A 45,804-nucleotide genomic window follows, 5' to 3' on the forward strand; every position below is an offset into this window, starting at 1 on the left:
AGTGCCAGCCCGGCTCCCAGAACAGCCACACCGACCAGGGCTCGCCGGGCCGGGCCAGCTTCAGCACCCCGGTGCCCAGCCAGTGGCCGTGTCCCACGGTCCGCGGCCTGGTGTACCGGGACTCCAGCGGCTCCTCGCGCACCGACGAACCGTCGGTGTACACGGGCTTGACGCACTCCGTGCCGGGCGCCAGCCACACGGCCAGCAGCTCCGCGTCGTCCCGTACGACGGTGACGGGGCGCGCGATGTGGAAGCCGGGCCCGGCGTTCTCCCGGTACCGCCACAGGATCTGGCTCCCGGGAGTCCAGAAACCGCTCCCGTTCCCGGTCGCGCCACCCGTTTCCCCGCGCCTCACGCGTCTCACCGCTCCACCGTCTGCCATGCACAGATATTAGGTGCCACAGGCATACGACGCTGCGGTGGACGTCACGGTTCTGGCCGGGCGGCGCGAACTGTTCGCACCCGGTTACGGCCGTGTCATCCGCAGGACATCCAGCGCCTCGTCGAGCTGTCCGACGGTCAGGTCACCCCTGTCGACGTACCCGCCCTCCAGCACCACCTGACGGATCGTCTTACGTTCCGCCAGCGACTTCTTGGCCACCTTGGCGGCCTCCTCGTAGCCGATGTACTTGTTGAGCGGGGTGACCACGGACGGCGACGACTCGGCGTACTCCCGGGCGCGTTCCCGGTTCGCGGTGATGCCGTCCACCGTCCGGTCGGCCAGCAGCCGCGACACGTTGGCGAGCAGCCGCACCGACTCCAGCACGTTCTTCGCGATGACCGGCAGCATCACGTTGAGTTCGAAGTTGCCGGCCGCACCGGCGAACGCGATGGTCTGGTCGTTCCCGATGACCTGGGCCGACACCATCAACACCGCTTCGGGCACGACCGGGTTGACCTTCCCCGGCATGATCGAGGAACCCGGCTGGAGGTCGGGCAGGGCGATCTCGGCGAGTCCGGTGCGCGGTCCCGAGGCCATCCACCGCAGATCGTTGGCGATCTTCGTCAGGCCGACCGCGACGGTCCGCAGCTGTCCGCTGGTCTCGACGATCCCGTCCCGTGCGCCCTGCGCCTCGAAGTGGTCGCGGGCCTCGGTGAACGGCAGCCCGGTCACCCGGGCCACCTCCGCGATCACGGCGGCGGAGAACCCGGGCGGGGTGTTGATCCCGGTGCCCACCGCGGTCCCGCCGAGCGGCAGCTCCGCGAGCCGGGGCAGCGAGGCGCGCAGCCGCTCGACGCCGTACCGCACCTGGGCGGCGTACCCGCCGAACTCCTGTCCGAGGGTCACCGGCGTGGCGTCCATGAGGTGCGTCCGCCCGGACTTCACGACGTCCGCGAACTCCTCGGACTTCCGGGTCAGGGCGTCGGCGAGGTGTTCGAGCGCCGGGATCAGGTCCCGGGTGACGGCGGCGGTGGCGGCGATGTGGATGGAGGACGGGAACACGTCGTTGGACGACTGCGACGCGTTGACGTGGTCGTTCGGGTGGACGTCCCGTCCGAGCCGCTCGGTGGCGAGCGTGGCGATGACCTCGTTGGTGTTCATGTTCGAGGAGGTCCCGGACCCCGTCTGGAAGACGTCCACGGGGAACTGCTCGTCCCAGCGCCCCTCGGCGACCTCGGCCGCCGCCTCCTGGATCGCCTGGGCGATGTCCTTGTCGACCACCCCCAGCTCGGCGTTCACCTTGGCCGCCGCGCCCTTGATCCGGGCCAGCGCCTCGATGTGCGCGCGCTCGATCCGCTGCCCGGAGACGGGGAAGTTCTCGACGGCCCGCTGCGTCTGGGCCCGCCACTTGGCGTGGGCGGGGACCCGGACCTCGCCCATGGAGTCGTGTTCGATGCGGTAGTCGCTCATGCCCTTGTCAGCGATCGGGACGCGGTGGTTGTTCCGGGCCGTGGGCCCATTGGCACCACCGGCGTCACCGGGTCGGGGGACCGGACCCCCGGCCGCCGGGCGGGACATCACGGATAAATGTGACTATCAGCCCAAGATGGTGGGCGACTCCCGTCGTCACCAAGGCTGGCAGGAGGACCGATCGATGCACTTCACTCCCAAGGGTCTGCTCGGCGCCGTCGCGGCGGTGTCCATAGGCACGGCGACCCTGCTGGGCGCGGCAGCCGGCACCGCCGGTGCCGCCGGCGGCACCCACCGGGCCCACTGCGACCGCGCCGAACGCCCCATCTGGAGCGGCGACCCCAGCCGCAACCTGACGGCCCGCGGCTGCAGCCTGCCGTCCGGCGAGCGCCGCTGGTACCGCGTCGAGATCGACGACCTGGTGGAGGCCCACCACACGACGGACTACCTGAACGGCCCGGTCGACCGCACCGAGAAGCTGCACGACAGGACCATCAGGTGCATGGGCTTCATCGCCGACGGCCCCACGGTGAACTGGTTCGGCTGCGTACCGCACTGACCCGCGCGCCGTCCCGTGCCGGGACACGGCGGAGCCCCCGGCGGCGACGCGCCAGGGGCTCTTCCCGGGTGCCGCGGGCGGATCAGCCCAGGCCCGGGCCCCGCACCGGGATGCTGGTGAACGTCGGCTGCGGCGCCGGGTCCTGGAAGAAGTCGTTGCCCTTGTCGTCGACGACGATGAACGCCGGGAAGTCCTCGACCTCGATCTTCCAGACCGCCTCCATGCCGAGCTCCTCGTACTCGACGACCTCGACCTTCTTGATGCAGTCCTGGGCGAGCCGCGCGGCCGGACCGCCGATGGAGCCGAGGTAGAAGCCGCCGTGCGCGTCGCACGCGTCGGTGACCTGCTTGGAGCGGTTGCCCTTGGCGAGCATCACCTTGGAGCCGCCGGCGGCCTGGAACTGCTCGACGTAGGAGTCCATCCGGCCGGCCGTGGTGGGGCCGAAGGAGCCGGACGCGTAGCCCTCGGGGGTCTTGGCCGGGCCCGCGTAGTACACCGGGTGGTCCTTCAGGTACTGCGGCATCTCCTCGCCCGCGTCCAGCCGCTCCTTGATCTTGGCGTGCGCGATGTCACGGGCCACGACCAGCGGGCCGGTGAGCGAGAGCCGGGTCTTCACCGGGTACTTGGTCAGCTCGGCGAGGATCGTGTCCATCGGCTGGTTCAGGTCGATCCTGACCACGTCCGACGACTCGTCGAGGTGCTCGTCGGTGGTCTCCGGCAGGAACCGCGCCGGGTCCGTCTCCAGCTGCTCCAGGAAGACGCCCTCCGCGGTGATCTTCGCGACGGCCTGGCGGTCCGCGGAGCAGGACACGGCGATGGCGACCGGGCAGGACGCTCCGTGCCGCGGCAGCCGCACCACCCGCACGTCGTGGCAGAAGTACTTGCCGCCGAACTGCGCGCCGATGCCGATCTTCTGCGTCAGCTCGAAGACCTTCTGCTCCAGGTCCTTGTCCCGGAAGCCGTGCCCGAGCTCCGAGCCCTCCGCCGGAATCTCGTCCAGGTAGTGCGCGGAGGCGTACTTCGCGGTCTTCAGCGCGAACTCCGCGGACGTGCCGCCGACGACGATCGCCAGGTGGTACGGCGGGCAGGCGGCCGTGCCGAGCGAGCGGATCTTCTCCTCCAGGAACTTCATCATGGAGGCCTCGTTCAGGACGGCCTTCGTCTCCTGGTACAGGAACGACTTGTTGGCCGAGCCGCCGCCCTTCGCCATGAAGAGGAACTTGTAGGCGCCGCCGTCGGTGGCGTAGAGCTCGATCTGGGCCGGCAGGTTCGACCCGGTGTTCTTCTCCTCCCACATGGTGAGCGGAGCCATCTGCGAGTAGCGCAGGTTGAGGTTCAGGTACGCGTCGTAGATGCCGCGGCTCAGCGCCGCCTCGTCGCCGCCCTCGGTCAGCACGTTCTGGCCGCGCTTGCCCATCACGATCGCCGTGCCGGTGTCCTGGCACATGGGCAGCACGCCGGCCGCCGCGATGTTCGCGTTCTTCAGCAGGTCGAGCGCGACGAACTTGTCGTTGCCCGACGCCTCCGGGTCGTCGATGATCCGGCGCAGCTGGGCGAGGTGGGCGGGGCGCAGGTAGTGCTGGATGTCATGGATGGCCTCCTCGGCGAGCTTGCGCAGCGCCTCCGGCTCCACCTTGAGGAACGTCCGCCCGTCCGGCCCCTCGACGGTGGACACGCCCTCCGAGGTCACCAGCCGGTACGGGGTGGTGTCCTCGCCCTGGGGGAGCAGATCGGTGTACGCGAACTCAGGCATCTCAGCCCATTCCTCACTCTGACGGACGGCTGCCCGCCGACGCTGGCGGGCGCTGTCCAGCCTAGAACCTGCGACTGACACGGAACCTGTGAGGTAAGGCTCAGTTCGACACGCCCGGGTTGCCCCGACCCCTAGTCGCGATCTATCGCGTTTCGGTACCCTGCTGCCGTGGACCTTCAGAAGCAGACCGTTCAGGGGCACGCCGGAGCGCCGGCCGCCGAGCTGCGCGCCTCGGACGCCGACCGTGACCGCATCGCCGACATCCTGCGGGAGGCCCTCGCCGAGGGGCGCCTGACCGCTGACGAGCACGCCGAGCGCGTGGAGGGGGTGCTGAACGCCAAGACGGTCGGCGAGCTGGAGGTCTTCATACGGGACCTGCCCGCGGCCCACGCCCGCCCGGCCGCCCCCGCCTACACGCCGGTGCCGCCCCGGCCGACGCCCGGCGCGATCCCGGTGGAGGCGGACACCAACGTGGTGGCCGTCTTCAGCAGCGCCCGCCGCCGCGGCCGCTGGCGGGCGGGCCGACGGTTGCACGCGTACGCGGTGTTCGGTTCCGTCGAGATCGACCTCACCGAGGCGATCTTCGAGTACCAGCAGGTCGTCATCAAGGCGTTCTCGGTCTTCGGGGACGTCCAGATCCGGGTCCCGGAGAACGTGTCGCTGCGCGGCACCGGCGGCGGTGTCCTGGGCAACTTCGAGGCCGACACGCTGGATTCGGTCGACCCGGACGCGCCGGTCGTCTACGTCGACGGGTGGGCCGTCCTCGGCAACGTGGAGGCGCGGCCGAAGCGCGGGAAGTTCATCGAGGACATCCTGGACCGGGTGCACGACAAGGTCGACCGGAAGCTGCGCAAACACCTGGACCGTTGACGGTCGCGAATCGGCACTGGTCCGGCGGCGCCCGGGGGCATGAACAGGCCGCCGCGCCACGGCTGTTGGGGACGCTGTGCATAGGCCCGCGCACAGCGGGTAGGCCTTGCTGCATCGTCTCTCGCTCGCGAAGCCGTCGTCAGGAGTAGACCGTGCTGCAACCGCCGCATTCGTCCCTGCAGGTAGCTGCCGTGCCGGCCCAGCGGGTGCCAGTGCGTGACAGGGACCAGGACGCGCCCTGGCACACCGAGGCGGTGTGCCGGCGCGACGAGGCAGGCCTGTTCTTCGCACCGTCCAAAGAACCCACCGCCGCCCGGCTGTCCCGGGAGGAGGCGGCCAAGCGGGTCTGTGCGCGCTGTCCGGTCATGGTCGAGTGCCGCGAACACGCCCTGCTCCAGCCGGAGCCCTACGGGGTCTGGGGCGGCCTCACGGCAGCGGAACGCCGAGTGGTCCTGGCGCGGCGCAGGCGCCGCGAGCTGGAACTGAAGAAGGCGGCCCGAGCGACGGCGGCGAACCGCATACCCCAGGCAGGCTGACCAAAAGGCGCCCTCTCCGCACAGAGGGCGCCTTTTGACATGCCTGGGGTACAGCGGCGCCCTGAAGGGGCGCGGGGAACTGTGCGACCAGCCACCACGCACCCGCGGTCGCGAACGGTCCGCAGCCCCCTCCCCGGAAGGCGCCGCAGCCCCTACTTCGCCTTGTCGAAATCGATCGTGCTGTACGCCCGCAGCTTGCGCAGCCGGTGCTCGGAGTCGATCCGCCGTACCGTCCCCGACTTCGACCGCATCACGATCGACTCGGTCAGCGCGGTCTCCGACCGGTACCGCACGCCCCGCAGCAGCTCGCCGTCGGTGATGCCGGTCGCGACGAAGAACACGTTCTCACCGGTGACCAGGTCCTCGGTGGTCAGCACCCGGTCCAGGTCGTGCCCGGCGTCGATCGCCCGCTGCCGCTCCTCGTCGTCCTTGGGCCACAGCTTGCCCTGGATCGTCCCGCCCAGGCACTTCACCGCGCACGCCGAGATGATGCCCTCCGGCGTACCGCCGATGCCGAGCAGCATGTCGACGCCCGTGCCCTCGCGCAGCGCGTAGATCGACCCGGCGACGTCACCGTCGGAGATCAGCTTGATGCGCGCGCCGGCCTCCCGGATCTCCTTGATGATCCCTTCGTGCCGCGGCCGGTCCAGGATGACGACGGTGACACCCTCCGGAGAGGACCGTTTCGCCTTGGCGACCCGGCGGATGTTGACGGAGATGGGCGCGTTGATGTCGACGAAGTCCGCCGCGTCCGGGCCGGTGACCAGCTTGTCCATGTAGAACACGGCGGACGGGTCGAACATGGCCCCGCGCTCGGCGGCGGCCAGCACGGAGATCGCGTTGGGCATGCCCTTCGCGGTCAGCGTCGTCCCGTCGATCGGGTCGACGGCGATGTCGACCTCGGGCCCGGTGCCGTCGCCGACACGCTCCCCGTTGAAGAGCATCGGGGCCTCGTCCTTCTCGCCCTCGCCGATGACGACCACGCCGTTCATCGAGACGGTGGAGACGAGGGTCCGCATCGCGCGCACGGCGGCGCCGTCGGCGCCGTTCTTGTCGCCGCGGCCCACCCAGCGTCCCGCGGCCATCGCGGCGGCCTCGGTCACCCGGACGAGCTCCAGGGCGAGGTTGCGGTCGGGGGCTTCGGAGGGGACATCGAGCTCGGACGGCAGGTGATGATGATTCTCGGTCATCGGAGCGCACCTTTCTGATACGACGACGGCCGGATGAGGGTTCTCCGTCGACTCTATCGTCAGGCTGACAAAATGAGCAGGGGACCCCACGGATGAGCGCTCGGGGCACCTGCGACGATAGGGGGCGTGGCAGGCACGAACGGCAAGCAGAAGACGGTCCGGGACATGATTCTCTCCCTGGCCCTGATCGGTCTCGCGGCGGGCTTCATCTACCTTCTGGTCCCGCACGACGATCACGCTCCCGACCTCCCGAGGGTGGACTACCGGGTGGAGCTGCTGACGGCACGGCGCGCCGCGACCTACCCGGTCGCCGCGCCCGAGGGCCTGCCGGGCGACTGGAAGGCCACGTCGGTCCGCTTCCAGGGCGAGAACGGCGACCGCTGGCACCTCGGGTACCAGACCCCCGACGGTCAGTACGTCCAGATCGAACAGTCCACTCAGAAGCCCTCGGACTTCATCACCGACGCGAGCCAGGGCGCCACGGCCACGAAGACGGCCCAGAAGATCGGCGACCGCACCTGGACCCACTACACGGGCGGCCGGTACGACGCGCTGGTCCTGGACGGCACCCGCGGTTCGACCACGGTGGTGGCCGGCACGGCGTCCTTCGCCCGGCTGACCGAGATGGCCGCGGCACTGCGGATGTCCTGAGGCGTTCTGTGGCGTCCTGAGGTGTGCGGACGCGAGAGGCCCCCGGCGCCGTCGCCGGGGGCCTCTTCCGCTGTCGCGGACCTGCTCAGACGGTCGTGACGACGTCGTCGTACGCCAGGCGCGGGCTGCGCGGGAACCAGGCGTCCGGGCCCGGCCTGCCGATGTTGACGACCATCAGCGGGGTGTGGTCGTCGTCCAGGAACTCCTTCTGGACGCCCGCGAAGTCCAGGCCGGTCATCGGACCGGCGGCGAGACCGGCGGCGCGGACGCCGATGATGAAGTAGGCGGCCTGGAGGGCGGCGTTCAGGGCGGCGCTGCCCTCGCGCACCTCGCGGGTGCCGAAGACGGCGTCCTTGGCCTGCGGGAAGTGCGGGAAGAGCTGCGGCAGCTCCTCGTGGAACTCGTTGTCCGCGGCGAGGATCGCGACCAGCGGGGCGGTGGCGGTCTTCTTCTGGTTGCCCTCGGCCATGTGCCGCACCAGGCGCTCGCGGGCCTCGGGCGAGCGGACCAGCACCACGCGCAGCGGCGACTGGTTCATGGAGGTCGGGCCGAACTTGACGAGGTCGTAGATCGCCTGGATCTGCTCGTCGGTCACCGGCTCGTCGGTGAAGGTGTTGGCGGTGCGGGCCTCGCGGAAGAGCAGGTCCTGGGCGGCGGGGTCGAGAACGAGAGACATGGTTGATCTTTCTGGAGGTCGCGTCCCGGTCGAATCCGGACCGTGGTCCGGATAGGCTGACAGCACGACCATAGCGAAGGAAGGTTCAACCTTCAACAAAGGCCGGATCATGGTGAGCCGCCTCACACGCACCGCCCGGGTCACTCCTCCTCTTCGCCGTCCTCCCCGGCCTCCTCCTCGGCCAGCGCCGCGTCCAGCCGGGCCCGCGCCCCCTCCAGCCACCGCCGGCACACCTTGGCCAGCTCCTCGCCCCGCTCCCAGAGCGCGAGGGACTCCTCCAGGCTCGTCCCGCCCGCCTCCAGCCGCCGGACGACGTCGATCAGCTCGTCCCGCGCCTGCTCGTAGGAGAGCGCCTCTTCGGTCCTGCCGCTCATGCACGTGCCTTTCTCATCCGCCTGTACGACACCCGCCTGTACGTCATGCGCCACGGCATCCGCCCGTACGGCATGCGCTAGCCCTCCGCCCGCACCGTGAACTCGCCCTCGGCCACCCGCGCCCGCAGCACCTCGCCCGGCTCGACGTCCCCGGGATCCCGCACCACGTGACCGCCGTCCTTCTGCAGCACCGCGTACCCGCGCTTCAGCGTGGCGGCGGGGGAGAGGGCCACCACGCGCGCGTGGGTGTGCGTCAGCTCCGAGTCGGCGCGGTCGAGCAGATGCCCGAGGGTCCGCCGGGAACGGTCGACCAGCGAGGCGACGTGGTCGGCCCGCTCGTCCACCATCCGGTGCGGGTCCTCCATGACCGGCCGCGCCAGCGCGTGCGCCAGCCCCCGCTCCTCCCGCCCCACGACCGCGTCGGCACACCGCCGGGCCCGGTCCCGCAGCATCCGCACCCGCTCCAGCTCCTCGCCCACGTCCGGTACGACCTTCTTGGCCGCGTCGGTGGGCGTGGAGGCGCGCAGGTCGGCCACGTAGTCGAGCAGCGGGGTGTCGGGCTCGTGACCGATGGCGGACACGACGGGCGTCCGGCACCCGGCGACCGCCCGCACCAGCTGCTCGTCGGAGAACGGCAGCAGATCCTCCACGCTGCCGCCCCCGCGCGCGACGATGATCACGTCCACCTCCTCGATCGCGTCGAGCTCCTTCACGGCCTGCACGACCTGCGGTACGGCGTGCACGCCCTGCACCGGCACGTTGCGCACCTCGAACCGCACCGCCGGCCACCGGTGCCGGGCGTTCTCCAGCACGTCCCGCTCGGCGGCCGAGGCCCGCCCGCACACCAGCCCGATCAGCTGCGGCAGGAACGGCAGCGGCTTCTTCCGCCCGGCCTCGAACAGCCCCTCCGCGGCCAGCGCCTTCTTGAGCGCCTCCAGGCGTGCCAGCAGCTCCCCGACCCCGACCGGCCGTATCTCGACCGCCCGCAACGACAGCTGCCCGCGCGGCGCGTACCACTCCGGCTTCGCGTGTACGACGACCCGGGCGCCCTCCCCGACGACATCGGCGACGGCGTCGAACACCTGCCGGAAACAGGTGACGGCGATCGAGATGTCGTACGACGGGTCCCGCAGCGTCAGGAACACGACCCCGGCGCCGGGCCGCCGCGAGAGCTGGGTGATCTGCCCCTCGACCCACACCGCGCCGAGCCGGTCGATCCACCCGCCGATGAGCCGGGAGATCTCACCGACGGGCACAGGGGTCTCGGCGGACGTGTTCAGAGCCATGCGGCGAGCGTAGTGGCCGCCACCGACAACCCGGGCGGCCGCGTGCCCGGCAAGCCCGCGCGCTGCGGCCGGTCTCCCCGGGATCGTCACCGGAGGCGATCTCCGACGCCCCGGAGGCGGCCTTACGATGGGTGCCATGACTGCTTCGCCTGGCCGCCGTGTCCTGCTCGCCGCCCCCCGTGGCTACTGCGCGGGTGTGGACCGCGCCGTGATCGCCGTCGAGAGGGCCCTGGAGCAGTACGGGGCCCCGATCTACGTCCGGCACGAGATCGTCCACAACAAGTACGTCGTGCAGACCCTGGAGAAGAAGGGCGCGATCTTCGTCGAGCGGACCGAGGAGGTCCCGCCGGGGAACATCGTGATGTTCTCCGCGCACGGCGTCGCGCCCGTCGTCCACGAGGAGGCCGAGCGCGGCCGCCTCGCCACCATCGACGCCACCTGCCCGCTGGTCACCAAGGTCCACAAGGAAGCGGTCCGCTTCGCCAACGAGGACTACGACATCCTCCTGATCGGGCACGAGGGCCACGAGGAGGTCATCGGCACCTCCGGCGAGGCCCCCGACCACATCCAGCTGGTCGACGGTCCCGCGGACGTCGCCAAGGTCGAGGTCCGCGACGAGTCCAAGGTCGTCTGGCTCTCCCAGACCACCCTCTCCGTCGACGAGACCATGGAGACGGTCGACGCCCTCAAGGAGAAGTTCCCGCAGCTCATCTCCCCGCCCAGCGACGACATCTGCTACGCCACGCAGAACCGTCAGCTCGCCGTGAAGCAGATGGGCGCCGAGGCCGAACTCGTCATCGTGGTCGGCTCCCGCAACTCCTCCAACTCCAAGCGGCTCGTCGAGGTCGCCAAGCTGGCCGGCTCCCGCGCGGCCCACCTGGTCGACTTCGCCGACGAGATCGACGAGGCCTGGCTGGAGGGCGTCACCACCGTCGGCGTCACCTCCGGCGCCTCCGTCCCCGAGGTCCTGGTCGAGCAGGTCCTGGAATGGCTCGCCGAGCGCGGCTACGGCGACGTGGAGATCGTCAAGGCGGCCGAGGAGTCCATCACCTTCTCGCTGCCCAAGGAACTCCGCCGTGACCTGCGCGAAGAGGCGGCCACCCTGGTCGCCGAGCGCGGCGGCTCCGGCGCCGGGGCCTGAGCGGGATCGTACGACGGTGTGACCGCGGGCCGTCCGGCGTCGTGACTGTCAGTCGTACCACGTAACGTGGAGCCATGCAGATCTTCGGTGTGGACATCGGCGGTTCAGGGATCAAGGGCGCTCCCGTGGACCTGGCAAAGGGCGACCTGGCCCAGGAGCGCTGCAAGGTGCTCACCCCGCATCCGGCGACGCCCGACGGCGTCGCCGACGGGGTCAAGCAGGTCGTCGACCACTTCGGGTGGACCGGCCCGGTCGGGCTCACCTTCCCGGGCGTGATCTCGGACGGCACCCACATCCGCACCGCGGCCAACGTCGACAAGAGCTGGATCGACACCGACGCGCGCACCCTCTTCAGCGAGCGCCTCGGCGGCCTCCCGGTGACCGTGGTCAACGACGCGGACGCGGCGGGCGTGGCCGAGATGGAGTTCGGCGCCGGCCGGGGCCGCAAGGGCGTCGTACTCCTGCTGACGTTCGGTACCGGCATCGGCAGCGCCCTGTTCGTGGACGGCGAGCTGGTCCCCAACACCGAGCTGGGCCACCTGGAGCTGGACGGCCACGACGCCGAGAAGAAGGCCTCCAGCAAGGCCAAGGAGGACCACGACCTCAGCTGGGAGCAGTGGGCGCACCGGGTCACCAAGTACCTCGCGCACGTGGAGATGCTGTTCTCGCCGGAGCTGTTCATCATCGGCGGCGGCGTCAGCCGCAAGTCCGACAAGTTCCTGCCCCTGATCCAGGGCGTCAAGGCCGAGATCGTGCCGGCGCAGCTGCAGAACAACGCGGGGATCGTGGGCGCGGCGATGCGGGCGGCGAAGCACGCGAGGTAGCCGGGCGCGCGGTCAGTCCCGGCGGCGGTGCCGGATCAGCCGGGCCCGGCGGACGAGCACGATCAGACCGGTGACCAGTGTCCCGCCGTAGAGCCAGCCGGCCTGCGTGGACAGGGCGGTGACCAGGCCCATCAGGCCGCCCAGGAATCCGCCGCCGCCGTCGTCGGCGACGGCCAGCAGTCCCACGGCGAAGGAGATCGGGGCCACGACGGGGGCGGTCAGCAGATCGCTCCCGCGCACCCACAGCGCGGTCAGCGCGGAGACCGGCACGAACAGCACGCCGTACACGGTCAGCGACGCCCCGAGCAGCAGGTCGTCCAGGAAGCCGAGCAGGACCATCGCGGACCCGCAGAACAGGGCGCAGCCGAGACCCGTGAGCCGTGGGCCCGGCAGTGCCCCGGGACCGGCGGCCGGCGCCGTGCGGGGCCTTCCCGCACCCGGCCGCCGCTCGGCCGTCGCCGGCCGCCGTCTCGCCTGCGGCGGCAGTGGTGCGCGCGGGGCGCCACGACGCGGGCGTTGCTTCCGGGGTCGGGTCCTGTGATGCTCCACCGGACCAACTTAGGTCGGTTAATGTGCCGAATCGCGGTGCAGACACGCCGAAACCAAGCCGAAGAGCAGACCTTGTCCAGGTGTTCGACGCGGCCGCCGGTCAGGGGCTCCGAACCCCGTAAACTGGTGGATCGGCCGGTCCGCCGGCCCTGGCAGCCCTCCCGGCTCACTCACCCACTCACTACGGGAAGTCGCAACGTGTCGCTCACGATCGGAATCGTCGGCCTGCCGAATGTCGGCAAGTCGACCCTGTTCAACGCCCTGACCAAGAACGACGTGCTGGCGGCCAACTACCCGTTCGCCACGATCGAGCCCAACGTGGGTGTGGTCGGCGTCCCCGACGCCCGCCTGGTCAAGCTGTCCGAGATCTTCTCCTCGCAGCGGATCCTGCCGGCGACCGTCGACTTCGTCGACATCGCGGGCATCGTGCGCGGTGCCTCCGAGGGTGAGGGCCTGGGCAACAAGTTCCTCGCGAACATTCGTGAGTCCGACGCGATCTGCCAGGTCATCCGTGCCTTCAAGGACGAGAACGTCGTGCACGTCGACGGCAAGGTCTCGCCGAAGGACGACATCGAGACGATCAACACCGAGCTGATCCTCGCCGACCTCCAGACCATCGAGAAGGTCCTCCCGCGTCTCCAGAAGGAGTCGCGCATCAAGAAGGACGTGGCCCCCAAGGTCAAGGCCGTCGAGGAGGCCAAGGAGATCCTGGAGAAGGGCGACACGCTCTTCGGCCACGGCATCGTGCAGGGCTCGGAGCGCGCCGAGCTCCTCCACGACCTGCACCTGCTCACCACCAAGCCGTTCCTCTACGTCTTCAACGTCGACGAGGACGAACTGCTCGACGAGGACTTCAAGACCGAGCAGCGCGCCCTGGTCGCCCCCGCCGAGGCGATCTTCCTCAACGCCAAGCTGGAGGCGGACCTCGCGGAGCTCGACGAGGAGGACGCCCTGGAGCTGCTGGAGTCGGTGGGCGCCGAGGAACCCGGCCTCGCCACCCTCGCCCGCGTCGGCTTCAACACCCTCGGCCTCCAGACCTACCTCACGGCCGGCCCCAAGGAATCCCGCGCCTGGACCATCAAGAAGGGCGCCACGGCCCCCGAGGCGGCCGGTGTCATCCACACCGACTTCCAGAAGGGCTTCATCAAGGCCGAGGTCATCTCCTTCACCGACCTGGTCGAAGCCGGCTCGGTGACCGAGGCCCGCGCGAAGGGCAAGGCCCGCATGGAAGGCAAGGACTACGTCATGCAGGACGGCGACGTGGTGGAGTTCCGCTTCAACGTGTGAACCGGGTGATGCAGGGCGCCAGGCGATCCGGCAACCACGCAGGTCAAAAGGGGTCGGCCTCCCGCGAGGCCGACCCCTTCTGCACTCCCGTGCTGACTTGGTGCTGACCTTTCAGCTGCTTCGGGGCGGTGTGAGCTTGTCGAGGTCCAGGCTGACCTTGAAGGGCACGGGGCGCTGAAGGGTGCCTCGGAAGATCCCGGCGGGCGCGTATGCGCCGGTGGGTTCGTCGAGCTCGTAGACGTGGACGACGGGTGCCCCGTCTTCGTCCTCGATGCACCAGTAGTGCGGGATGTGGGCCTCCGCGTACTTGCGGAGCTTTACTGTGCGATCGCGATGGGCGGACTCGGGGGAGACGACCTCGACGACGAGCAGGACGTCCTCTGGTGCGAACCAGGTGCGGTCACCGTCGAAGTCGGCCGTCGTCACCAGCAGATCTGGTTCGGGACGGTTGCGCGAGTCGAGCTTGATGGTCATCTCGCGACCGACTCTGGTGTCTGCGGGCACCTGCTCCATGAGAGCGACCGTGAGCATCGTGACGAGATGGCCATGCCACCACCTCTGGGGCGACACCATGAAGACGAGGGCTCCGTCGATCAGCTCGGTGTGGCGTGGTGCCTCGGGGAGGCGGTCCAGGTCCTCCGCGAACCAACCTTCCGCGCGCGGCGGGCGCATCCAGTCGGGCAGTGCGGTCATGGCTTCACGGTAGCGGCCTGAAGCTCAGGCTGGAGAGTCAACGATCTCGGCCGGATGATTCTCGGCAACTTCCACGCTGTAACCAGCCACCTGCCTGGTATCCGGTCATGAGCGACTCAGCGGTTCAGGTCGCCACGGTGGTCATTTCCGTAGCGGCTCTCGTCTACACGGCCGGGATGCCGGCCGCGGGACCGCCCCGACTTTCGATGACGTCGAGCGGGAGCTCCACTGACGGCTCACGTGTGCTCCGCCTTCAGAGCCGCCGCCTGCTCACTGGCACCGTGCGCGCCCTCGCAGGGTTCCTCCAGGAGCCGTCGCGGCATTGGAGGGTGGGGCGTCCCAACAGCTCACCCGTAAGATCTTTGCTCACGCGGACGGCCGGTGGATCGACATCTTGGGGGCGCTGTGGCCGGCGAAGGGGATCACCAGCGGCTTGATCTCGACGTGATCGAGAGCATGGGCCGGGGACTGAGCAGCATCAAGAAGGCGTTTGACGGCATCGGGAAAATCGGCGACCACTCCGAGGACTTCGGCAATGACCAGCTCGCCGACAAGTTCAAGGACTTCGCCGACAACTGGGAGATCAGCAGAGAGAAGCTGACCGGGGAGGTCGATGCGCTGGCGAGTATCGCGAAGGCCGCTGCGAAGGCCTACGAGGACATCGACCATCAGCTGGCAGAGGCCATCCGAGGTTCTCAGGACCCGAAGGGGCAGGGAGAGTAGGCCGTGGGAGGAAGGCCGCGCGACTGGCATCCGGTGGCGGAGAGCGATCCGATTCCCGGAGACCCCGACCGACTGGCGTCGTTAGGCAAGACTCTGCGTAAGACGGCCGACGAGCTGGAGCGCCAGATCAAAAATCTGAGGGCGGTAGCCGAGGTCGACGCCTGGGACAGCAAAGCGGGAAAGGAGTTCCGCGAGAAGGCGAGAGGAACCGTCAAGAAACTTGAGGCCGCCTTCAAGCGGTACGACACCGCTGCTACTGCCATCGGCTCCGCGGTCGTCGAAGTGGGCGGTGGATACGAGGACAAGCTGCACGCCGGTCCCCAGAATTACGCCTCGGATCTCAACCGCGCCCAGGAAATCGCCGACGCTGCCCTGAGGGACGCTCAAGACGCTGAGGAGCGCAAGGGGGCCGCGCAGAAAAGCCTGGACGCCCTGTCCGGCAAGGGGCGCAAGAAAGAAGACGCCGACAAGGACCGCAAGGGTTACGAGGCGAAGCGGGACGCCGCCAAGGGCGAGATCGAGGCTGCCCGCGAGAAGATCAACCACGCCAAGAAGATCCGTGATGACGCGGCCAGGCGCGCCGCCGACTCCGTCGACGCGATCATCAACCACGACTCCCTGAAAGACGGTTTCTGGGACACGTTGGTCAAGGACATCGCAGACATCACATCCTGGGTTGCCACAGTCTGCGGAATCCTGTCCCTCGTCGTTGGCTGGATCCCGGTGATCGGGCAAGCGCTGGCCGGCGTCCTGGGTGCCATCGCGATGATCGCGACCCTCATCAACTTCGTTGCGACCTTCATCCAGGTGCTGCAGGGAAACGCGGAGTGGATGGACCTGGGTATGGCCGCTCTAGGGTTCCTGATGATGGGTGTCGGCAAGGGCTTCTCCAAGATCGCCGGAAAGTTCGCCAAGGGTGCGCTGGGCAGGCTCGGCAGGGCTGGGGCTGCTCGCACGGCCCGTCAGGTCAATCGGGCTGAAAAGAATCTTCGGAAAATCTCCGGGAAGCGGTCCGAGCTGGACATGGGTGATGTCTGGAATTCCCTCAAGGAGCCTTTCACCGAGCCGTTCTCCAAGGGGGCTTGGAGTGACAACCTCAAGGCTCTGAAGCCAGGAAGCGGGAACTACAACCAGGCCTGGAACGAGCTTCGCGCGCGGGGTGGCGGAAGCCCGCTCAAGGGAATTCCCAAGTCCTTCTCGATGGCCGATCCGGGTGTGGCGTCCGACCTGAAGTCGGTCAAAATGGGAACGGCGGCGCTGGGCGGACAATTCGACGCCAACGCGTTGAATCGGATCTCGCGGACCGCCAGCCGTATGTCGGTTGTCGGGGCCGGCATTACGCTGGGCGGGCTGGGCCTGGACGGAAACCTCGACCCGCTCCTGGGCTGAGCGGACGACCATGCTTCGCCGAAAGGGAGAGACGTGACCGCATCAAGCAAGGGCGCCCCGCCAGCTGAAATCTACGAGTGTATTTTCGAATTTCAGCCAGGATGGATCGACCTGACGCTTCAGGAAGGTACGAAGGCCGAGGCCAAGGCCCTGGCCACAGAGGTGGTGAATCGCCTCAATCCACTCGGCCTGGAGATCGAGAAGAGCGCGGTCTTCGACGACATGGTCGGACGGGCCGTGCGCCTGAACGACGATGTGCCGGTCCTCGCGGCCGCGTACTACACGGAGACGGGGGAGGCACTCGCCAACCTCATGGTCGACGGCTATCGCGATGAGGGCGTCCCCCGGCCCAGCGCCGAGGAGGTCACCCCCCTGCTGCTGGAGTGGGGGAACGGCCGGGTCACCGGTGAGCCGGGGATCACCCGACTCGATCTGCCCGCCGGACCGGCGGTCCGGGTCCAGTCCATGCTGGAGGTGAAGCGCAGGCTCGGGTTCGGCCGGAAGCTGACCGAATACATTCGCTACGCCGTCTTTCCGCCCCACCTGCAGACCCTGATCGTCGTCACAGTGACCTGGGAGAAGATCGCCCGTACGGAAGAGATCACGGAGTTGGTCGATGAGGCCGTACGCTCCATGCGGCTCACTCCGCTCTCTACAGGGGACTTGACGGCCCCGGCTGACGGAGGGGCCGAATGAAGACAGCAGAGCAGTTCTCCTCGCCGCCCAAGGACTACCGCGTCATCGTGCCGGACGGCTGGTTCCAGATCCCGCTCGATCCACCGGACGACCGCGACCGTGCCATCGTGGCCCTCGCGGATCTGACCTTCCGCGGCGTGGACAACGCCCCGCACCTCAAGAAGCAGCTCATGCGGGACATCCAGCGAAAGGCGAAGGACGCCTACAAGGTGGGGGGAACCGAACTGTACTTGTCCACGCTCTCCGTGGGTCCGGTGCCGCTTTCGTCCTCATTGCTGGTCAGCGTTCCGGCGCCGGACGAGTGGCCGCGCACCTCCGACGCCGAGGAGCTTGCGGAGCACCTGGCCGGAGGTGACCAGGGCAGGTACGGCGAGGTGGAGGTGGCACAGCTCCCGGCGGCCGGCACGGCGGTACGCTCCCGGCGCAGGGAGGAGGCGGACCCCCAGGCGCAGCTCGGCAACACCATGCCTACGACGACCCTCACGTACTACGTACCGATTCCGGCGAGTGAGCGGTGGTTGATGCTGAACTTCTCCACTCCGGTCGATCCGCTCGCGGACCAGATGGTGGAGCTGTTCGACACCGTGGCCCGAACGTTGCACTGGGAGTAACTCAGCGTTTCGCAAGCGGGGTCCCGCCGAGGCGGTAGATGTCGGGGAGGTCCAGGAGGGAGTACCGGTCCAGCCCCATGGCACGAGCGGACGTTCCCCGCTGTAGCGGCCCAGCCGGCCGGTGAAGGACTCCCGCCAGCGGTGGGCCTGCTCGCCGCTCTGCCCTCCAGCACAGAGAGAACCTGCCGAGCACATCCCTTACCAGCGCGGCGGTGACACCTGCGCGCCGGCCCGGACCGGGTTCTCGAACCCGCGCTTCATCACCTGGTCTCGGATCCGATGCGCACGTTCGTCGGCTGCCGAACTCGCAGCACATCCACCCACGCCGAGGCACGCGCCGTTGGTGGCGTCGACGTGCACGGAGACGGAGGGGGCTGAGCCGTGGTGGGCTCACCGCAGGGACGTCAGTGCCGTTTCGGCGGCTGCCACGGCCGTTCGGGTCTGGAGTTGCGTCTGGTGGTGGACCGGTATCCAGCGCAAGGACAGGGAGTGCTCGAAGTCCGTGGACCATGCGGTGCGCAGTTCGTCCAGGTCGCGGCGGAGTGCGGGGGCCGCGGGGTCGCCCGCGGCCTTCAGCAGCCGTGACAACAGGCCCGCCGCGCGCAGCGGTTGACGGCGGGCCACCACGTCCAGGGCGCACACCTGGGCCGCCGTCAGCCGGCGCGGATCGCCAGGGTGTGTTGCCTCGGCCGCCTGCCGGGCCAGCGGCTGCCAGGACTCGGCGACCAGGTCGTAGAGTCCGTCGGCCATCCACTCCAGCACGCGGCACGAGGGATCGTCCTCGGGCGACGGCAGGAACGCGCGCGCCTTGTCGAGTACGGCGGTCACCTGCTGTCCGCTGTCCCGTACCAGTCCGGCCAGGTCGCGCAGGGCGCGTACGGCGTCCGGGTGTGCGGAGAGGTCGTCGGCCAGGCCGGTGGCCCACATGGGCACTTCGATGATCGTCGTCGCACCGCCGTACCGCTGGGGCGCGCACCAGGTGGACAGCCCGATCTTCTCCGATCCGGCGGCCAGCCGGTCAGTGCTGTCCGGCGGCGGCAGGACGTAGACCCCGGGGGCGGGGTTCTCCCAGTACAGGGCGTCGAACGTGCCACGCTGCAGCGGGATGCCCAGCGCCGCGGCGGACGCCGCGAAGGGCGCCGCGAGTCCCGGCAGGTCGCGGGTCGACTGCACCCAGCTGCCGCCCGCCTCGATGCCGTGCAGGGAGCACTGGAGGAACGGCCGCAGTTCGTCGATCACCCGGAACAGCGCCTCGCTCTCCGGGAGTTGCCGGCCTTCGAGCGGGGCCCACTCGGGCTGTTCCGCAGCGACCGGGCGGTAGGCGGCGCGGAAGTAGGCGTCCAGCGAGGGGCCGGGACCGGCCGTCGCCGCTTCGATGCCCTGGCTCAGCGCGGCGCCGTCCGGGTCGAGGCACAGCACGATGTCCCAGGTGACCACGGCGGGATCGGTCGCCGGGGACGGCCCGTCGCCGTGCGCCACCAGCTCCGCCAGGGCGAGCGCGGTCGCTCCGCCGACCGGCTCGTCGGGATGCGGCCGGGCCACCACCAGGACGTGGTGCGGCCCGTCTCCCACCGACAGCATCAGGATCGGGCGACCCGCACGGGACATGCCGATCCGGCGCAGACGGGCCGCTCCGGGGAACCGGGAGACCAGCCGCCGCGCCGAGTCGGTGACTTCCTCGACCGTGGGATAACGGTCCATCATGTGCGTCCGAATCGGGTCAGGAGCCGCCGTTGCCACCGCTGTCGCCGGTGGTCTCCTTCTTGTCCAGCGGCCGGATCTGGATCTTGTCTGCCATGCCGTGCCCTCCCGTTGCCGGTTGCGACGTGCCGTGGTCGATGTGCTCTTGCCAGCGTTCGGCCGACGCGTAACCCTTGTCAATGTCCGTTCCTGCATGGGGAGTTGTGACTGACGAGATTGGCGCGAACATGACGGTGCCGGCGATGCGGCGGCCTCGGGTCAAACCCGAGCACCGGGCCTACCGGACGGTCGACGGCCATGTGCGGATCGGGAGCGTCGTGCACGGCATCGGGGCCGAGGTCCAGGATCCCGACGGCTGGGTGTGGACCCTGGTCGAGGCCATGGACGGCACCCGCGGCACCGCGGACATCGTCGCCGAGGTGTCCCGTCGCCACCCGCACCTGGCGCTGCCGGGCCCGGACATCCTCCAGGCGATCACCGACCTGACCACGGCCGGGTACGTGGAGGACGCCGGTGCCGCGCCGCCGGCGGAGCTGTCCGAGCGGGAACTCGAGCGGTACGGCAGGGGCATGACCCTGTTGCGCTGGATGGACCTCGGCCCGAGGCCGAGCTCCTGGGAACCGCAGGTTCGGCTGCGCCGTGCCCGGGTCCTGCTGATCGGCGTCGGCGGTACCGGCGGGGCCGCCGCCCGGGACCTGGTGGCCTCCGGGGTGGGACGGCTGCACTGCGTCGAACCGGACGTCGTCGAACTGTCCAACCTCAACCGGCAGACCCTTTTCCGCGAGTGCGACATCGGGACGCCCAAGATCGACGCGGCGCTGGAGGCGTTGCGCGCCCTGAACCCGGACACCACGGTCACCGGAACGCGCCGCGAGGTACGCGGGCCGGCCGATCTGGAGGACCTGCTGGCCGGCGGCTCCGGCGGCGCGTCGTCGTACGACGTCCTGCTGCTCGCCGCAGACCGGCCCGCCGTGATCCGCAGGTGGGCCAACGACGTCTGCCTGGCGTCCGGCACGCCGTGGGCGGAGGCCGGTTACCGCGGCCCCCTGGTGAACGTCGGGGTCTTCGCCCCCGGGCGGGGCGCGTGCTGGGAGTGCCTGCGCCTCGCCGAGGCCGAGCGCCGGGACCTGCGGCTCGCGCCCGGCCAGGACGAGGACGTCGCCTCGCCCCGCATGCCGTGGAACCCGGTCAACGCCGTGACCGCGGGCCTGTCCGGCAGCCTGCTGGCCCACGCCGCGCTCATGCTCCTGTGCGGGATCCCCCGGATCACCCCGGGGTACCGCTTCGGCCTCAACCTCATGCTCCCCGCCGACCCCCTGATGCAGCGCACGGCCCGCCGCCCCGACTGCCCCGCCTGCGGCGCGAAACCAACGGAGAAATGCGGAGCGGGGGACCGGAAGGGGGCGGGCGTGACGCGGGCGGCCGGCGGCTCGGCGTCGGCGGGTGCTTCGGGGCTGAGGGATGCGCCGCGGCCTGCGGGTGGCTTTGAGGCGGTGGCCGGCGGCTCGGCGGCGGCGGGAGATCCCGAGCCGGGGGGTGCCCCGCGGCCGGCCGGCGGCCCCGAGGCAGTGGCGGAGGGCTTGGCGTCGGCGGGTGCTTTGGGGCTGAGGGATGCGCCGCGGCCTGCGGGTGGCTTTGAGGCGGCGGCCGGCGGCTCGGCGTCGGCGGGAGATCCCGAGCCGGGGGCTGCCCCGCGGCCGGCCGGCGGCCCCGAGGCAGTGGCGGAGGGCTCGGCGGCGGGTGCTCCGAAGCCGGGGGTCGGGCCGCAGTCGGCGGGTGGGCCCGAGGCGGTGGACCGTCGGCTGCCAGCGCACCTTCGGCGTCCCGCAGGCCCCCCGAGTTCATCGGGCCTCCCGCGACCGCCGGCCCCCGCGTGACCGACGCCGCGGTACCGGGAACACGTCGGATCGAGCCGTCGGCGCGGGTGTTGTTGCACGAGCTCGGGGTGCGGCGGGACCGGGACGAGTGGATCGTGGGCCGGATGGCGACGCGGACCTTCGTCGCCCTGCCGGCGGCCGGGGCACGGGCGCTGGAGCTGCTCGGGCAGGGGCTGAGCGTGGCCCGTACGGCGGCGGCCCTGCGGGACGAGACCGGCGAGGAACTCGACATCGCGGACTTCGTCGGGGACCTGGCCGCCCTGGGGTTCGTGGCAAGGATCGGTGACCAGCCGGTGCCGGACGCCGAACCGCCGCCCGCCTCCCTGCCGTGGCTGCGTCCTCACCACGTCCGTCACGCCCTGCACCCCGCCCTCCCGGTGCTCGTCGCGTTGCTGGTGCTGGCCGCCCTCCTCGTCCTGATCCGTCGCCCCGACCTGCTGCCGGGCTATCACGACCTACTGTGGAGCCCGCACGGAAGCCTGGTCCTGCTGACCGGGGCGGCGGCCGGCTGGACGCTGTTGTTCGCCCATGAACTGGCGCATCTGGTCACCGCGCGCGCCGCGGGTGTGCCCGGGAGGATACGCCTGGGCACCCGGCTGCAGTTCCTCGTCATGCAGACCGACATCAGCGGCATCGAACTGGCGCCCCGCCGCCACCGGCTGACGTCCTACCTGGCGGGCATTGCCCTCAACCTGTCCGTCGCGTCGGCCCTGGTCCTCACCCTCGCCTGCACGGACACCGGTACGACGGCACACCGCCTCGCCGCCGCGGGCCTGCTGATCGCGCTGATGCCGCTGCCCTTCCAGCTCATGGTGTTCACCCGGACCGACCTGTACTTCGTCCTCCAGGACCTCACCGGCTGCCGGAACCTGTACGGCGACGGACTCGCCTACGCCCGCTACCGGTACCGGCGGACGCTCCGGCCGCGACACCGTGCCGTGACCGCCCCCGCGCCCGCCGCATCGAGCACCGATCCGCCCGAAGGGCAGAGCACCGGCCCGTCCGCCGATCCGAGTACCGGGCTGCCCCCGCACGAGCGCCGGGCCGTCCGTCTCTACAGCGTGATCCTCGTGACCGGCACGGTGGCCTGCCTGGCGTTCATGGCCGCCGTCACCCTCCCCGCCGACGTGACCCTGCTGGTCCGCGCGGCCCGCGGGCTGGGACCCGGCCACGGCCTCGCGCGCAATGCCGATGCGGCTGCGGTGCTCGTCACCCTGGGCGGCGTCAACGTCCTGTGGCTGGTCACCCGCTGGCGCGACCGCACCTCGCGCGGGCCCACGGCGACGAACTGACGACCCGACCCGAGCCCCGTCACCCGCACACGGTGGGAGGATGCGGGGACGGCGAGTGAGGGGCGGGGGCGCGTGGGGCGGGACGAGCGGGCGGCGGTCGGGCGGGGTGCGCGGCTGTGCGAAGCGGCCCGGAACGTGGTCGCGGACCACGGCAGGGCCGTCGAGGCGGTACAGGCCGTGCTGACGCCGATCCACGACGCGGTGGTGCGCCGGGAACTCGACGCCATACCGGTCGCCCGGCTCCAGGACGTCACCGAAGGCCGGCTGCGGCTGGGCGGTGTCGAGCAGAGCGGGCTGCGCACGGTGGGCGCGGTGCTCGACGCGGGCTCCTACCGGCTGCGGCAGATCCCCGGCGTGGGACAGCGCACCGTCGACCAGATGCTCGCCGCGGCCCGCAGGCTCTCCGACGCCGTGCACGAGACGGTGGCCGTCCACATCGACGTGGACCGGCCGGAGCCGGAGACCACCGCGCTCGTCATGGCCCTGCACGTCCTGGTGGAGGCGGGCCCGGAAGCGCGGCGCGCCGTCGACCGGGCCGGTGCGCTGACCGAGCGGCTGGGCCCGCTGCTGGCCGACGCCGGGCCCGCCGCGGGGTGGTTCCGGATGCTCCTGGCGGGCCGGGAGAAGAAGGCGCGGGCCATGGCGGCGGTGACGGAGATCCGTTCGCTGCTGGACGAGGCGGAGCGGGCGGAACTGCCCGGACTGTTCGCGCAGGCCTCGGTGGACCTGCTCCGCGGACCCTCGTCCGACCTCGCCGCCTGGGCGGACTTCGAACTGCGCTCCGCCGACTACTACGGCCTGCTCGCCGAGATCTCCGGGCGGGCGCCCGACACCGCCGCCGCCGAGGGCTTCCTGCCGGACGAGATCGCCGAGCGGGTACGGACCCAGCGCCTCGACGACTCGCACCGGCGGGTCTCCCTGCGCGGCTACCAGGCGTTCGGCGCGCGGTTCGCCCTCGCGCAGCGCAACGTGATCCTCGGCGACGAGATGGGCCTGGGGAAGACCATCCAGGCGATCGCCGTGCTGGCCCACCTGGCCGCCGAGGGGCGGAGCCACTTCATGGTGGTGTGCCCGGCGAGCGTCCTCGTCAACTGGACCCGGGAGATCGAGGCCCGCAGCGCCCTGCGCGTCCTGCTGCTGCACGGCCCGGACCGGCAGGACGGGTTCGCCGACTGGATGCGGCGCGGCGGGGTCGCGGTGACCACGTTCGACGCCCTGCGCGGATTCCCCGCACCGAACGGCGGCGAGGTCGGCCTGTTCGTGGTCGACGAGGCGCACTCCGTCAAGAACCCGAAGACCAAGCGGTCCCAGGCGGTCGCCCAGTGGGCCGAGCGGTGCGAGCGCACCCTCTTCATGACCGGCACCCCGATGGAGAACCGGGTCGCGGAGTTCCGCAACCTGGTCGGGATGCTCGACCGCGGTGTCGCGCAGGCCCTGGAAGACCGGGACGCCCTGGCCGGCTCGGTCGCCTTCCGCAAGGCCGTCGCCCCCGTCTACCTGCGGCGCAATCAGCAGGACGTGCTGACGGAACTCCCGAGCCTGCAGCGGACCGACGAGTGGGAGGAGTTGAGCGCCGCGGACGAGGAGGCGTACCGCGAGGCCGTGCGCACCGGGAACTTCATGGCGATGCGCAGGGCCGCGTACGCGTGCCCGGAGCGGTCGGCCAAGCTGGAGCGGCTCCTGGAGATCGTCGGCGAGGCCGGCGAGAACGGGCAGAAGACCGTGGTGTTCTCCTACTTCAAGGACGTCCTCCAGGTGGTCCGGGCAGCGCTCGCCGACGGCACCGCGGTCTTCGGCCCCCTCACCGGCGCCGTGCCCGCGGCCCGGCGGCAGCAGATCGTCGACGAGTACGCCGCCGCCCCGGGCCCCGCCGTGCTCCTGGCGCAGATGCAGGCGGCGGGCGTCGGCCTGAACATGCAGGCGGCCTCCGTGGTCGTGATCTGCGAACCCCAGGTCAAGCCCACCATCGAGCACCAGGCGGTGGCCCGGGCCCACCGGATGGGGCAGGTCAGGCCGGTGCGCGTGCACCGGCTGCTCGCCACCGGGGGAGTGGACGAACGCCTGGTGCGGATCCTGGAGCGGAAGACCCGCCTGTTCGACGCCTACGCCCGCCGCAGCGCGGTGGCCGAGGCCACCCCGGACGCGATCGACGTGTCGGACGCCGACCTCGCGCGCCGGATCGTCGAGGAGGAACAGGCCCGCCTCGGGATGACGGACGGGAACCGGGTCGAGAGAGCGGAGGCCTGACCCATGACCGCGGTCCACGCACTGATCCACCTCCATGACTTCGACGACGGGAGCGCCGACTTCAAGCTGATCGGGGTGTTCTCGACGCCGGAGCGGGCGGCGCGGGCCCAGGCCGTCACCGCGGAACTCCCCGGGTTCAGGGAATCTCCGGACGGTTTCCTGGTCGTTCCGCTGGAGTTGGACCACGGGCCGGCCGCGGAAGGCCTGCCCATGGACCTGCATCTGCTCTTCCGGATCCTGGAAGAGCCCGGCCACGGTGAGGAGGTCGTCATCCTGGGCGCGTTCCGCTCCGAGGAGCAGGCCCACGCGGCGGCCTCGGCGTATCACGAAGGCCCGCCGGAAGCCGAGTTGGAGGTCTCGCCGGTGGACGTGGACGAGCGGACGTGGACCGACGGCTTCTTCACCTGGTACGACGAAGAGTGAGCCGCTACCCCGACTCCCGCAGTCGCAGCTCGGCCCCCACCACCAGTTCGTCGGCGTGCAGTGGGCCGCTCCCGGTCAGCAGCCGCGCCGCCTGTTCGACCGCGAGCGCGCCGAGGCCGCGGGTGTCCAGGGCCACCGTGGTCAGCGGCGGCTCGACGAGCGCGCCCAGCCGCAGGCCGTCGAAGCCGATCACCGCGAGGTCTCCGGGGACCGAGCGGCCCAGCCGGCGCGCGGCGCGCAACGCCCCGAAGGCGATGATGTCGTTGAAGATGAACACGGCGGTCAGTTCGGGGTGGACCGCGAGGAGTTCCTGGAGCGCCTGTTCCCCGCCCTCCACGCTCTGGTCGGCGCGGGCCACCGAACCGGCGTCCAGCCCGCACGCGGCCATCGCGGCGTCGAACCACTCGTGCCGGACGCTCGGTTCGGACCGTTCGGCGTGGTCGAGCATGCCGATGCGCCGGTGCCCCGCCGCGGCGAGGTGCCGGATCGCCGCGTGGACGCCCGCCTCGCCGTCGATCCGGATCGAACTGAACCGTTCGGTGCGGTGCTTGCGGTCGATGAGGACGACGGGCAGCCCCCGGGTGAGCCGGGCGATCTCGTCCTCCGGCAGGCTCAGGTAGCCCACGACCGCGTCCACCTGGGAGGCGATCACCTCCAGGGTGCCGCGTTCCTCCTCGACGCGGTCGCCGGTGTCGTAGACCACCACGTGCCAGCCACGGCCCCGGGCCGCGTCCAGCGCGGCGGCGGCGACCTCGGTGAAGAACGGGTTGAGCAGGTCCGGGATCACCAGGCCGACGCTGAACGTGTCCTGCCGTACCAGTCCCCGGGCGAACCGGCTCGGCCGGTAGCCCAGTTCGAGGGCCGCGTCGAGGACGCGCTGCTTGGTGGAGACGCCGATCTCGCCCTTGTCGTTGAGCGCCCGTGACACGGTCTGCCGGGACACGCCGGCGGCCTCGGCCACGTCGTCGATCGTCACCCTGCGGGGTCCGGTCCCCGACGACACCATCACTCACCTCCGCGAAATTGCCGACGGGCCCGGTCCCGGGGCCGTCGCAGGGACACCGAGTATGCCGTGTCCCGGTTCCTGAGCCTTGACACTCCGGCGGGCCTGAGCCCACACTCCAGATCGCCGCCCGTTACCGCTCCCGTGAGCGCTCACGGTACCGCTCACGGATCCACATTCCAACCAGGAGCACTCCCGCCGGGAGCAGTCCGGACAGGAGCACTCCGACCAGAAGGCATCCGCCTCCAGGTGTCAACGTCGACCCGCCCGGCCCCTCTCGCCGGACGATCTCTGGAACGGAAGATATGAGCACCACAGTCACGCGCACCCGCCTCGCCGTCGCGACCGCCACGGCCGGAATCGTCGTACTCGCCGGGTGTTCCTCGTCCGGCTCGTCGGACCAGGCGTCCGGCTCGTCCTGCGCCCCGGCGAAGGGCAAGGTCACCCTCCAGTACTGGAACACCGTGCCGGGCATGGACAAGGTCGTCGCACTCTGGAACAAGCAGCACCCGAACGTCCAGGTCGAGACGAAGAACATCTCCAACGACCAGTACGGCACCCTCGGCAACGCCCTCAAGGCGAACAAGGCGCCGGACCTCGCCCAGGTCGGCTACGACGAACTTCCGAACCTGCGCACCCAGAGCGCCTTCGTGGACGCCTCCGCCTGCAAGGCGGCCACCGCCGCCAAGTCGAAGTTCGTCCCCTGGACCTGGTCGCAGACCAGCTTCGGCGGCACCGGCGTCTTCGCCATCCCGCAGGACACCGGCCCGATGGCCCTCTACGTCCGCAGCGACCTCTTCAAGAAGTACAACGTTGCCGTCCCCACCACCTGGGACGAGTACGCGACGGCGGCCCAGAAGCTGCACAAGGCGGACCCCGCGCTCGACATCACGTTCTTCGACCCGAACAACGCCGAGTGGTTCAACGGGCTGCTGTGGCAGAACAGCGCCGAGATGTACGGCTACGCCGGCGACAAGTGGCAGGTCAGTGTCGACTCGGCGCAGAGCCGGCAGGTCGCCGACTACTGGCAGAAGCTGATCTCCGAGAAGGTCGTGCGCACCGACCTCGCGCACGGCTCGACGCAGATGTACGCCGCCTACCAGAAGGACCAGATCGCCACCTACGTCGGCGCCGCCTGGGGCTACAGCATGTTCCGCGACAACCTGCCCAAGCAGGCCGGGAAGTGGACCATCGTGCCGATGCCGACCTGGGGCACCAGCGGCTCCTCCGGTGACTGGGGCGGCTCGACCGTCGCCTTCATGAAGGGCGGCAAGCACCTGTACGAGTCGGTGGAGTTCAACACCTGGCTCAACACCGACCCGGACGCCCTGGCCCTGGAGAACAAGCTCGGCGGCCTCTACCCGGCGGCCACCGCGGGGCTGGACCTGCCGGCGCTGAAGCAGGGCGTGCCGTACTACGGCAACGAGAAGATCTTCGACGTCTTCGCCGACTCCTCCAAGAAGATCGACACCAGTTTCGCCTGGGGCCCCACCCAGAAGACGGTGAACCTGGCGCTCCAGGACGCGATGGCCAAGGCCGCGGGCGGCAGCGGCACCCTCGACGACGCGCTCGCCGCCGCCCAGGCCGCCGCGCTGAAGTCGATGAAGGACCAGGCCATCCCGGCCGAGGCAGGCAAGTGACCGCCGTATGACCGACATCGCTACCCGCCCGGCCCACGCGGTGGCGCCGACCGGGAACCGCCGCCGCCGACCGGGTGGCGGCGGCCCCCGGCTGGGCACCGTCGCCGCCTTCGTCACCCCGTTCTTCCTGCCGTTCCTGCTGTTCTACCTGGTGCCGGTCGGCTACGCGCTGTGGCAGAGCTTCCGCGTGGTGCGCCGCTCCGGCGGGCAGTACGGGACGTCGTACACGACCTTCGGCGGCTTCGAGCAGTACGGGCAGGTGTTCCAGAACACCGAGTTCTGGTCGAGCATCGGCCGCATCGGGCTGTTCGGCATCGTGCAGGTGCCGGTCATGCTGTTCGTGGCGCTGGTCATCGCGCTGCTGCTGGACACGCCCCTGCTGCGGGCCAAGGGCTTCTTCCGCATCGTGGCGTTCATGCCGTACGCGGTACCCGGCGTGATCGCCGCGATCATGTGGTCGTACCTGTACTCGCCGCAGCTCAGCCCGGTCGTCGACCTGCTGGACGGCATCGGGCTGCACCCCGACTTCCTCGGTCCCGGCGCCGTGCTCTGGTCCGCCGCCAACGTCTCCACCTGGCTGTGGACCGGCTACAACATGCTGATCATGTTCTCGGCGCTCCAGTCGATCCCGCAGGAGCTCTACGAGGCCGCCAAGCTCGACGGCGCCTCCAACTGGGTCATCGCCTGGCGGGTCAAGGTACCGATCATCGCGCCGTCGATCGTGCTGACCACCGTGTTCTCGATCATCGGCACGCTCCAGCTGTACGCCGAGCCGGCCGTGCTGCGCCAGATCTCCTCGAACATCTCCAGCACGTTCACCCCGAACATGCTCGCCTACACGGTGGCCTCCGGGAACAACTACCAGCAGGCGGCGGCCATCTCGGTCGTCATCGCCGTCATCACCTTCGTCCTGAGCTTCGGTTTCATGCGACTGACCTCGAAGAAGGCCGGACTGTGAGCAACCCCTCCGTGATGCGTGAAAGCCGGGTCAGCCGTACGGCCGCCACAGCCCTGATGCTGCTGCTGGCCGTCTACTTCCTGCTGCCGGTCTACTTCCTCGTCGTCGCGTCGACCAAGCCGCAGGGCGACCTGGCCGCCACCAACGGCCTGCTGTTCTCGCACTTCGACCTGTTCGACAACCTGGGCACCCTGTTCACCCGCAGCGACGGCATCTTCGGCCGCTGGGCCCTGAACACCGTGCTCTACGCGGTGCTGGGCGCCGCCGTCGGCACCCTGATCTCCGCGCTGTGCGGCTACGCCCTCGCCAAGTTCCGGTTCCGGGGCCGGGAGTTCCTGTTCTCCGTCATCCTCGGCGGGGTCCTGGTGCCCACCACCGCGCTCGCCCTCCCGCTGTTCCTGCTGTTCTCGGCGACCGGCCTGGTCAACACCTACCTCGCGGTCTTCCTGCCCAGCATCGTCAGCCCGTTCGGCGTCTACCTCGCCCGGATCTTCGCCGACGCGGCGGTCCCGCAGGAACTGCTGGAGTCCGCGCGGCTGGACGGCGCGGGCGAGTTCCGCACGTTCTTCTCGGTCGCGTTCCGGCTGATGACACCGGCCCTGGTGACCATCTTCCTGTTCCAGTTCGTGGCCATCTGGAACAACTTCTTCCTGCCGATGGTGATGCTGCAGAAGGAGTCCCTGTTCCCGATCACGCTCGGCCTGTACGAGTGGAACGGCCAGACCGCCCGCGCCCCGCTGCTCCAGCAGTCCATCATCACCGGCTCGCTGGTCTCCGTCCTGCCGGTGATCGTCGTGTTCGTGCTCCTCCAGCGGTTCTGGCGGTCCGGACTCGCCGCCGGTTCCCTCAAGTGACGCCCGCCCCCGAACAGAAGGTGCCCTCCGCCATGCCCGACCCGGCAGTCTTCGTGCCCCACTTCCACTGGGACCGGGAGTGGTACGAGCCGTTCCAGGTGTTCCGGCACCGGCTCGTCACCGCCCTCGACACCGTGCTGGAGACGGCCGAGGCCGACCCGGACTTCCGGTTCACCGTCGACGGGCAGATGGCCGCCGTCGAGGACTACCTGGAGATGCGCCCCGAACACCGGGACCGGCTCGCGGCCCTGGTCCGCGAGGGCCGGCTCGCCGTCGGCCCCTGGCTGATCCTCCTCGACGAGTTCCTCTGCTCCGGCGAGACCATCGTCCGCAACCTCCAGATGGGCTGGGCGGCGGCCGAACGGCTCGGCGGCGCGATGCCCGTCGGCTACCTGCCGGACATGTTCGGCCACATCGCGCAGATGCCGCAGATCCTGGCCAGGGCCGGCATCGCACACGCGGCGCTGTGGCGCGGGGTCCCCGGCACGGTCGACGGCCACGCCTTCCGCTGGCGCGCCCCGGACGGCTCCGAGGTCCGCACCGAGTTCCTGTTCGACGGGTACGACAACGGGCTCGACGTCCTGCTGGTCCCGGACCGGATCCGCGGCGCGCTCGCCGAGTACGCCGGGATGACGGCGGGGCGGTGGGGCGGCGACCCGGTGCTCGCCATGTCGGGCACCGACCACAACGCGCCCGACCCGCGGCTGGTGGACTGGCTGCGGCAGGCCTCCAGCGAGGAGCGGCCGATCACCGTCGCCACGCTCGACGAGTACATCCGGGAGCACGTACGGGACCCGGCGACCGCCGTCGTCACCGGTGAACTGCGCAGCCACGTACGCGGCAACATCCTGCCGGGCGTGCTGTCCGTGCGGCTCGGCCTGAAGCAGCGGATGGCCCTCGCCGAGCGGACCGTGGACCACGCCGAGCGGATGAACGCCCTGTGGTCCACGCGCGACGAGACGAACTTCCTCGCCCTCGCCTGGCACAAGATCATCGAGTCGACCGCGCACGACTCGGTGGTCGGCTCCGGCACCGACGAGACCTGCGACCAGGTCGCCGCCCGCCTCGCCGAGGCCACGCAGACCGCCCGCGCCGTCCGGGACACGGCCCTCGCCGAACCCGCCGCCCGGGTGCCGGGCGACGCCCACCTGGCCGCCAACCCGCTGCCGGTGCCGCGCACCGCGCTGGTCGAGGTGGACGTGGTGGCCGCGCCGGAGGGCAGCACGCTGGTCGCGACCACCGCCGACGGCGCCGTCCACCCCGTGCAGCCGGTCTCGCAGGCCCCGACCGTCCTCAGCGACGAACGGCTCGACGCCGCGCAGCTGGAGCGGGTGCTGCGCCGGATCCACCGCCGCGAACTCTTCGGCCTGCTGATCGACCGCTGTGAACTCACTCCGAACTCCCTGGTCTTCCACCTCGCCGAGGTACCGGCCGGGCCCTTCGACCTGATGACCCTGCGCGGCGAGGTGGCCGCCGCGGCGGCCGCGCACCCCGGGCAGTGGCGGGTACGGACCCTCGCCCAGCCCCGCGCCACCGCCCTGGCGGCCGTCCCGGTCCCGGCCTGCGGACTGGCGGCCTTCCGGGTGGCGCCGGTCCCGGACACCCCGGCCCGCCACGGCGACGCGGCACCGCTCCCGGTGCCGGCTCCCGCCACCGCGACGGCCGACAGCCTCTCCAACGGTCTCGTAGGGGTCCGTGTCGCCGCCGACGGCACCCTGACGGTGACCGGTGCCGACGGCACCGTGCTCACGGGGGTCGGCCGGCTGGTCGACGGCGGGGACCGCGGCGACAGCTACAACTACGCCCCGCCGGCCCACGACGTACCGGTGTCCGAGCCGGCCCAGGTCGACGTCGAACAGGTGGAGAGCGGCCCGCTGCGGGCCCGGCTGCGCGTCACCCGCGTCTACGACTGGCCCGAGGCGCTCGCCGCCGGCGACCGGGACCGGCGGTCCGGCCGTACCGTACCGACCCACGTGGACATGCTCGTGGAGGTCCGCGCGGGCGAGCCGTTCGTCCGGATCTCCACGGCGTTCCTCAACCGCTCCGCCGACCACCGGCTGCGCCTCCACGTCCCGCTGCCCCGGCCCGTGACCACGTCCGCGTCGGCCGGACAGTTCGCGGTCACCGAGCGCGGGCTGACCGCGGAGGGCGGCTGGGGCGAGTACCCGATCCCGACCTTCCCCGCGAGTTCCTTCGTGGCGGCGGGCCCGGCCACCGTCCTGCTCGACCACTCCGCCGAGTACGAACTCGTCGACGACGGCCGTGAACTCGCCGTCACCCTGCTGCGCGCCATCGGCTCGATCAGCGTCAACATCCACCCCCTGCGCGACGAACCGGCGGCGAGCGAGATCCCCGCGCCGGGCGCCCAGGAGCTGGGCATGCGCATCGAGAACCGGTTCGCCGTGCTGCCCTCGGCGACCGGCTGGCGGGGCGCGAACGCGGTCGCCCTCGCCGAGGAGTTCCGCGCTGACGTGCTCGTCACCCGGGGGACCGCGCCCGGCGGCGGACAGCTGCCCCCGGACACCGCCGGGGTACGGGTCGACGGACCGGACGTCCAGGTGTCGAGCATCCGCCGGGTCGGCGACCCCGACCACGGACCCGGCACCGAGGTCCGGCTGGCCGCGCTGCGCGACACCCCCTCGACCGTCCGCGTGACCGGCGCCTTCACCGAAGCCGTCACCGTCGACCTGCTCGGCCGGCCGATCGCCGCCGAGCCGGTGCGCGACGGGCTGGAACTCGCCCTCGGCCCCTGGGAGATCCGCACCGTCGTCCTCCGCTAGCCCCCGACACCCCCCACCGACAAGAAAGTTGTGACCTCTTGCCCTCCCCGCTCGCCACGTACGTATCGGACCCCGCACCCTGGCACGGCGCCCTGCGCCCGGCCCGCTCCTGGCTGCACTCCGACGCCCCGTCCCGCACCCTGAACGGACCCTGGCGGTTCCGCCTGTCGCCGACCGCGGCGGTGGCCGAGGACTTCGCCGCCGAGGAGTTCGACGACGGCGGCTGGGACGGCATCCCGGTGCCCGCCCACTGGGTGCTGGAGGGCGACGGCGCCTACGGCCGCCCCATCTACACGAACATCCAGTTCCCGTTCCCGATCGACCCGCCGCACGTCCCCGACGAGAACCCCACCGGCGACTACCGCCGCCACTTCGACCTGCCCGGGGACTGGGCGGACGCGGAGCGGGTCCTGCTGCGGTTCGACGGCGTGGAATCGCTGTTCCGGGTGTGGGTGAACGGCGTCGAGATCGGCAGCGCGAGCGGCAGCCGGCTGGCCCACGAGTTCGACGTGACGTCCGCGGTCCGCCCCGGTGACAACGTCGTCGCCGTCCGCGTGCACCAGTGGTCGGCGGCCAGCTACCTGGAGGACCAGGACCAGTGGTGGCTGCCGGGCATCTTCCGGGACGTCACCCTGCTGGCCCGCCCGGCCGGCGGCATCGAGGACGTCTGGCTGCGGACGGGGTACGACGACGGGCGCGGCCGCGTCGAGGCGGAGATCACCGCCGACGCGAGCGCCTTCCCGGTCACCCTGCGCATCCCCGGACTGGGCGTCGAGCAGGTCTGGGAGACACCGGCCGACGTGGCGCCGGTCGAGGTGCCCGCCGTGGAGCCGTGGTCGGCGGAGCTGCCCCGGCTGTACGACGCGACCGTGTCCTCGGCCGCCGAGAGCATCGCGCTGCGGGTCGGCTTCCGCACCGTCGAGATCCGCGGGGACCGGTTCCTGGTCAACGGGCGCCGGGTGGTCTTCCACGGGATGAACCGGCACGAGGCGCACCCCGAGCGCGGCCGGGTCTTCGACGAGGCGCACGCCCGCGCGGACCTGGCCCGGATGAAGCGGTTCAACGTGAACGCCATCCGCACCAGCCACTACCCGCCGCACCCCCGGCTGCTCGACCTCGCCGACGAACTCGGCTTCTGGGTCGTCCTCGAATGCGACCTGGAGACCCATGGCTTCGAGAAGGTCGGCTGGGCCGGCAACCCCACCGAGGACCCGGCCTGGCGTGCCGCCTGCCTGGACCGCGTCGAGCGCACCGTGGAACGGGACAAGAACCACCCCGCCGTCGTGCTCTGGTCGCTCGGCAACGAGGCCGGCACCGGCGCCAACCTCGCCGCCATGTCGGCCTGGGTGCACGCCCGCGACCCCGAGCGTCCCGTGCACTACGAGGGCGACTACACCGGCGACTACACCGACGTGTACTCCCGGATGTACTCGACGGTGCCGGAGACCGAGCAGATCGGCACCGACGGCTCCACCGCCCCGCTGCTGGGCTGCACCCCGGCCCAGGGCGCCCGGCAGCGCACCAAGCCGTTCCTGCTGTGCGAGTACGCCCACGCGATGGGCAACGGCCCCGGCGCCCTCGACCAGTACGAGGAACTCGTCCACCGCCACCCGAGGCTGCACGGCGGCTTCGTCTGGGAGTGGCGCGACCACGGCATCGCGGCCACCGCCCCGGACGGGACGCCGTTCTACGCCTACGGCGGTGACTTCGGGGAGGTCGTCCACGACGGCAACTTCGTGATGGACGGCATGGTGCTGAGCGACGACGTGCCGACGCCCGGCCTGTACGAGTTCAAGGCGGTCGTGCAGCCGGTCCGCTTCGCCTTCGACGGCGGCAAGCTCGCCGTCACCAACCTGCGGCACTCCGCCGACACCTCCGACCTGCGGTTCCGCTGGCGCGTCGAACACGACGGAACCCCCGTGGACGCGGGGGACCTGGAGGTGCCCGCGGTGGCGGCGGGGGAGTCGGCCCGGGTGGCGCTGCCGCCGCTGCCGGTGGCAGCCGACGCCGAGACCTGGCTGACCGTCGAGGCCGTGCTCGCGGCGGAGACCGCCTGGGCCCCCGAGGGACACGAGGTGGCCACCGCCCAACTGGACTGCTCGGTACGGCGGCCGGTGCCCGCGGTCCGGCCCCGCACCGGCTGGCGGCCGGGCGAGGGCACCCTCACCCTCGGCATCGCCGAGTTCACCGGCGGCGCCCTCACCCGCCTCGCCGGACGCCCGGTGAGCGGCCCGCGGCTGGAGCTGTTCCGGGCGCCCACCGACAACGACGAGGGCACCGCCGACCGGCTGGAGGGCAGCGACGCCAGTCTCCCCGAGGTGTCCAGCGCCGAACTCTGGCGGCGCGACGGACTCGACCGGCTGACCACCCGGCGGATCAGCGTGGAACACGCCACCGACGCCCTGCGCACCGTCGACCGGGTCTCCGCCGCGGACTCCGCCCTGGCGGTCACGGTGGAGTCGGTCTGGACGGTCGAGGACGGCGAGCTGGAACTGCGGGTGGAGATCGAACCCTCGCGCGGCTGGCGGACGGTGTGGCCGCGGATCGGGGTGCGCTTCGAACTGCCCGACGCGACGGCCCCCGTGGACGGCGCCCGCTGGTTCGGCCTCGGCCCGCTGGAGTCCTACCCCGACAGCATGCGCGCGGCCCGCACCGGTCACTTCTCGGCCGGCGTGGCCGACCTCTCCGTGGAGTACGCGCGCCCCCAGGAGACCGGCCACCGCTCCGCGCTCCGGCACCTCACACTGACCAGCGGCGCCACCGACGTCCTGCGCGTCACGGCGCTGCCCGACCTCCGCGGGCGCCGCCCCGGCTTCACCCTCGCCCGGCACACCCCGCAGCAGCTCGCCCGGGCCGCCCACCCCTTCGAACTCCCGGAGTCCACCACCAGCCACCTGATCATCGACGCGGCGCAGCACGGCCTCGGCTCCCGGGCCTGCGGACCGGACGTGTGGCCCGAGTTCGCGCTGCGCCCCGAGGCCCGCACCCTCCGCCTGCGCATCACACGGGCCGACTGAGCGACAGGACCCGCCGGCGCCCACGCGTCTCACGGCCGGCACCAGCGTGCCCCGTAGGGGCGCTGGGGGTCCCCCGGCCGAAGGCTGGGGGAGGAACCGCACGACCAGCCCCCACGCCCCTGCCGCCGCCCGGCGACCCGCCGCCGCGGCCCGCCCCGCGGACCCCGCGTCGCTCAGCCCGCCGCTGTCGGGTCCGTGACCCAGCCTGCCGCCAGGGCCAGGCGGGTGTCGCGGTGCACGGCGAGGAAGCCGAACGGCCGGTCGAAGACGGCCCGAACCACGGTGGACTCGTGCCGGTACCGCGGCGGCCCGCCGCCCGGCGCCGCCACCACGGCCGTCACCGCGGCCGCCCGGAAGCCCAGCGGGCCGAACTCCGCGACCGCGGACTGCCCGGCCGCCCCGATGGCGAGCGGCGCCGCACAGACCCCGGGGAAGTGCCCCTCGCGGGCGTCGGCGGCCGTGGACAGCCCGAACAGGCCGTGCAGTTGCAGCAGATCGTGGTCCGCGCGCACCGCGAAGCCGACGGTCGTCACATCCAGCCGCGTCGGATCCGGATCTACCGACGGCTGCCGCTCCACGGCCACGCCGGGTCCCGCGGCCCCGTAGGGGAGCAGGCCGCCGGTCGTCACCGGCAGGGCGCGTTCCAGGACGCCGATACCGGTGCTCAGCACCTCCCCGGGCGCCATCCCCTCCGCGCCGAGCAGGAGATGCACGTCGAGGCCGTCACCGCCGGGCACCTTCACGGTGGTGACCGGTCCGTCCGGGCCCGTGGCCACCCCGAGCCGGTCCGGGCGGACACTGCTGCGGTGCAGACCGGCCAGCGTACGGCCCTGCCACGGCCCGGAGCCGGGCCGCAGTACGGTCTCCCGGAACGGGTGCCGCCACTCCGTGCGCAGCGCGAGCGCGGTCGCCAGGACCAGCCGGGCCCCCTCGGGCAGTTGGACCGGCATCCGCTCGACCAGCCCGCCGGTGCGCTTGGCCGCCCACGCGTCCAGCGCCTCCCGGGAGGCCGCCGCGTCGGGGCCGAGCACGCCGTGCGCGTCGGCGGGGAGCCCGGCCGCCCACTGCTCGCGCAGCTCCAGCGCACGGTCGGTCCACAGCCCCAGCGCCGACGCCACGCCGGACATCGCGTCGAGCCCGTCGAGTAACTCCCGCGCACCGGACGCGGCTCGGTCGGCCGGCAGTCCTACGGCCCTGGTCAGCTCGTCGCGGGCGGGCCCGGTGGCGCCGGCGGCGAGGAAGGCGAGCAGCGGCCAGACACCGGCGGCCGAGAAGACCGTGCCCTGTCTGGTCTGCCGGGCCCAGCGTGCGGTGAGCGCGTTGACGGCGCTGACGGTGTCGTTCATTCGTCGTCCTCCCAGGGACACTCGGGACAGGGACACTCGGGACACTCAGGGTCACTCGGGAACGGGCAGGGCATCCGTGACCCGGTGACCGGGCCCGGCCGCGGAACCCCGCCGGGATGCCCGCCGCGGCCGTCCCGACGCCGTCCGCACCCTCGTTCCGCCCCCGATCATGGCGCGCTTACGATGCGCGCAGTCGTACGTCAGTTCAGCCGTCCGTTTCCACGCGGCCAGACGCCCCCTCAGGAGCACGGTACCGGTGTCCATACCTCCGCCCCCCGGCCCCCACCAGCCACAAGGGCCGTATCAGCCGCCTCAGTCGGGCCTGCCGCAGTACCCGCAGTACCAGCAGGCGCCGTACGGACAGCAGCAGCCGCCGCCGTACCCCTCGCCGTACCAGCCCTGGGGCCAGGGCTACGGTCCGTACCCCGCCCAGGCGCCCGTCAACGGCCTCGCCATCGCCTCCCTCGTGCTCGGGCTGCTGTGCTGTCTGCCGGGGGTGGGGCTGGTGCTGGGGGTGGTCGCCCTGGTCCAGATCCGCAGGCGGAGCGAGCGCGGTACGGCGATGGCGGTGACCGGCTCGGTGTTCTCCGCGATCGGGCTGGGCCTGCTGGTGCTGATGCTCGCCACCGGCGGCGCCGCCGACTTCTGGCAGGGCGTCAAGGAGGGCGCGAGCGGGCGCTCCAGCCTGTCGCTGTCCACGGGCGACTGCTTCGACACCGCGGACCACGCGCTCGACGACGACCTGGTCGGCGATGTCACCCCCGTGGCCTGCGACGACGGGCACGACGGCGAGGTCTTCGCGACCTACCGGCTGGGCGGCAGCGGCTACCCGGGCGACGACGCGGTCGGCGACTCCGCGGGCGACCGCTGCTACGGCCTGGAGGACACCTACGTCCTGGACGTCTGGGCGGTCCCCGACGACGTCGCCGTGTACTACTTCACGCCCACTCGGGACAGTTGGGCCGACGGGGACCGGGACGTCGTCTGCGTCTTCGGCAGCTCCACCCGGGGCGGCCGGCTCACCGACTCCTACCGCCAGGGCCCAGAGGCCTACTCCGCCGACCAACTCGCCTACCTGAAGGCCGCGCACGTCCTGAACGCGGCGCTGGACACCGCGCCGGACTCCGAGTACATCGAGGACGACCTGTCCGGGAACAAGGCGTGGGCGGCCCGCATGGCCACCGCGCTCGGCAAGCAGACGGCGATGCTGCGCGCCCACCGGTGGGGCGCCGACGCGAAGCAGCCGGTCGCCTCGCTCGTCGACGACCTCGACAAGGCCCGCGCCGAGTGGACGAAGGCCGCGCAGGCGCCGGACGTGGACACGTTCTTCACGCACTATGACAAGGCGTACAAACTGATCGACCCGCACCGCACGGTGACCGTACGCGATGCTCTGGGCCTCACCGCCGTCCCGCCCGCCTACGAGGACGGCAGCGGCGGCGAGGGCGACGGCTCGGGGAGCGGAGGGGGCGGCTCCGGCGTCGAGGTGTGAGCGGCGCTATAACGGGGAGAAAGTGCCTGCGTAAAGCCTCTCGCGGCCACATGTCATCACATCGAGTGATTCTCTGGCCTTTGCTTGCACCGCTCAACCCACGGTTGCCACGCTGTTGCTGTCTGTACAACCTGATGGGAGCGGCCAGTGACTTTCGGTGAGCAGCCGGCGTATCTGCGAGTCGCGGGTGATCTCCGCAAGAAGATCGTCAACGGTTCGCTGCCCCCTCACACCCGGCTGCCCTCCCAGGCCCGCATCCGCGAGGAGTACGGCGTCTCGGACACCGTCGCCCTGGAGGCCCGCAAGGTGCTGATGGCCGAGGGCCTGGTGGAGGGCCGCTCCGGCTCCGGGACGTACGTGCGCGAGCGGCCCGTGCCCCGGCGGGTGGCCCGCTCCGGGTACCGCCCGGCGGGCGGCGCCACGCCGTTCCGGCAGGAGCAGGCCGACGCGGCGGCGCGCGGCACCTGGGAGTCCAGCAGCGAGCAGGCCGAGGCGGGCAGCGCGATCGCCGAACGGCTCGGCATCCACGTCGGCGACCGGGTGATGCGCACCCGCTACCTGTTCCGGGACGCGGGCGAGCCGATGATGCTCTCCACCTCCTGGGAGCCCCTCGCCGTCACCGGCCGCACCCCCGTGATGCTGCCCGAGGAGGGCCCGCTCGGCGGGATGGGCGTCGTCGAGCGGATGCGCGCCATCGACGTCATCGTGGACAACGTCACCGAGGAGGTCGGCGCCCGCCCCGGCCTCGCCGAGGAGTTGCTCACGCTCGGCGGGGTCCCCGGCCATGTGGTCCTGGTGATCCAGCGGACCTACTACGCCTCCGGCCGGCCGGTGGAGACGGCGGACGTCGTCGTCCCGGCGGACCGCTACCGCGCCTCCTACCATCTGCCGGTGAAGTAGCGGGCGTACCACCTGTGCGTGAAGTAGCGCACACCCTTGCGGAGATCGGTATCAGTGCGGCCCAGGTCCGGCCCTGGGCCGCGCCGCTGCGATCCGGCCGTTCTCCCAGGTGATCCCGGCTGTCCCCGGTATGCCCCGGACCCGAAGCGCGAGGCGCCCGAACGGCGCACTCGTCCTCGTGCGCCCCCACCGTTCTGGCTGGTTGCGTACCTCTTTGTGAAAAGCCGTGTTCGCTGCGTAAAGGTTAGGCGTACGCTCGGGCATATGCGGAGTGCGGTTTCCTTAGCGGGGCGGGGATGGGCGGGAGCTGGGAGATACGGAGGAGCGCGATGACGGAAGGCACGGTCTCTCTCCCCTGGCTCGTCATACGGCAGGACGACAACGGCAATCGGTACCGCGTCGGCCGGTACGCGACCCGGGCCGAGGCGCAGAAGATCGCCGACAGTCTCGACGACCGCGGGCACAAACAGCTCTACTGGGTCGAGCGCATCGGCCACGGCAACGGCAACGGGGACGGCGGCTTGCGCAACTGAGCCTCCCGTAGGCTCCGGACCATGAGCGAACGGATCGTGGTGGTCGGAGCCGCCCTGCTCGACGCCGGCCGCCTGCTCGCGGCCCGCCGCAGCGCGCCCCCGGACCTGGCCGGCCGCTGGGAGCTGCCCGGCGGCAAGGTGGAGCCCGGCGAGACCCCCGAACACGCCCTGGTACGCGAACTGCGCGAGGAATTGGGCGTGGAGACGGAGGCGGTGTCCCGCGTACCGGGAGAGTGGCCGCTGCGGGACCCGTACGTCCTCCAGGTGTGGACAGCCGAACTGTGCCAGGACTCCGCCGCCCCCAAGCCCCTCCAGGACCACGACGAACTGCGCTGGCTGACCCCGGAGCAGCTCTGGTCCGTGGACTGGCTGGACCAGGACGTCCCGGCGGTCCGCGAGGTCGCCGCCCGGTGGCGCCCGGGCTCGTAGTCGTACGGACTCGTAGTCGTACGGCCCCCGGCGTAAGCCATCCGCACCACAGTGCGCCCCCGTGCGCGGTACTGCCCCAGGGATATCGGGTATGTGCCCATTAACCCCATGAAACCGGGCATGGGCGGGCACGCTGCACGGGAAGTGATCGGTGTGATCGACACCGAAGGTGACACCGTCGAGTGGACCTTTCCCGCGGAACCGGGCGCCGTGCGCACCGCCCGCACCGCGGTCCGAGACCAACTGCGCGGCTGGGGCCTCGACCCCCTCGCCGACATCACGGCCCTCCTGGTCAGCGAGCTGGTCACCAACGCCATGCGGCACGCCACCGGTCCCATCGGCGTCCGCCTGGTCCGGCCCGCCGACCTCGGCGCCACCCTGCGCGTCGAGGTCTCCGACCCGCTCCCCGACCCGCCGCGGGAGCGCGCCGCCAGCCCCGACGACGAGAGCGGCCGCGGCCTCCAACTGGTCGCCGGCTCCTCACGCAGCTGGGGCACCCGCCCCGGCGTCAACGGCAAGACGGTCTGGTTCGAGCTGGCCGTACCCGGGTGAACCGGGTGAAGGGGATGTACACGCAGTGCCCCGCCGTCCACTCGCGAGAGTGGCCCGGCAACGGGTGCCGGAGAGCGTGGTTCGAGGACGTGTTCCCTGGTTAGAAGACTGGAAGTGTTGTCACGGTCCGGTCCGGAAATCGTCCGGACCGTGCTGTGATCGTGAACACCGTGTCAGGCGGCGCCGTAGTGCTGGATACTGCGGGCAGCCGCACCCGGTGACCGGTGCCGGGCGCGGTGAGCTGGAGGGGACGGTTCGCGTGAGCGAGATACCAGCTAAGGCCACGGAGTCCGAGGACCCGTCGGACGGCGCGAGGGCGGGGACGGCGGGCGAGGCCGCGGTCCCCGGCGACGCCATGTGGCAGAGCAGTCCGCCCGGCTCGATCTACGACTACATCAAGGTCGCCTCGTTCTCCATCGGCGCCGGCGGGCTGGTCGACCAGTGGAGCCTGCGCGCCGAGCAGATCTTCGGCATCCCCGCCGAGCGGGCCGTCGGCATGGACCCCATAGAGGCGTTCATCGACCCCGACCTGCGCGAACGCGGTCAGCGGAAGATGGCCGAGATCCTCGACGGGCGGGAGTGGACCGGGGTGGTCCCGTTCCGGATGCCCGACGGGCCCGACGGCACCCGCGGGGAGGAGGGCCTCGCCGAGGTCTACGTCATGCCCACCCGCACCGCCGAGGGCGAGAACGCGGCCGTGTGCATCGTCGTCGACGTCCGCACCCTGCGCAGCATCGAGACCGACCTGGCCGCCTCGCAGTCGATATTCGGTCAATCTCCGTTCGGCTTCCTGCTGATCGACCCCGACCTCCGGATCCGCCGCGCCAATCTGCGGTTCTCCTCCATCTTCGGCGGCACCCCCGACGACCACCGGGGCAAGGGCGTCCACGACTACCTGCCGCGCTCGGAGGCGGAACGGGTCGCGGCCACCCTGCGCCGGGTCCTGGAGAGCGGCAACTCCATCACGGACATGCACGTCACGGGCTTCGTGCCGGGCTCCGAGGAACGCCGGCACTGGTCCATCAACCTCTACCGGGTGCACAGCGGCACCGGCCGCCCCATCGGCATCGCCTGGCTGGGCCTCGACATCACCGCCCGCCGTGCCGCCGCCCGGGAGGCCGCCGCCGCCCGCCGCAACCTCGCCCTCCTCAACGAGGCCGGGGCCCGCATCGGCAACTCCCTCGACCTGGAGACCACCGCCCGCGAACTCCTCGACGTGGTCGTGCCCGGCTTCTGCGACCTCGCCACCGTCGACCTCTACCAGGGGCTGCTGGCCGGCGACGAGACCCCGCCGGGACTCGCCGACGGCAGCGCGGAGTTGCGCCGGGTCGCCTTCGCCAGCGCGGTCTCCGACGCGCCCTTCGTGGGCGGCGGCGCCCCGGTCGCCGTCGGCGCGGTCCACCACTACCCGTTCAACTCGCCCTGCGCGGACGCCCTGCGCACCGCCCGGCCGCAGTACGTGCCCGCCTCGGACGGCGGCCTGGTGCAGTCCACGCTCGCCGTCCCGATGGTCGCCCACGACACCGTCGTGGGCCTCGCCCAGTTCGCCCGCACCAAGGGCAGCGAACCGTTCGGGGACCGCGACCGGGACCTCGCGGTCGAACTCGCCGCCCGCGCCGCCGTCTGCATCGACAACGCCCGTCTCTACCGCCGCGAGCACGAACGCGCGTTGATACTGCAACGGTCCCTGCTGCCGCCCGGTGACCCCGAGGCCTCGGGCCTGGACATCGCCTGCCGCTACCTGCCCGGCAACGCGGCGACCGAGGTCGGCGGCGACTGGTTCGACGTCATCGAACTGCCCGGCCACCGTACGGCGCTGGTGGTGGGCGACGTCATGGGCCGGGGGCTGCGCGCGGCGGTCGCGATGGGCGAACTCCGCACGGCGGTCCGCACGCTGGCGCTGCTCGACCTCGAACCGGCGGAGGTGCTCTCCGCGCTGGACGAGATCGCCCGCGGTCTGGGCACGCCGGGCGGGGTCCAGCAGGCCACCCGCACGGCCCGCCAGCCCCGGGACGCCGACCTCTCCGAGGTCTACCTCGCGACGTGCGTGTACGCGGTCTACGACTCCGTCACCAGGCGCTGCACGTTCGCCAACGCCGGCCACCTGCCGCCCGTACTGGTCGAACCCGGCGAGGCGGCCCTGATGCTCGACGTCCCGCCGGGCATGCCGCTCGGCGTCGGCGGCGAGCCCTTCGAAGAGGTGGAGGTGGACCTCCCCGAGGGCTCCCTCCTGGCGCTCTACACCGACGGCCTGGTCGAGTCCCGCGACCATCCCCTGGACGAGGGCCTGCAGGCGTTCGTCGGCGCCCTCACCGACCCGTCCCGGCCCCTGGAGGACGTCTGCGACCACGTCCTCAACACCCTCGACACACACCACGGCGAGGACGACATCGCGTTGCTGATGGCACGTGTCCAGGGACTGCCGGCCGAGTCGGTCGGCGACTGGACGCTGCCGCGCGAGCCGCGCAGTGTGGGGCGGGCCCGGGAGTACGCGCGCGGCCAGCTGCTCACCTGGGACCTGGAACCGCTGGTCGACACGACCGAGCTCCTGGTCAGCGAGCTGGTCACCAACGCCCTGCGGTACGGCGAGGGCGAGATACGGCTCCGCCTGCTCCTCGACCGCACACTGGTCTGCGAGGTCTGGGACTCCGGCCTCGTCCAGCCGCGCCGCCGCAGGGCGCGGGACACCGACGAGGGCGGGCGCGGGCTGCAACTGGTCGGGCTGCTCAGCGCAGCGTGGGGCTCACGCCGGACGCCGCGGGGGAAGACGGTGTGGTTCGAACTGCCGCTGCCGGACGGGGAGACAGGCCTGACCGACCCTGCGGAGGCGCTGCTCAGCCTGTTCTGAGAAGGGGTGGTTCCTGCCGGTCGTCCGGTGCGGCGCGGTGGGGGTTGCTCGCGCAGTTCCCCGCGCCCCTTCGGGGGCGCTACAGCCGACGTCCGCAAGAACGTGCCCCAAAGGGGCGCGGGGAACTGCGCGACCAGCCACAACCCACCCGCACCCACCCGACCACGCACCCCCACCCCCTGTCGCACCGCGCCACCCGTGCCGTACTGCTCCACCCCTTGTCGCACCGCCTCACCCCCTGTCGCCGCTATCCCAGTCGCCGTCGGGTGTCCGGGCCGCCGAAGGCCACCACCGGCCCCCCGTCCTCCTCCTCACCCAGCAGCACACCCCCGAGCACCACCCCCGCCAGCCCGCTCTCGTGCGCGGCCTCCCCGGCGAACGAGTTGCCGTGCGCCCGTACGTCCCGCCCGGCCAGCTCCCGCGCCCGCCGCGCCAGCCGGTCGGCGTCCGCGGGCGCCGCCGACCCCGCCTCCGCCAGCAGCGCCCGCGCCTGCGCCCCCACCGCCCCCCGGTGCACCCCGACGAAGTCGTCCGCCGCGCGCAGCGCACTGCGCGTCACCAGTTCCGCCCCCGCCGCGATCACCCCGGCCCGGCCGCCCCCCGTCCCCTCCACCGCCCGCACCACCCGGCGCAGGGCGTCCAGCGGGTCGTACGGCCCCGCGGTCAGCTCCGCCCGTACGGCGGCCAGCACCACGTCGGCGTGGACCTGCCGGGCCGGGAGCGCGGTCCGCCGCAGCCCCGCCAGTTCCGCCTCCGCGCCCGTGAGCGCGGCCGGCAACAGCCCCGCCGCCGCCCGCACCTCCTCCACCAGCCGGGTCACGGCGCCCAGCAGCACCCCCGCCTGCGCCACGGCGCCCTCGGCCGCGCGCAGCCCGCGCCGGTACCCGTCCCCGTCCCCCGAATCCGCGTCCTGACGGGCCTGGTTGAGCCGTCCGGTCGCGAACACCAACCGGTCCTTGGCCTGTTCGACGTACCCCTGGACGGCGTCCACGGCACCCGGCCCGTACCGTTCCCGTGTCCGGGCCAGCGCGTCCTGCACCCCGCCCGCCCGCGCGGCCAGTTCCCGGAACCGTCCCTCGGCCGCCGTCAGCGCGTCCGCCGTGTCCCAGCCGGCGTCGAACGCCGTCGCCTGGGCGTCCAGTTGACGCCCGGCCTCCGCGCACCGCCCGACCACCCCCACCAGTGCCTGCCGTCGGCCGACGGGGTCCTCCGGAACCCCCTCCCCGTACCGCTGCCATATCGCGAACGCGGCCGACAACTCGGTCTCGGCGGCGCGCACGGCCCGTACCACGGCCTCATCCGCGGCGACGTGTCCGAGGGCCTCCCGGCTGGTGCGGACACAGTCGTCGGCGAGGACGAGGGAGGCCCCTGCCTGCCGTTCGAGGTCGACGGGCGACGGCGCCGGCGGCTGCGGGGAGACGATCCCCGGTGTGGTGCGCGAGCGGGCCCGCCGGGTCCGGCGTACGTATCCGTAACCGCCCAGCGCCCCGGCCGCGGCCACCGCGACCAACGGGAGTACGTAGTCGGTGGCCGACGTGCCCTCCGCCTCGTCCACGCCGTCCGCCGGGACCGCGGCGACCGGCCCGCCACCGGTCACGGGAACCGGATCTTGAGTCGCGCTCGTCATCACCGGCAACACCAGCCAGACCACCCCGGCCACCCCGCCCAGCACCGCGTGCCCCACCCGCACACCTATGTGCCCGGTGGCATGCCTCGGCCGACCCCGGATCAAGGACGTCACATTTCGGAGGGTATGGGCAGCCAGTCGCCACCGCGACCGGGACGGGGACACCCAGGGGCCGGCGAGCAGAGGGGGCCACACGATGGAACGGGGAAAGGAACCGGACCCGGACCGAGGACCGGAACCCGGCACCGAACCGGGACCGCAAGCCAGCACCGAACCGGGAGTGGAAGTCGGCGCCGGGCGGGGAGCGGACGCCGGCACCGCGCCGGGAGCGGAAGTCGGCGCCGGGTCGGGACCGGAGGTCGGCACTGGATCGGGAGTGGAAGTCGGCGCCGGGCGGGGAGCGGACGCCGGCACCGAACCGGGAGCGGAGGTCGGCACTGGATCGGGAGTGGAAGTCGGCGCCGGGCGGGGACCGGAAGCCGGCACCGAACCGGGAACGGAAGCCGGCACCGCGCCGGGAGTGGAAGTCGGCGCCGGGTCGGGAACGGAAGGCGGCGCCGGGGCAGGGGCGGAGCTCGGGGCGGGGGCGGAGGCCGGGGGAGGTGGTGCGGTGGGTGGGGTCGGG

39 protein-coding genes and 1 pseudogene (1 of these 40 only partly in view) are annotated in these 45,804 nt (G+C 71.7%); 26 read left to right on the top strand and 14 right to left on the bottom strand.

The window, feature by feature from the left end; all coding sequences use genetic code 11:
• Together fomD and MB828_RS24295 are read right to left on the bottom strand one after the other, a co-directional pair.
• On the bottom strand, positions 1-382 hold the 5' portion of the coding sequence (gene fomD, locus MB828_RS24290) for a cytidylyl-2-hydroxypropylphosphonate hydrolase (protein ID WP_301650076.1). Its footprint begins 332 nt before the window's first position; the window shows 382 of its 714 coding nt (coding positions 1-382); the start codon lies at positions 380-382; the stop codon falls past the left edge of the window.
• A gap of 84 nt (positions 383-466) precedes the next feature.
• A complete protein-coding gene (locus MB828_RS24295; protein ID WP_301650077.1) occupies positions 467-1,852 on the bottom strand; it encodes a class II fumarate hydratase in 1,386 nt (461 codons plus the stop codon).
• A 184-nt stretch (positions 1,853-2,036) separates the two neighbouring features.
• On the opposite strand from MB828_RS24295, the gene MB828_RS24300 reads away from it, so the two are divergent.
• Positions 2,037-2,411 carry a hypothetical protein gene (locus MB828_RS24300; protein ID WP_301650078.1) on the top strand — a complete coding sequence of 125 codons (375 nt, stop codon included), beginning with the start codon at positions 2,037-2,039 and terminating at the stop codon, positions 2,409-2,411.
• 82 nt (positions 2,412-2,493) lie between these two features.
• Here MB828_RS24300 and MB828_RS24305 read toward each other — a convergent pair whose 3' ends face one another.
• Positions 2,494-4,164 (bottom strand): fumarate hydratase, encoded by a 1,671-nt coding sequence (locus MB828_RS24305; protein WP_133025506.1) that lies wholly within the window; start codon positions 4,162-4,164, stop codon positions 2,494-2,496.
• Positions 4,165-4,332: 168 nt separating this feature from the next.
• On the opposite strand from MB828_RS24305, the gene MB828_RS24310 reads away from it, so the two are divergent.
• On the top strand, positions 4,333-5,034 hold the full coding sequence (locus tag MB828_RS24310; protein WP_133025505.1) for a DUF1707 SHOCT-like domain-containing protein: 702 nt from the start codon (positions 4,333-4,335) through the stop codon (positions 5,032-5,034).
• Between the two features lie 152 nt (positions 5,035-5,186).
• Positions 5,187-5,570 carry a WhiB family transcriptional regulator gene (locus MB828_RS24315; protein ID WP_133025504.1) on the top strand — a complete coding sequence of 128 codons (384 nt, stop codon included), beginning with the start codon at positions 5,187-5,189 and terminating at the stop codon, positions 5,568-5,570.
• Positions 5,571-5,722: 152 nt separating this feature from the next.
• On the opposite strand, the gene glpX is transcribed toward MB828_RS24315, so the two are convergent.
• A complete protein-coding gene (glpX, locus tag MB828_RS24320) occupies positions 5,723-6,760 on the bottom strand; it encodes a class II fructose-bisphosphatase (protein WP_046732304.1) in 1,038 nt (345 codons plus the stop codon).
• Between the two features lie 126 nt (positions 6,761-6,886).
• Here glpX and MB828_RS24325 point away from each other — a divergent pair, with 126 nt between their 5' ends.
• Positions 6,887-7,411, top strand: a complete 525-nt coding sequence (locus MB828_RS24325; RefSeq protein ID WP_301650079.1) for a DUF4245 domain-containing protein — start codon at positions 6,887-6,889, stop codon at positions 7,409-7,411.
• Between the two features lie 85 nt (positions 7,412-7,496).
• Here the strand turns inward: MB828_RS24325 and MB828_RS24330 are convergent, their stop codons facing one another.
• The 3 genes from MB828_RS24330 to xseA form a co-directional block, all read right to left on the bottom strand.
• Positions 7,497-8,087, bottom strand: a complete 591-nt coding sequence (locus MB828_RS24330; RefSeq protein ID WP_133025502.1) for a malonic semialdehyde reductase — start codon at positions 8,085-8,087, stop codon at positions 7,497-7,499.
• Between the two features lie 140 nt (positions 8,088-8,227).
• A complete protein-coding gene (locus MB828_RS24335; RefSeq protein WP_301650080.1) occupies positions 8,228-8,461 on the bottom strand; it encodes an exodeoxyribonuclease VII small subunit in 234 nt (77 codons plus the stop codon).
• Positions 8,462-8,538: 77 nt separating this feature from the next.
• Positions 8,539-9,747, bottom strand: coding sequence for an exodeoxyribonuclease VII large subunit (gene xseA, locus MB828_RS24340; RefSeq protein WP_301650081.1), 1,209 nt, complete (start codon positions 9,745-9,747; stop codon positions 8,539-8,541).
• Positions 9,748-9,874: 127 nt separating this feature from the next.
• Here xseA and MB828_RS24345 point away from each other — a divergent pair, with 127 nt between their 5' ends.
• A complete protein-coding gene (locus MB828_RS24345) occupies positions 9,875-10,888 on the top strand; it encodes a 4-hydroxy-3-methylbut-2-enyl diphosphate reductase (RefSeq protein ID WP_301650082.1) in 1,014 nt (337 codons plus the stop codon).
• A 74-nt stretch (positions 10,889-10,962) separates the two neighbouring features.
• A complete protein-coding gene (gene ppgK, locus MB828_RS24350) occupies positions 10,963-11,712 on the top strand; it encodes a polyphosphate--glucose phosphotransferase (protein ID WP_301650083.1) in 750 nt (249 codons plus the stop codon).
• A gap of 12 nt (positions 11,713-11,724) precedes the next feature.
• Here the strand turns inward: ppgK and MB828_RS24355 are convergent, their stop codons facing one another.
• Positions 11,725-12,105, bottom strand: a complete 381-nt coding sequence (locus tag MB828_RS24355) for a DUF6542 domain-containing protein (RefSeq protein ID WP_430381420.1) — start codon at positions 12,103-12,105, stop codon at positions 11,725-11,727.
• A gap of 354 nt (positions 12,106-12,459) precedes the next feature.
• Between MB828_RS24355 and ychF the strand changes: the two genes are divergently transcribed.
• Entirely contained in the window at positions 12,460-13,548 is a 1,089-nt protein-coding gene (gene ychF, locus MB828_RS24360) for a redox-regulated ATPase YchF (RefSeq protein ID WP_046732298.1), read from the top strand.
• 111 nt (positions 13,549-13,659) lie between these two features.
• Here the strand turns inward: ychF and MB828_RS24365 are convergent, their stop codons facing one another.
• The gene (locus tag MB828_RS24365) at positions 13,660-14,241 is read right to left on the bottom strand and encodes a Uma2 family endonuclease (protein WP_301650085.1); all 582 of its coding nucleotides are present in this window, start codon (positions 14,239-14,241) and stop codon (positions 13,660-13,662) included.
• A 405-nt stretch (positions 14,242-14,646) separates the two neighbouring features.
• Between MB828_RS24365 and MB828_RS24370 the strand changes: the two genes are divergently transcribed.
• From MB828_RS24370 to MB828_RS24385, 4 genes are read left to right on the top strand one after another with little or no spacing between them, the layout of a single operon-like run.
• A complete protein-coding gene (locus MB828_RS24370; protein WP_301650086.1) occupies positions 14,647-14,964 on the top strand; it encodes a hypothetical protein in 318 nt (105 codons plus the stop codon).
• A gap of 3 nt (positions 14,965-14,967) precedes the next feature.
• The gene (locus MB828_RS24375) at positions 14,968-16,353 is read left to right on the top strand and encodes a hypothetical protein (RefSeq protein WP_301650087.1); all 1,386 of its coding nucleotides are present in this window, start codon (positions 14,968-14,970) and stop codon (positions 16,351-16,353) included.
• Positions 16,354-16,386: 33 nt separating this feature from the next.
• On the top strand, positions 16,387-17,049 hold the full coding sequence (locus MB828_RS24380; protein WP_301650088.1) for a hypothetical protein: 663 nt from the start codon (positions 16,387-16,389) through the stop codon (positions 17,047-17,049).
• Entirely contained in the window at positions 17,046-17,660 is a 615-nt protein-coding gene (locus tag MB828_RS24385; RefSeq protein WP_301650089.1) for a hypothetical protein, read from the top strand. Before MB828_RS24380 ends, MB828_RS24385 begins: the two co-directional genes overlap by 4 nt.
• A gap of 390 nt (positions 17,661-18,050) precedes the next feature.
• Here MB828_RS24385 and MB828_RS24390 read toward each other — a convergent pair whose 3' ends face one another.
• Together MB828_RS24390 and MB828_RS24395 are read right to left on the bottom strand one after the other, a co-directional pair.
• A complete protein-coding gene (locus tag MB828_RS24390; protein ID WP_301650106.1) occupies positions 18,051-19,361 on the bottom strand; it encodes a M14 family zinc carboxypeptidase in 1,311 nt (436 codons plus the stop codon).
• Positions 19,362-19,380: 19 nt separating this feature from the next.
• A complete protein-coding gene (locus MB828_RS24395) occupies positions 19,381-19,590 on the bottom strand; it encodes a hypothetical protein (RefSeq protein ID WP_301650090.1) in 210 nt (69 codons plus the stop codon).
• Here MB828_RS24395 and MB828_RS24400 point away from each other — a divergent pair.
• The 4 genes and pseudogenes from MB828_RS24400 to MB828_RS24415 all read left to right on the top strand — a co-directional run.
• Positions 19,589-20,731: pseudogene (locus MB828_RS24400) on the top strand (HesA/MoeB/ThiF family protein); the annotation flags it as partial. The gene MB828_RS24395 and the pseudogene MB828_RS24400 overlap by 2 nt on opposite strands.
• Before the next feature lie 503 nt (positions 20,732-21,234).
• Positions 21,235-22,530, top strand: coding sequence for a hypothetical protein (locus MB828_RS24405; protein WP_301650091.1), 1,296 nt, complete (start codon positions 21,235-21,237; stop codon positions 22,528-22,530).
• 72 nt (positions 22,531-22,602) lie between these two features.
• Entirely contained in the window at positions 22,603-24,777 is a 2,175-nt protein-coding gene (locus MB828_RS24410) for a DEAD/DEAH box helicase (RefSeq protein WP_301650092.1), read from the top strand.
• Between the two features lie 3 nt (positions 24,778-24,780).
• Positions 24,781-25,200, top strand: coding sequence for a hypothetical protein (locus tag MB828_RS24415; RefSeq protein WP_301650093.1), 420 nt, complete (start codon positions 24,781-24,783; stop codon positions 25,198-25,200).
• 4 nt (positions 25,201-25,204) lie between these two features.
• On the opposite strand, the gene MB828_RS24420 is transcribed toward MB828_RS24415, so the two are convergent.
• Complete coding sequence (locus MB828_RS24420) at positions 25,205-26,206, bottom strand: LacI family DNA-binding transcriptional regulator (RefSeq protein ID WP_301650094.1); 1,002 nt, start codon at positions 26,204-26,206, stop codon at positions 25,205-25,207.
• Positions 26,207-26,508: 302 nt separating this feature from the next.
• Here MB828_RS24420 and MB828_RS24425 point away from each other — a divergent pair, with 302 nt between their 5' ends.
• Genes MB828_RS24425 through MB828_RS24445 form a run of 5 tightly spaced genes read left to right on the top strand, consistent with a single transcriptional unit; the run spans position 26,509 to position 35,452 of the window.
• Positions 26,509-27,843, top strand: a complete 1,335-nt coding sequence (locus MB828_RS24425) for an ABC transporter substrate-binding protein (protein WP_301650095.1) — start codon at positions 26,509-26,511, stop codon at positions 27,841-27,843.
• A 7-nt stretch (positions 27,844-27,850) separates the two neighbouring features.
• Positions 27,851-28,801 (top strand): carbohydrate ABC transporter permease, encoded by a 951-nt coding sequence (locus MB828_RS24430; protein WP_301650096.1) that lies wholly within the window; start codon positions 27,851-27,853, stop codon positions 28,799-28,801.
• A gap of 14 nt (positions 28,802-28,815) precedes the next feature.
• On the top strand, positions 28,816-29,655 hold the full coding sequence (locus MB828_RS24435) for a carbohydrate ABC transporter permease (RefSeq protein WP_301650107.1): 840 nt from the start codon (positions 28,816-28,818) through the stop codon (positions 29,653-29,655).
• 32 nt (positions 29,656-29,687) lie between these two features.
• Positions 29,688-32,435, top strand: a complete 2,748-nt coding sequence (locus tag MB828_RS24440) for a glycoside hydrolase family 38 C-terminal domain-containing protein (RefSeq protein ID WP_301650097.1) — start codon at positions 29,688-29,690, stop codon at positions 32,433-32,435.
• Between the two features lie 38 nt (positions 32,436-32,473).
• Complete coding sequence (locus MB828_RS24445) at positions 32,474-35,452, top strand: glycoside hydrolase family 2 TIM barrel-domain containing protein (RefSeq protein ID WP_301650098.1); 2,979 nt, start codon at positions 32,474-32,476, stop codon at positions 35,450-35,452.
• A 173-nt stretch (positions 35,453-35,625) separates the two neighbouring features.
• Here MB828_RS24445 and MB828_RS24450 read toward each other — a convergent pair whose 3' ends face one another.
• Positions 35,626-36,798, bottom strand: a complete 1,173-nt coding sequence (locus tag MB828_RS24450) for a serpin family protein (protein WP_301650099.1) — start codon at positions 36,796-36,798, stop codon at positions 35,626-35,628.
• Between the two features lie 256 nt (positions 36,799-37,054).
• On the opposite strand from MB828_RS24450, the gene MB828_RS24455 reads away from it, so the two are divergent.
• The 6 genes from MB828_RS24455 (at position 37,055) to MB828_RS24480 (ending at position 43,552) form a co-directional block, all read left to right on the top strand.
• Entirely contained in the window at positions 37,055-38,290 is a 1,236-nt protein-coding gene (locus MB828_RS24455) for a DUF4190 domain-containing protein (RefSeq protein ID WP_301650100.1), read from the top strand.
• Between the two features lie 147 nt (positions 38,291-38,437).
• A complete protein-coding gene (locus tag MB828_RS24460; RefSeq protein ID WP_133025478.1) occupies positions 38,438-39,190 on the top strand; it encodes a GntR family transcriptional regulator in 753 nt (250 codons plus the stop codon).
• Between the two features lie 329 nt (positions 39,191-39,519).
• The gene (locus MB828_RS24465; RefSeq protein ID WP_301650101.1) at positions 39,520-39,723 is read left to right on the top strand and encodes an SPOR domain-containing protein; all 204 of its coding nucleotides are present in this window, start codon (positions 39,520-39,522) and stop codon (positions 39,721-39,723) included.
• 21 nt (positions 39,724-39,744) lie between these two features.
• A complete protein-coding gene (locus MB828_RS24470) occupies positions 39,745-40,152 on the top strand; it encodes a (deoxy)nucleoside triphosphate pyrophosphohydrolase (protein ID WP_301650102.1) in 408 nt (135 codons plus the stop codon).
• Positions 40,153-40,260: 108 nt separating this feature from the next.
• Positions 40,261-40,704, top strand: a complete 444-nt coding sequence (locus MB828_RS24475) for an ATP-binding protein (RefSeq protein WP_079179137.1) — start codon at positions 40,261-40,263, stop codon at positions 40,702-40,704.
• A gap of 259 nt (positions 40,705-40,963) precedes the next feature.
• Entirely contained in the window at positions 40,964-43,552 is a 2,589-nt protein-coding gene (locus tag MB828_RS24480) for a SpoIIE family protein phosphatase (RefSeq protein ID WP_133025476.1), read from the top strand.
• A gap of 247 nt (positions 43,553-43,799) precedes the next feature.
• Here MB828_RS24480 and MB828_RS24485 read toward each other — a convergent pair whose 3' ends face one another.
• Entirely contained in the window at positions 43,800-45,293 is a 1,494-nt protein-coding gene (locus MB828_RS24485; RefSeq protein WP_343236192.1) for a hypothetical protein, read from the bottom strand.
• Positions 45,294-45,804: the final 511 nt, after the last annotated feature.

The sequence above is a fragment of the Streptomyces arenae genome (assembly GCF_022343545.1).
Classification (GTDB): Bacteria; Actinomycetota; Actinomycetes; order Streptomycetales; family Streptomycetaceae; genus Streptomyces; species Streptomyces humi.

Excerpts from the sequence above, each read along its gene's own strand:
- MB828_RS24305 (WP_133025506.1), bottom strand. The coding sequence starts at position 4,164 with ATGCCTGAGTTCGCGTACACCGATCTGCTCCCCCAGGGCGAGGACACC.
- xseA (WP_301650081.1), bottom strand. The coding sequence starts at position 9,747 with ATGGCTCTGAACACGTCCGCCGAGACCCCTGTGCCCGTCGGTGAGATC.
- MB828_RS24390 (WP_301650106.1), bottom strand. The coding sequence starts at position 19,361 with ATGGACCGTTATCCCACGGTCGAGGAAGTCACCGACTCGGCGCGGCGG.
- MB828_RS24300 (WP_301650078.1), top strand. The coding sequence starts at position 2,037 with ATGCACTTCACTCCCAAGGGTCTGCTCGGCGCCGTCGCGGCGGTGTCC.
- MB828_RS24295 (WP_301650077.1), bottom strand. The coding sequence starts at position 1,852 with ATGAGCGACTACCGCATCGAACACGACTCCATGGGCGAGGTCCGGGTC.
- MB828_RS24475 (WP_079179137.1), top strand. The coding sequence starts at position 40,261 with ATGAAACCGGGCATGGGCGGGCACGCTGCACGGGAAGTGATCGGTGTG.
- MB828_RS24465 (WP_301650101.1), top strand. The coding sequence starts at position 39,520 with ATGACGGAAGGCACGGTCTCTCTCCCCTGGCTCGTCATACGGCAGGAC.
- MB828_RS24435 (WP_301650107.1), top strand. The coding sequence starts at position 28,816 with ATGCGTGAAAGCCGGGTCAGCCGTACGGCCGCCACAGCCCTGATGCTG.
- MB828_RS24470 (WP_301650102.1), top strand. The coding sequence starts at position 39,745 with ATGAGCGAACGGATCGTGGTGGTCGGAGCCGCCCTGCTCGACGCCGGC.
- MB828_RS24440 (WP_301650097.1), top strand. The coding sequence starts at position 29,688 with ATGCCCGACCCGGCAGTCTTCGTGCCCCACTTCCACTGGGACCGGGAG.
- MB828_RS24415 (WP_301650093.1), top strand. The coding sequence starts at position 24,781 with ATGACCGCGGTCCACGCACTGATCCACCTCCATGACTTCGACGACGGG.
- MB828_RS24420 (WP_301650094.1), bottom strand. The coding sequence starts at position 26,206 with ATGGTGTCGTCGGGGACCGGACCCCGCAGGGTGACGATCGACGACGTG.
- MB828_RS24430 (WP_301650096.1), top strand. The coding sequence starts at position 27,851 with ATGACCGACATCGCTACCCGCCCGGCCCACGCGGTGGCGCCGACCGGG.
- MB828_RS24365 (WP_301650085.1), bottom strand. The coding sequence starts at position 14,241 with ATGACCGCACTGCCCGACTGGATGCGCCCGCCGCGCGCGGAAGGTTGG.
- glpX (WP_046732304.1), bottom strand. The coding sequence starts at position 6,760 with ATGACCGAGAATCATCATCACCTGCCGTCCGAGCTCGATGTCCCCTCC.
- MB828_RS24395 (WP_301650090.1), bottom strand. The coding sequence starts at position 19,590 with ATGTTCGCGCCAATCTCGTCAGTCACAACTCCCCATGCAGGAACGGAC.
- MB828_RS24450 (WP_301650099.1), bottom strand. The coding sequence starts at position 36,798 with ATGAACGACACCGTCAGCGCCGTCAACGCGCTCACCGCACGCTGGGCC.
- MB828_RS24385 (WP_301650089.1), top strand. The coding sequence starts at position 17,046 with ATGAAGACAGCAGAGCAGTTCTCCTCGCCGCCCAAGGACTACCGCGTC.
- MB828_RS24335 (WP_301650080.1), bottom strand. The coding sequence starts at position 8,461 with ATGAGCGGCAGGACCGAAGAGGCGCTCTCCTACGAGCAGGCGCGGGAC.
- MB828_RS24425 (WP_301650095.1), top strand. The coding sequence starts at position 26,509 with ATGAGCACCACAGTCACGCGCACCCGCCTCGCCGTCGCGACCGCCACG.
- ppgK (WP_301650083.1), top strand. The coding sequence starts at position 10,963 with ATGCAGATCTTCGGTGTGGACATCGGCGGTTCAGGGATCAAGGGCGCT.
- MB828_RS24345 (WP_301650082.1), top strand. The coding sequence starts at position 9,875 with ATGGGTGCCATGACTGCTTCGCCTGGCCGCCGTGTCCTGCTCGCCGCC.
- MB828_RS24330 (WP_133025502.1), bottom strand. The coding sequence starts at position 8,087 with ATGTCTCTCGTTCTCGACCCCGCCGCCCAGGACCTGCTCTTCCGCGAG.